The 56985-nt window shown below is 61.4% G+C and carries 50 protein-coding genes and 2 tRNA genes (2 of these 52 running past the window's edge); 19 read left to right on the top strand and 33 right to left on the bottom strand.

Annotated elements, in window-relative coordinates:
• From AC0L2X_RS08875 to AC0L2X_RS08860, 4 genes are all read left to right on the top strand, one after another.
• Positions 1–55, top strand: partial view of a DUF1127 domain-containing protein gene (locus AC0L2X_RS08875; RefSeq protein ID WP_023678914.1) — the 3' portion only. It extends 86 nt beyond the left edge of the window; only the last 55 of its 141 coding nucleotides appear in the window; its start codon lies beyond the left edge, outside the window; the stop codon is at positions 53–55.
• Between the two features lie 371 nt (positions 56–426).
• Positions 427–1836 (top strand): methylenetetrahydrofolate--tRNA-(uracil(54)-C(5))-methyltransferase (FADH(2)-oxidizing) TrmFO, encoded by a 1410-nt coding sequence (gene trmFO / locus AC0L2X_RS08870; protein WP_473556800.1) that lies wholly within the window; start codon positions 427–429, stop codon positions 1834–1836.
• 78 nt (positions 1837–1914) lie between these two features.
• Positions 1915–2217 (top strand): type II toxin-antitoxin system ParD family antitoxin, encoded by a 303-nt coding sequence (locus AC0L2X_RS08865; RefSeq protein ID WP_473556803.1) that lies wholly within the window; start codon positions 1915–1917, stop codon positions 2215–2217.
• Positions 2189–2521: a type II toxin-antitoxin system RelE/ParE family toxin gene (locus AC0L2X_RS08860; protein ID WP_352490583.1), complete on the top strand. Its 333-nt coding sequence runs from the start codon at positions 2189–2191 to the stop codon at positions 2519–2521. Before AC0L2X_RS08865 ends, AC0L2X_RS08860 begins: the two co-directional genes overlap by 29 nt.
• Before the next feature lie 85 nt (positions 2522–2606).
• Here AC0L2X_RS08860 and AC0L2X_RS08855 read toward each other — a convergent pair whose 3' ends face one another.
• From AC0L2X_RS08855 to yajC, 5 genes are all read right to left on the bottom strand, one after another.
• Complete coding sequence (locus AC0L2X_RS08855) at positions 2607–3434, bottom strand: phytoene/squalene synthase family protein (protein WP_473556805.1); 828 nt, start codon at positions 3432–3434, stop codon at positions 2607–2609.
• 25 nt (positions 3435–3459) lie between these two features.
• On the bottom strand, positions 3460–3849 hold the full coding sequence (locus tag AC0L2X_RS08850) for an Mth938-like domain-containing protein (RefSeq protein WP_352490585.1): 390 nt from the start codon (positions 3847–3849) through the stop codon (positions 3460–3462).
• A gap of 15 nt (positions 3850–3864) precedes the next feature.
• Complete coding sequence (gene secDF / locus AC0L2X_RS08845) at positions 3865–6417, bottom strand: protein translocase subunit SecDF (RefSeq protein WP_473556470.1); 2553 nt, start codon at positions 6415–6417, stop codon at positions 3865–3867.
• Between the two features lie 88 nt (positions 6418–6505).
• The gene (locus tag AC0L2X_RS08840; protein ID WP_473599584.1) at positions 6506–7552 is read right to left on the bottom strand and encodes a SecDF P1 head subdomain-containing protein; all 1047 of its coding nucleotides are present in this window, start codon (positions 7550–7552) and stop codon (positions 6506–6508) included.
• A 76-nt stretch (positions 7553–7628) separates the two neighbouring features.
• Positions 7629–7967 (bottom strand): preprotein translocase subunit YajC, encoded by a 339-nt coding sequence (gene yajC, locus AC0L2X_RS08835; protein WP_352467006.1) that lies wholly within the window; start codon positions 7965–7967, stop codon positions 7629–7631.
• Between the two features lie 295 nt (positions 7968–8262).
• Here yajC and AC0L2X_RS08830 point away from each other — a divergent pair, with 295 nt between their 5' ends.
• Positions 8263–9138 (top strand): ATP-binding protein, encoded by an 876-nt coding sequence (locus AC0L2X_RS08830; protein ID WP_473556476.1) that lies wholly within the window; start codon positions 8263–8265, stop codon positions 9136–9138.
• Between the two features lie 97 nt (positions 9139–9235).
• Here the strand turns inward: AC0L2X_RS08830 and AC0L2X_RS08825 are convergent, their stop codons facing one another.
• The 13 genes from AC0L2X_RS08825 to AC0L2X_RS08765 form a co-directional block, all read right to left on the bottom strand.
• On the bottom strand, positions 9236–10768 hold the full coding sequence (locus tag AC0L2X_RS08825) for a peptidoglycan DD-metalloendopeptidase family protein (RefSeq protein WP_473556478.1): 1533 nt from the start codon (positions 10766–10768) through the stop codon (positions 9236–9238).
• A 284-nt stretch (positions 10769–11052) separates the two neighbouring features.
• A complete protein-coding gene (locus AC0L2X_RS08820; protein ID WP_473556480.1) occupies positions 11053–11718 on the bottom strand; it encodes a protein-L-isoaspartate(D-aspartate) O-methyltransferase in 666 nt (221 codons plus the stop codon).
• Entirely contained in the window at positions 11715–12473 is a 759-nt protein-coding gene (surE, locus tag AC0L2X_RS08815) for a 5'/3'-nucleotidase SurE (protein ID WP_473556482.1), read from the bottom strand. The genes AC0L2X_RS08820 and surE overlap by 4 nt, the downstream gene beginning before the upstream one ends.
• Positions 12474–12702: 229 nt before the next feature.
• Entirely contained in the window at positions 12703–14250 is a 1548-nt protein-coding gene (gene serS, locus AC0L2X_RS08810; protein WP_473556484.1) for a serine--tRNA ligase, read from the bottom strand.
• 480 nt (positions 14251–14730) lie between these two features.
• Positions 14731–15594, bottom strand: coding sequence for a twin-arginine translocase subunit TatC (tatC, locus tag AC0L2X_RS08805; RefSeq protein ID WP_023678927.1), 864 nt, complete (start codon positions 15592–15594; stop codon positions 14731–14733).
• On the bottom strand, positions 15591–16274 hold the full coding sequence (gene tatB, locus AC0L2X_RS08800; RefSeq protein ID WP_473556487.1) for a Sec-independent protein translocase protein TatB: 684 nt from the start codon (positions 16272–16274) through the stop codon (positions 15591–15593). The genes tatC and tatB overlap by 4 nt, the downstream gene beginning before the upstream one ends.
• 28 nt (positions 16275–16302) lie before the next feature.
• Complete coding sequence (locus AC0L2X_RS08795) at positions 16303–16524, bottom strand: twin-arginine translocase TatA/TatE family subunit (protein ID WP_352490594.1); 222 nt, start codon at positions 16522–16524, stop codon at positions 16303–16305.
• A 178-nt stretch (positions 16525–16702) separates the two neighbouring features.
• Positions 16703–17482, bottom strand: a complete 780-nt coding sequence (scpB, locus tag AC0L2X_RS08790; protein ID WP_352451389.1) for an SMC-Scp complex subunit ScpB — start codon at positions 17480–17482, stop codon at positions 16703–16705.
• On the bottom strand, positions 17479–18279 hold the full coding sequence (locus AC0L2X_RS08785) for a segregation and condensation protein A (RefSeq protein ID WP_023678931.1): 801 nt from the start codon (positions 18277–18279) through the stop codon (positions 17479–17481). Before AC0L2X_RS08785 ends, scpB begins: the two co-directional genes overlap by 4 nt.
• A gap of 58 nt (positions 18280–18337) precedes the next feature.
• Positions 18338–19357 (bottom strand): beta-N-acetylhexosaminidase, encoded by a 1020-nt coding sequence (nagZ, locus tag AC0L2X_RS08780; protein WP_473556491.1) that lies wholly within the window; start codon positions 19355–19357, stop codon positions 18338–18340.
• A gap of 118 nt (positions 19358–19475) precedes the next feature.
• Positions 19476–23180, bottom strand: a complete 3705-nt coding sequence (locus tag AC0L2X_RS08775; RefSeq protein WP_473599583.1) for an SPOR domain-containing protein — start codon at positions 23178–23180, stop codon at positions 19476–19478.
• A gap of 103 nt (positions 23181–23283) precedes the next feature.
• Complete coding sequence (gene argS / locus AC0L2X_RS08770; protein ID WP_473556494.1) at positions 23284–25041, bottom strand: arginine--tRNA ligase; 1758 nt, start codon at positions 25039–25041, stop codon at positions 23284–23286.
• A gap of 60 nt (positions 25042–25101) precedes the next feature.
• Positions 25102–26316, bottom strand: a complete 1215-nt coding sequence (locus AC0L2X_RS08765; RefSeq protein WP_473556497.1) for a deoxyguanosinetriphosphate triphosphohydrolase — start codon at positions 26314–26316, stop codon at positions 25102–25104.
• 73 nt (positions 26317–26389) lie between these two features.
• On the opposite strand from AC0L2X_RS08765, the gene erpA reads away from it, so the two are divergent.
• From erpA to AC0L2X_RS08745, 4 genes are all read left to right on the top strand, one after another.
• Positions 26390–26737: an iron-sulfur cluster insertion protein ErpA gene (erpA, locus tag AC0L2X_RS08760; RefSeq protein ID WP_254818314.1), complete on the top strand. Its 348-nt coding sequence runs from the start codon at positions 26390–26392 to the stop codon at positions 26735–26737.
• A 2-nt stretch (positions 26738–26739) separates the two neighbouring features.
• Complete coding sequence (locus tag AC0L2X_RS08755) at positions 26740–27129, top strand: VOC family protein (protein WP_473556499.1); 390 nt, start codon at positions 26740–26742, stop codon at positions 27127–27129.
• A gap of 30 nt (positions 27130–27159) precedes the next feature.
• Positions 27160–27954: an exodeoxyribonuclease III gene (gene xth / locus AC0L2X_RS08750; protein WP_473556501.1), complete on the top strand. Its 795-nt coding sequence runs from the start codon at positions 27160–27162 to the stop codon at positions 27952–27954.
• 77 nt (positions 27955–28031) lie between these two features.
• Positions 28032–28349 carry a hypothetical protein gene (locus AC0L2X_RS08745; protein ID WP_352490602.1) on the top strand — a complete coding sequence of 106 codons (318 nt, stop codon included), beginning with the start codon at positions 28032–28034 and terminating at the stop codon, positions 28347–28349.
• A gap of 23 nt (positions 28350–28372) precedes the next feature.
• On the opposite strand, the gene AC0L2X_RS08740 is transcribed toward AC0L2X_RS08745, so the two are convergent.
• The 8 genes from AC0L2X_RS08740 to AC0L2X_RS08705 all read right to left on the bottom strand — a co-directional run bounded on the left by AC0L2X_RS08740 (position 28373) and on the right by AC0L2X_RS08705 (position 39390).
• Positions 28373–29209: a tetratricopeptide repeat protein gene (locus tag AC0L2X_RS08740; protein WP_473556505.1), complete on the bottom strand. Its 837-nt coding sequence runs from the start codon at positions 29207–29209 to the stop codon at positions 28373–28375.
• Positions 29196–30920 carry a dihydroxy-acid dehydratase gene (gene ilvD, locus AC0L2X_RS08735; RefSeq protein WP_473556506.1) on the bottom strand — a complete coding sequence of 575 codons (1725 nt, stop codon included), beginning with the start codon at positions 30918–30920 and terminating at the stop codon, positions 29196–29198. The genes AC0L2X_RS08740 and ilvD overlap by 14 nt, the downstream gene beginning before the upstream one ends.
• 268 nt (positions 30921–31188) lie before the next feature.
• The gene (locus AC0L2X_RS08730; protein ID WP_473556507.1) at positions 31189–32409 is read right to left on the bottom strand and encodes an OmpP1/FadL family transporter; all 1221 of its coding nucleotides are present in this window, start codon (positions 32407–32409) and stop codon (positions 31189–31191) included.
• 381 nt (positions 32410–32790) lie between these two features.
• A complete protein-coding gene (locus tag AC0L2X_RS08725; protein WP_473556509.1) occupies positions 32791–35574 on the bottom strand; it encodes a valine--tRNA ligase in 2784 nt (927 codons plus the stop codon).
• A gap of 337 nt (positions 35575–35911) precedes the next feature.
• Positions 35912–36781, bottom strand: coding sequence for a PopZ family protein (locus AC0L2X_RS08720; RefSeq protein ID WP_473556511.1), 870 nt, complete (start codon positions 36779–36781; stop codon positions 35912–35914).
• A 198-nt stretch (positions 36782–36979) separates the two neighbouring features.
• Entirely contained in the window at positions 36980–38371 is a 1392-nt protein-coding gene (locus AC0L2X_RS08715; protein ID WP_473556513.1) for a TolC family outer membrane protein, read from the bottom strand.
• A 187-nt stretch (positions 38372–38558) separates the two neighbouring features.
• Entirely contained in the window at positions 38559–39227 is a 669-nt protein-coding gene (locus AC0L2X_RS08710) for a protein-L-isoaspartate O-methyltransferase family protein (protein WP_473556516.1), read from the bottom strand.
• 89 nt (positions 39228–39316) lie between these two features.
• A tRNA-Cys gene (locus AC0L2X_RS08705) sits at positions 39317–39390 on the bottom strand.
• Positions 39391–39605: 215 nt separating this feature from the next.
• Between AC0L2X_RS08705 and AC0L2X_RS08700 the strand changes: the two genes are divergently transcribed.
• Positions 39606–39806, top strand: coding sequence for a hypothetical protein (locus tag AC0L2X_RS08700; protein WP_473556518.1), 201 nt, complete (start codon positions 39606–39608; stop codon positions 39804–39806).
• Between the two features lie 64 nt (positions 39807–39870).
• On the opposite strand, the gene AC0L2X_RS08695 is transcribed toward AC0L2X_RS08700, so the two are convergent.
• Entirely contained in the window at positions 39871–40131 is a 261-nt protein-coding gene (locus tag AC0L2X_RS08695) for a hypothetical protein (protein ID WP_023676401.1), read from the bottom strand.
• Positions 40132–40352: 221 nt separating this feature from the next.
• Between AC0L2X_RS08695 and AC0L2X_RS08690 the strand changes: the two genes are divergently transcribed.
• From AC0L2X_RS08690 to AC0L2X_RS08670, 5 genes are all read left to right on the top strand, one after another.
• Positions 40353–40427, top strand: a tRNA-Asn gene (locus tag AC0L2X_RS08690).
• 92 nt (positions 40428–40519) lie between these two features.
• Entirely contained in the window at positions 40520–41905 is a 1386-nt protein-coding gene (locus AC0L2X_RS08685; RefSeq protein ID WP_473599582.1) for a tyrosine-type recombinase/integrase, read from the top strand.
• 325 nt (positions 41906–42230) lie between these two features.
• Entirely contained in the window at positions 42231–43385 is a 1155-nt protein-coding gene (locus tag AC0L2X_RS08680; RefSeq protein ID WP_473599581.1) for a YaaC family protein, read from the top strand.
• 428 nt (positions 43386–43813) lie between these two features.
• Positions 43814–45796 carry an ATP-dependent nuclease gene (locus tag AC0L2X_RS08675; RefSeq protein ID WP_473599580.1) on the top strand — a complete coding sequence of 661 codons (1983 nt, stop codon included), beginning with the start codon at positions 43814–43816 and terminating at the stop codon, positions 45794–45796.
• A 555-nt stretch (positions 45797–46351) separates the two neighbouring features.
• On the top strand, positions 46352–46615 hold the full coding sequence (locus AC0L2X_RS08670) for a hypothetical protein (RefSeq protein ID WP_473599579.1): 264 nt from the start codon (positions 46352–46354) through the stop codon (positions 46613–46615).
• Positions 46616–46939: 324 nt separating this feature from the next.
• Here the strand turns inward: AC0L2X_RS08670 and AC0L2X_RS08665 are convergent, their stop codons facing one another.
• From AC0L2X_RS08665 to AC0L2X_RS08655, 3 genes are all read right to left on the bottom strand, one after another.
• Complete coding sequence (locus AC0L2X_RS08665) at positions 46940–47086, bottom strand: DUF982 domain-containing protein (RefSeq protein WP_473599578.1); 147 nt, start codon at positions 47084–47086, stop codon at positions 46940–46942.
• Between the two features lie 1679 nt (positions 47087–48765).
• Positions 48766–48981 (bottom strand): hypothetical protein, encoded by a 216-nt coding sequence (locus AC0L2X_RS08660; RefSeq protein ID WP_473599577.1) that lies wholly within the window; start codon positions 48979–48981, stop codon positions 48766–48768.
• 532 nt (positions 48982–49513) lie between these two features.
• Positions 49514–49756 carry a DUF982 domain-containing protein gene (locus tag AC0L2X_RS08655; RefSeq protein ID WP_473599576.1) on the bottom strand — a complete coding sequence of 81 codons (243 nt, stop codon included), beginning with the start codon at positions 49754–49756 and terminating at the stop codon, positions 49514–49516.
• A gap of 331 nt (positions 49757–50087) precedes the next feature.
• Here AC0L2X_RS08655 and AC0L2X_RS08650 point away from each other — a divergent pair, with 331 nt between their 5' ends.
• On the top strand, positions 50088–50456 hold the full coding sequence (locus tag AC0L2X_RS08650) for a YybH family protein (RefSeq protein ID WP_473599575.1): 369 nt from the start codon (positions 50088–50090) through the stop codon (positions 50454–50456).
• Positions 50457–50559: 103 nt separating this feature from the next.
• Here the strand turns inward: AC0L2X_RS08650 and AC0L2X_RS08645 are convergent, their stop codons facing one another.
• Complete coding sequence (locus AC0L2X_RS08645; RefSeq protein WP_473599574.1) at positions 50560–50814, bottom strand: hypothetical protein; 255 nt, start codon at positions 50812–50814, stop codon at positions 50560–50562.
• Positions 50815–50955: 141 nt separating this feature from the next.
• Here AC0L2X_RS08645 and AC0L2X_RS08640 point away from each other — a divergent pair, with 141 nt between their 5' ends.
• From AC0L2X_RS08640 to AC0L2X_RS08630, 3 genes are all read left to right on the top strand, one after another.
• Positions 50956–51615 carry a recombinase family protein gene (locus tag AC0L2X_RS08640; RefSeq protein WP_473599573.1) on the top strand — a complete coding sequence of 220 codons (660 nt, stop codon included), beginning with the start codon at positions 50956–50958 and terminating at the stop codon, positions 51613–51615.
• 92 nt (positions 51616–51707) lie between these two features.
• Positions 51708–53027 carry a hypothetical protein gene (locus AC0L2X_RS08635; RefSeq protein WP_473599572.1) on the top strand — a complete coding sequence of 440 codons (1320 nt, stop codon included), beginning with the start codon at positions 51708–51710 and terminating at the stop codon, positions 53025–53027.
• 107 nt (positions 53028–53134) lie between these two features.
• Positions 53135–53869: a hypothetical protein gene (locus tag AC0L2X_RS08630; RefSeq protein WP_473599571.1), complete on the top strand. Its 735-nt coding sequence runs from the start codon at positions 53135–53137 to the stop codon at positions 53867–53869.
• Positions 53870–53963: 94 nt separating this feature from the next.
• On the opposite strand, the gene AC0L2X_RS08625 is transcribed toward AC0L2X_RS08630, so the two are convergent.
• Both AC0L2X_RS08625 and AC0L2X_RS08620 read right to left on the bottom strand, forming a co-directional pair.
• Positions 53964–54914 (bottom strand): Csu type fimbrial protein, encoded by a 951-nt coding sequence (locus AC0L2X_RS08625; RefSeq protein ID WP_473599570.1) that lies wholly within the window; start codon positions 54912–54914, stop codon positions 53964–53966.
• Between the two features lie 29 nt (positions 54915–54943).
• Positions 54944–56985, bottom strand: the 3' portion of a protein-coding gene (locus AC0L2X_RS08620) for a fimbria/pilus outer membrane usher protein (protein WP_473599586.1). The gene runs 379 nt beyond the window's last position; the window shows 2042 of its 2421 coding nt (coding positions 380–2421); its start codon lies beyond the right edge, outside the window; its stop codon occupies positions 54944–54946.

Here is a 56985-nt window from a genome sequence, read left to right as displayed (position 1 = left end):
CGACCTTGGCATCGTCCGCGACGAGATCAAGATGGTCGCTCGCAGGGCGATCTAACAACAGGAATTTCGCCAGGGTCGACCTCCTCCCCGACCCTGACGGATACGGTCAGCCTTCACCTCCTCCCGAGGGTTGACCACAAAAACGGCGCCCGCCGGACCTCCTCCCCCGGCGGGCGTTGTTTCTAAAAAGGGTTTCGCGCCCTTCCAAACGGCGAAAAGAATTTCGTCAAAGCCGACCTCCTCCCCGGCGATGGCGAATACGGTCGATCTTCACCTCCTCCCGAGGATCGGCCAACAAAACGACACCCGCCGGATCTCCTCCCCCGGCGGGTGTTGTTGTTTTGGGCGGTCTTTCCCAGGCAGCCCACTTGCGGTGCGATCCCCTGGCAATTGCAATCCTTGCGCCAAGCGACTATTTCGGCGCTCATGGACAAGAACCCCATTCACATTATCGGCGGCGGACTTGCCGGTTCCGAAGCCGCCTGGCAGGCGGCGCAAGCCGGCGTTCCCGTTGTCCTGCATGAAATGCGTCCCGTCCGCGGTACCGACGCGCACAAGACCGACGGGCTGGCCGAGCTCGTCTGTTCCAATTCCTTCCGCTCCGACGATGCGAAAACCAATGCCGTCGGCCTGCTGCACGCCGAAATGCGGCTGGCCGGTTCGCTGATCATGAGCGCCGGCGATGCGCACCAGGTGCCGGCCGGCGGTGCGCTCGCCGTCGACCGCGACGGATTTTCCGAAGCGGTAACCGGGAAGCTCGAAGCCCACCCGCTCATCACCATTCGGCGCGAGGAAGTGCCGGGCCTGCCGCCGGCGGATTGGGACCAGGCGATTATCGCCACCGGTCCGCTGACCGCGCCTTCGCTTGCTCAATCGATCGCGGAAGCAACCGGCGCCGACGCGCTCGCCTTCTTCGATGCCATCGCGCCGATCGTCCATTTCGACACGATCGACATGGATATCTGCTGGTTCCAGTCGCGCTACGACAAGGTCGGCCCCGGCGGCACCGGCAAGGATTACATCAACTGCCCGATGGACAAGGAGCAGTACCTTGCTTTCGTCCAGGCGCTGGTCGACGGCCAGAAAACCGAATTCAAGCAATGGGAAGGCACGCCCTATTTCGACGGCTGCCTGCCGATCGAGGTGATGGCCGAGCGTGGCATCGAGACATTGCGCTATGGGCCGATGAAACCGATGGGGCTGACCAATGCGCACAATCCGTCCGTAAAGGCCTATGCCGTCGTCCAGCTTCGCCAGGACAACGCGCTGGGCACGCTCTACAACATGGTCGGCTTCCAGACCAAGCTGAAGCACGCCGAGCAGGTGCGCATTTTCCGCACCATCCCCGGGCTGGAAAACGCCGAATTCGCCCGCCTCGGCGGCCTGCATCGAAACACCTACATCAATTCGCCGACGCTGCTCGACGCTTCGCTGCAGTTGAAGTCGCGGCCCGGCCTGCGTTTTGCCGGCCAGATCACTGGCTGCGAGGGCTATGTCGAGAGCGCCGCCATCGGCTTGCTTGCCGGACGTTTCGCGGCGGCCGAAAGGCTTGGCCGTGCACCATCGCTGCCGCCCTTGACCACCGCCTTCGGCGCATTGCTCAACCACATCACCGGTGGCCACATTGTCTCCGACGACGAGCCGGGAAAGCGCTCGTTCCAGCCGATGAACGTCAATTTCGGCCTGTTCCCGCCGGTGGACGCGCCGAAGATCGAGGGCAAGCGACTGCGCGGCAAGGACAAGACGGTCGCCAAGCGGCACGCGGTGACATCGCGCGCGCTCGCCGACTGCCGCGAATGGCTGGGGCTGCCTTCCCATGCGGAAGCTGCGGAATAGTGCCGATCTCGGTTCTTGTGGATTTCGCCGCGGAGAAGTAGGATACCATCCTACTTTGTATCGCGAGGCCAAATGCCCATGGAATCCGCCGAGAAACTGTCAGTCACCGTAACGCCCGCCATGGCGCGCATGATTCGCGAAAAGGTCGAGGACGGCTCCTACGGATCGGCGAGCGAGGTCATCCGCGCGGCACTTCGCGCCTTCCAGCGCGAAGAGGAAGAACATGCCGAGCGCATGGCCTCGATCCGGGCGCGCGTGAAGGCATCGATCGAAGACACAAGGCCTGATATTCCGCTGGACCAGGCAATCACAAGAGTGAAGAGCAGGACTTCAGAGCTGGCGAGGGAGAACGATGATCCAGCGTCTCGCCGTAGTTCTTAGCGAAGGCGCAATCACGGATTTGACGACGATTGCCGGCTATATCGTCAACAGCGGTGCGAGCGTAGCGGCTGCGGACAATTTCGTCGACAGGATCAAGGTGCGTTGTGGAAACATCGGCAATGCACCGCGTGGCGGCCGGCCACGCGACGACATTGCGCCAGGATTGCGAACGGTGCCGTTCGAGCACTCGGCTATTATCGCCTATATTGTCGACGATGATGTCGTGCGCATCGTCAATATCTTCTATGGCGGTCGCGATTACGAAACGCTGATGCGCGATGGCGGGTCGAGTGATCCATCGTGATGGAAAACTACTCGGCCGGGCCGATGCTGACCGCCGGCAGTCCGGCTTGGCGGCCGGGCCGGATTTCCTCATTGGCAATCAGCTTTCACACAGCCGGCCAGCCCCGCGTCGCGCGCCGGAACAAGAGCCAATGCCGGCGCAAGGCCGAAAGCCGCACCGCGCCATCAAGCGGTGAATGGCGGGAGCCGTCCATCTTGCCGAGATAGGCGCCCGTCAGAGCCAGTAGCAGAAAGGCCGGCCGCAGCGAAACCGGTAGAGCGGACGCTCCCTGCTCGAAAGCGGAAAGATGCTCGCGTGCCAGCGCGACCATCGCGGCTACTGCGCGTTGCGCGCCCGGCCCGCCGTCGTCTGTAACGAATTCTTCCGGCGACGTTCCTCCGGCGGCCAAGATGTCGGCCGGGACAAAGCACTGTCCCCGCTTGCGGTGCAGCGGCAGCAGCAGCAGGAGACCGGTCATCGCCTGCGCACAACCTGCCCTGCCGGCAAGTTCGGCAAAGCGCGGCGCTTCGACCGGATCGAGCACCATCGCCGCAAGCTGGATAAGTGCTGCGGCAGTCTCGCCGCAATAGCCTTCGAGATCGGTGCGCGACGGCATCGGGTCGTCATAGAGATCGAAGATGCGCGCTTCCAGCATGTTGTCGAAGGCGGCCTTGGGCAGGCGGTGAGCGGAAATCGTCGCTCTCAGCGCGTCCGCCACGGGATGGCCGACCTTAGCGCGATCCTCTTCGGCTGCGATGACGTCTCGCCACCATTGCAGCCGCACCTCGCCCGGCAGCGCCTCGTGGATGCGATCGCGTATGCCGGCGACTTCGGCATTGAAGGCATAGAGCGAAAACAGCGCGTCGCGCTTGTCTTCGGGCGCGTAGAGCGCGGCGAGATAGCGGTCATGATCGGCGGCACGCACGGTCTCAATGACGACTTTGGTGTTTTCGGTCACGTCAGTCGACGGCGATGAGTGCAGCGGCCACGGCGCGGTCTTCCGCCAGCAGCACATTATAGGTCCGCACCGCCGCCCCGGTCGACATCGGATCGGCGGAAATGCCCGCTTCTTTCAGCGCCGCACGCAGCGCTGCAGGCAATGGCCTCAGGTCCTTGCCGCTGCCGACCAGCAGGATCTCGACCGTGGCGGCCTCATTGAACAACTTGGCGAAATCCGCTGACGTCAGCGCCAGCGGATCGGCCGGCTCCCAGCCATAGATGCCAGAAGGCAGGCACAGCAGCGAGCCGCGATGCGACATGTCGGCAAAGCGGAAACCGCCATTGCCATAAGCCTCGATCGGTGCGCGGCCGGGGAAATGCGCCTCGCGGATGACGATGCCCTTGGCCACTTTTGAGGCAAGCCGTCAGGTGGCTATGGCTTTGCCGCCGCCCACCGGCTTTTCCTCATCGGACGCTGTGGCCTGCGGCCGCAGCTTGAACAGGATAAGCAGTGGCGCGGCGATAAAGATCGACGAATAAGTGCCGAACACGACGCCGAACAGCATCGCCATGGTGAACGAGCGGATCACCTCGCCGCCGAACAGCACCAGCGCCAGCAGCGCCAGGATCGTCGTCACCGAGGTCAGCGTCGTCCTCGACAGCGTCTCGTTGATGGCGTTGTTCAGCAATTGCGGTAGCGGCATTCGCTTGTATTTCCGCAGATCCTCGCGAACACGGTCATAGACGACGATGGTGTCATTGAGCGAATAGCCGATGATGGTGAGGATCGCCGCCAGCGACGACTGGTTGAATTCGAGGCCGGTGATGACGAAGAAGCCGATCGTCATGACCACGTCGTGCACGGTCGCTACGATGGCGCCGACCGCGAACTGCCATTCGAAGCGGAACCAGACATAGATCAGGATACCGAGCAGCGCGACGAGCATGGCGATGGTGCCTTGCTTGGCAAGCTCGCCCGAGACCGTCGGCCCGACCACTTCGACGCGGCGGAAATCATACTGGTCCTGCAGCTCGCCGCGCACCTTGTCGATGACGGTCTGCTCGGCGTTCTCGCCACCCTCCTGGGTACCGACGCGGATCAGCACGTCGTTCGGTTCGCCGAACTGCTGAACCTGCACCTCGCCGATATTGAGTTCCGTCAGTCGGCCGCGGATGTCGGCCAGATCGGCATTGCCGGCCTTGGACTGCACCTCGATCAGTGAGCCGCCCTTGAAATCGATGCCGTAATTGATGTCGATGGTCATGAAGCCGATGACCGACAGCACCGAAAGCACGCTGGACAGTGTGAACGTCCAGCGGCGGATGCCCATGAACGGAATTTTCGTGCCGGGTGGAATGAAGGTCACAGGCGCCCGCGGCAACTCCTTCGGACGGGCGCGGCGAAGCCAGATCGACACCAGCAGGCGGGTGAAGGTGAAGGCGGTGAAGACCGTGGTCAGGATGCCGATGGCATAGGTGACGGCAAAGCCCTTCACCGGCCCGGTTCCGAGCCAGAACAGCACCACGGTCGCGATCAGCGAGGTGACGTTGGAATCGACAATGGTCGCCAGCGCCTTGCTGAAACCGGTATCGATCGCCTGGATGACCGAACGGCCGGCACGTCGCTCCTCGCGGATGCGTTCATAGATCAGCACGTTGGAATCGACCGCCATGCCGATGGTCAGCACGATACCGGCGATACCGGGCAAGGTCAGCGTCGCCCCAAGCAGCGACAGCAGCCCGACGATCATCGCCACATGCACCGCCAGCGCGATGTTGGCGAGAAAGCCGAGGAAACCGTAGGCGACGAACATGAACGCCACCACCAGGATCGAACCGATAATGCCGGCGACCTTGCCGGCATGGATGGAATCCTGGCCAAGTCCCGGCCCCACCGTGCGCTCTTCGATCACCGTCAGCGTCGCCGGCAAGGCGCCGGCGCGCAGCAGCACGGCGAGATCGTTGGCGCTCTCGGCGGTGAAATTCCCCGATATCTGGCCGGTGCCGCCGGGGATCGGTTCGCGGATCTGCGGCGCCGAAATCACCTGGTTGTCGAGGATGATGGCAAACAGTTTGCCGACGTTCTGTGCCGTCGCCTGGCCGAACCTCTGCGCGCCCTTAGAATCGAAACGGAACGAAACGACCGGCTCGTTTGTCTGGGAGTTGAAGGTCGCCTGGGCATCGACGAGGTTCTCACCCGAAACGATGACGCGGTTCTCGATCAGATACGGAACCGGCGGATCGTCCTGCGAATACAGCACCGAGGATCCCGGTGGCGGACGGCCCTTCAGCGCATCCTGCACCGGCATCGACTGGTCGACCATCTGGAAGGTCAGCTTGGCGGTCTGGCCAAGAATTTCCTTCAGCCGTTGCGGGTCCTGCAGACCAGGCACCTGCACCAGGATGCGGTCGTCGCCTTGGCGCTGCACGATCGGCTCGGTGGTGCCGAGCTCGTTGACGCGACGCTCGACAACCTGGATCGCCTGCGTCAGCGCCGTCGAAGTGCGATATTTGATCCCCGCATCGGTGACGGAAAATTTGAGCAGGCCGGGCACGGAATCATCCAGCGTCATCTCCTGGACGGAGCCGCCGCTGAACAGGCCGGCGGCCACGGGATTGGTCAATGGTTTCAAGGCTGTCTTGGCAGCTTCGATCCGTGCCGGATCGGTGATGCGGACCTGGACCGTGCGGCCCGTTCCGGAAAGACCGGTATAGCCGATCTTGGCATCGCGCAGCAGCGTCCTGATTTCGTCGCGCGTCGTCTCCAGCCGATCCTTGATCAGATCGTTCGGGTCCATTCTGAGCAGGATATGCGAGCCGCCCTGCAGGTCGAGGCCGAGCGTCATCTGCCGCTTCGGCACCCAGTCGGGAAGCTTGGCCAGCGTGCTGGCGGAAAAAAGATTGGGCGCTGCGAGGACCACTGTGGCGGCCACGGCCAGCCAGATCAGGATCATCTTGAAGCGCGAGAAATAAAGCATCAGTTCTTATCCGTTCAGGCGTACAAGCGGCTGCGTTCCGCCATAGGTCGGTTTGCGGGGATATTTCTAATTCTGACCACGGCCGGCCCTATCGTGCTTCCTCGGCGATTGTCAATCTTGCTGGCAAGGGGCCGGTGCGCAGCAGCAAGGCGAGGTCATTGGCGCTTTCAGCGGTGAAATTTCCCGATATCTGACCGGTGCCGCCTTCAATGGGCTCTCGGATAACAGGCGCCGAAATAACCTTATCGTCTAAAATAACTGCAAACGGCTTGCCGATATACTGCGTCGTAGCCCATTTGAAACGCGCCGTACCCCGGGAATCAAGCCGGAATGAGACGACAGGCTCATCGGTCGCCAAATTGCGGGTTGCTTGCGCATCCAGCACATTTTTACCTGAAAGGATAACCCGATTTTCGATCAAGTAGGGAACCGGAGGATCGTCCATCGAATAAAAAACCGCTGAGCCGACGGGCGGGCGGGCGCTGATTGCCTCGTCGACTGGCATCGACAGATCAACGAGTTGGAAGCTCAGGTGACCGGGCCGGGTGAGAATTTGTCCTAGCCTTTGCGGATCGGCAACGCCCGACGTGCGGACCAATATGCCGTCTTCATTCGTTGACCGAACCACCGGGTGGGTGGCGCCCAGGTCGCGGATACGATCTTTGATAACCTCAACCGACTGTGCAAGCGCGGCCGAAGTTCGATACTTCAAACCTGCATCCGTTACGGTGAATTTGAGCAGGCCGGGCTCACTGTCGTCCAGGGTCATTTCCTGGACACCGCTGTCCGCAACAAGATCGGTCACCGTTTTGAGTGCCGCCTTGGCGAGGTCAAGCTGAGCCGGATCTGTTATGTGCACCTGAACGGTCCGACCCGAACTGGCAAGGCCGGTATAGCCGATCCTTGCTTCGCGTAGCAGCGACCGGACCTCGTTGCGTGTCGCTTTCAGCCGGCCCTCGATCACGTCGGCCACATCCAACCTGAGCAGGATGTTTGGGCCGTCTTGCTGGTTTGCTTCAACTATTGACTGGCTTTCGGCAAGCCATTCGGGTCGCGTGGTATGCAAACCGGCGGCGAAGATATTGGTCGCGTGGAAGATAACCGTGCTGGCCACGGCAAGCCACGTCAGGATCATCGTCAGGCGCCAAAGGTGGAACATATGCCGTCGTTCGTCAGAGCCCTGCCCGCGGATCGTTCCGCCGACAATTCGGTTACTTCTTGGCGTTCTGGTTCGCCACCGGCTCGCCCTTGACGCGCACATCGGCGATCGTCGAGCGCAGTGCCGTCACCTTGATGCCGCCAAGGTCGACTTCGAGCTCGTTGTCGTCGATCACCTTGGTCACCTTGCCGACGAAGCCGCCGCCGGTAACCACCGTATCGCCGCGGCGAATCGCCGAAAGCATCTCGCCGCGCTTCTTCAGCTGCGTGCGCTGCGGCCGGATGATCAGAAAATACATGATCACGAAAATCAGAGCAAACGGTACGATCTGGATAAACATTGCGGACGAGTCCCCGCCGATGCCTTGGGCGTATGCCGGTGTCACGAACATCGAGGTACTCCTGAATTTTGAAAAACAGCCGCCAAACGGTTTTGCGGAAATTCGACGTCCCCGCCAAATTTGGCCGGAATATAGTCGGTAACGTTGCCAATGCAACTGCGCCGCCGGGCAAATCGGCTGCTTTTCCGGCCTGGTGGGCCGTGTTAGAGGGTGATCCCGAAAAGCGATGCTCGGTTTCGGCAAAAGATCATGCCCGAACAAATGCTTGGGACGAGTTTCGAAACCGCTAAAATCAGGTAGGTTGGCCTGCCGCACCGTCCTGAATGCGAAACAAAAAAGATAAGAGATGACCGACAGCAGCATCGATATCCTGGGCCAGAAGCTCGACCGTCTGATCGAGGCAGTCGCCCGCCTCGCCCCGCCGCCGGTGCCGCAAACCGACCTCGGCGAGGCCGATTGCTTCGTCTGGCAGGCCGATCCCGGCTATCTGGAGCCGGTGCTCAAGGTCAACCGCGTCGACATCGCCCTGATCCGCGGGGTCGACCGCGTCCGCGACATATTGGTCGACAACACCGAGCGCTTCGCCTCCGGCTATGCTGCCAACAACGTGCTGTTGTGGGGCGCGCGCGGCATGGGCAAATCGTCGCTGGTCAAGGCGGTGCACGCCGCGGTCAACGCTTCGGCCAAGCTTGACCTGCCGCTCAAGCTTATCGAGATCCATCGCGAAGACATCGACACCCTGCCGAAGCTGATGGGACTGCTGAAGGCGGCACCCTTCCGCTTCATCCTGTTTTGCGACGATCTGTCATTCGACCATGACGACACGTCCTATAAATCGCTGAAGGCAGCCCTTGAAGGCGGCGTCGAGGGCCGCCCGGCCAACGTCATCTTCTATGCCACCTCGAACCGGCGGCATCTGTTGCCGCGCGACATGATCGACAATGAGCGCTCGACCGCGATCAACCCGTCCGAAGCGGTCGAGGAGAAGGTTTCGCTGTCGGACCGCTTCGGCCTGTGGCTCGGCTTCCACAAATGTTCGCAGGACGAATATCTCGACATGATCGACGGCTATGTCCGCCATCACGATCTCGCCATCGATCCCGAGACGCTGCGCGCCGAGGCGCTGGAATGGGCGACGACGCGCGGCAGCCGTTCGGGCCGCGTCGCCTGGCAGTTCACCCAGGATCTGGCAGGCCGGCTCGGCAAATCGCTCAAGGATTAGCCGCTCAAGGATTAGCAACAGAAGAAGCCCGCACCTTGCGGAGCGGACTTCCTCGGCGGGCTGAAGATCAAGTGGCCCGCAAATCGCTTTTCGTTCCCTATTCGAGATAGGTCGAAGGATCGACCGGCGCCGAGTTCTTGCGCACTTCGAAATGCAGTTTCGGCGAGTCGGTGGTGCCGCTCATGCCGGACAGGGCGATTTCCTGGCCGCGCTTGACCTTCTGGCCACGCTGCACCTCGATCGAGCTGGCATGGCCGTAGACGGTGACCAGACCGTTTTCGTGCCGCACCAGCACGGTGTTGCCGAATTCCTTGAGGCCGTCACCGGCATAGATGACGACGCCGTTTTCGGCCGCCTTGACCGGCGTTCCCTCGGGCACGGCAATGTCGACGCCGTCCTTGCCGCCGCCAAAGCTTGAAATCACGCGGCCGCGCACCGGCCAGCGCATCTTGCCGATGCCGGTTGCGTCCGGCGCCACCGCATCGTCGTCCTCGGCCTGCTGGATGACTTTCGCGTCCTTCTTCGGCGGCGTGTAGGAGGCGAGCGTTTGCGTCGGCGTTGTCTTGGCCGGCGGCTGGGTGGTGGCCGTCGTCACCGGATCGACCTTTGCCGGCTTCGCACCGGCGACGACAGCGGTTCCGCCTGCCGGCACTTTCAGGGTCTGGCCGATCTTGAGCAGTCCGTCCTGCATGCCGTTCGCCTGCTTCAGCGCAACGACGCCGACGCCGGTCTTTCTGGCGATGGCCGACAGCGTATCGCCTTGCTGTACCGTGTAAGTGCCGCCGGCACCGGCCGGCTTGGTCGTCGCCGAGGCAGTTTTAGGCGCGGCCTTTCCATCCTTCGGCTGGCTTGCAGCGGCCGACGCATCCACCTGCGCGGCGGACTTGCCTTCCCTGAGCTTCGGCTGCTGCGGCAGCACGGCCACCTTCTCCGGCGCATCGGCCGGCTGGTCGTGCCTGGTGCCGTTCGCGGGCTTGGCGTCGGCGACTTTCGGCGTGGCGCCGTTGCTCGAATACGCATAGGCCGGGATGACGAGCTTCTGGCCGGTCTTCAGCCCCTTGGTCGCGCTCAGCCCGTTGACTTTCATGATGGCATCGGCCGGCACGCCGTAGCGCCGCGACAGGCCGGAAATGGTCTCGCCGTCCTTGACGACGATCTCGGTTGCATGTGGCGCGCCGGCGGCCGTCGCCATGCGCGGCGCGTCGGGCTCGGCGTTCTTGAATGGCCTTGCCGCCGGAGCGACGGTGCCGGTTGCCGTCCTGTCGACACGAGGAGCGGCAGGCGTCAAGGCCGGCGCGGCAGCGGTGCGCACCGGACGGGCAGCAGGTGCCAGGGCGGGAGCCGGCGGCGGCAATTGCTGCGCCGTGACCGGTTCGAGGCTTGAGCGGCTGACCGACTGGGTGTGGCTGCCGTCGATCGGGGCGGCCGCAACATCGCCCGGATAGGGCTGGGCAGCGTCCTGCTTGTCGATGATGGCGCGCTGGTTGTTGGTCGAGGCGGTGAACACGTCGTCGACGCTGTTGAACCGCGCCACCTGGGAACTACACCCCGTCGCAGCGCCTGCGATCATGAGGACGGCGCAGCCACGCGCCAGATTGCGTCCGTTTGCCTTCAAAACACTGAATTGCATCGCACTAACCCGCACAGACCCGGTACAACTGAGTGTGATTAAAGCGCGTTAATGTTACCGGTCGGTTAAACCTGTAGAATCTGGCGCAAATTTTCTTAAAATATTCGAGGAAGGCTCTCAGCTTCGTCATCCTAGGGCGGAGCAGGAGCGAAGCTCCGTCGCGGAGACCCTGGGATCCATTCCGTGACCTTAGCCGAATAATGCGGCGGAGCAGCATTCTGCTGCACCCCAGGATGACGTAACACCAGGCTTCGGCTGCCCCCAAGCGGTCGACGGTCAGGATATCAAATTACCGCGGCGACGCCGCGCAGGACCGGCTGCAGCCGCACCAGGCCGATATCCTCGCGTTCGAAGCGGCTGCCGACCTTGGTCAGCTTGGCCAGCACCTGCTCGCCTTCGTCGGGTCCGATCGGCGCGATGACGATGCCGCCGCTCGACAATTGGTCGAGGAGAAAGCGCGGCAGGCTGTCGAAAGCCGCCCAGGCGACGATGCGGTCGAACGGCGCTTCGTTGGCCAGCCCGTTGGAACCGTCCGCCTGGCGCACGACGACATTGCCGATGGCGAGTGCCTCGAGGCGCTGCCGGGCCTGTTCGGCCAGCGTCTTGTAACGGTCGATGGTGACGATCCGCGCGGCAAGCCGCGACATCACCGCCGCCGTGTAGCCGGACCCGGTGCCGATCTCGAGCACCCGGTTGCCCGGCTCGATGGCAAGTGCCGCGATCACCGCCGCCTGCAGGTCGGCACCTTCGATGGCCTCGCCGCATTCGATCGGCAGCATACGGTCCGACCAGGCGATCGAGTGAAAATGCGGAGACAGAAAGCCGCGCCGCGGCGTCGCCTCGAAGGCGGCGATCAGCGCCTTCGGCACCGTGCCCCTGCCGCGCAGGCGAAGCAGGAAGGCAGCGAAACCTTCGCGCTCGTCGACCGTTGCAGCGTGGTTCAAGCTCATGCGAGCGCCTTGGCCAGTTGATCGCGGATTTCATGCGCGGTGAGATCGAGCTGCAGCGGCGTCACCGACACCAGCCGATTGCGCAAGGCGTGGAGGTCGGTGCCTTGCTTGCCCTCGACCGGCTCGCGGCCAAAGCGCAGCCAGTAGTAAGGCAGGCCGCGCCCGTCGCGCCGCTCGTCGACCCACAGGCTGTGGACCAGCTTGCCCTGCGAAGTAACCACAGTTCCGGCAATCTCTTCCGGCTCACAATTCGGAAAATTGACGTTGAGCAGCACGCCGTCCGGCAACGGCATGGCGACGAGCTTTTCGAGCAGCGCCGGCGCCAGCGCTTCGGTGGTCTCGTAGGGAACGACGCGGTCCTCGCCGACATAGGAATAGGCCTGGCTGATGGCGATCGAGCGCACGCCGAGCAGCGCGCCTTCCATGGCGCCGGCGACCGTGCCCGAATAGGTGACGTCGTCGGCGATGTTGGCGCCCGAATTGACGCCGGACAGGATCAGGTCGGGCGCTTCCGGCAGGATCTTTTTCACGCCCATGATCACGCAGTCGGTCGGCGTGCCGCGCACCGCAAAGTGCTTTTGGCCGATTTTCCTGAGCCGCAGCGGCTCCGAGATCGACAGCGAATGCGCATAGCCGGACTGGTCCTGTTCCGGCGCCACCACCCAGACGTCGTCCGACAGCGTGCGGGCGATGCGTTCGAGTGATGCAAGGCCCTCGGCATGGATGCCGTCGTCGTTGGTCAAGAGGATGCGCATAAAGCCGCCTCTGTAGGTTCAGGTTGACGGCAGCTCTCTACGGCGCCCCCCTCTGTCCTGCCGGACATCTCCCCCTCTAGGGGGGAGATTGCGCCGTCATCACCACTTCGGCCACTTGTTGGCGTAGCAGGGAAAATTGCGGCCGCGAAACTGCCAATCTCCCCCCTAGAGGGGGAGATGTCCGGCAGGACAGAGGGGGGCGCGAAGGAATGCGACACTGCCAAGCTTGTCACTTCGATGATTCGATCTTTTCCAGCCCGCCCATGTAAGGGCGAAGCGCTTCAGGAATGGTTACGCTGCCGTCCTCATTCTGGTAATTTTCGATGACGGCGATCAGAGCGCGGCCGACGGCGGTGCCCGAACCGTTCAGCGTGTGGACGAAGCGGTTGCCCTTGCCGTCCTTGTCCTTGTAGCGGGCGTCCATGCGCCGCGCCTGGAAATCGCCGCATACCGAGCACGACGATATCTCGCGATAGGCATTCTGGCCGGGCAGCCAGACCTCGATGTCGTAGGTCTTGCGCGCGCCAAAGCCCATGTCGCCGGTGCAAAGCGTCATGGTACGGAACGGCAGGCCGAGCCGCTTCAACACCTCCTCGGCGCATTCGGTCATGCGCTCATGCTCGGCAAGCGAAGTCTCCTGGTCGGTGATCGACACCAGCTCGACCTTGTAGAACTGGTGCTGGCGCAGCATGCCGCGCGTGTCACGCCCGGCCGAGCCCGCCTCCGAGCGGAAGCACGGCGTCAGCGCGGTATAGCGAAGCGGCAGCTTTTCGTGCGGTGTGATCTCGTCGCGAACGAGATTGGTGAGCGGAACTTCGGCAGTGGGGATGAGCCATCGATCCGAGAGCAAACTGTTGCTGTCCTCCGAGCCATCAACAACTGAGTTCAAAAAATCCGCAAAATACTCGACGCTTTCCAGCGTCGTATCGCCGAAGCCGTTGGCAAGAGCTTGAAACAGCGCTTCACTTTCCGGATCCGAGCGTCTGGTGCTCAGGTATCTTACAAGTTTTGGAAAGAGATCGATCTGGTTCAGTATTCCGGGAATGACTGCGGCATGTTCTTCCATGCCGTAATGGGCATGGCTGCTTTCATCGTAAATTCTATACAAATCCAGTGCGAATTTTGGCAGCTGTCCCGTTCCATACATCGTCGCCGAATTCACCATCAGCGGCGGCTGAATCTCCTCATAGCCGTGCTCAGTGGTGTGCAGGTCCAGCATGAATTGACCGAGTGCGCGTTCCATCCGCGCCAGGCCGTTTTTGAGCACGGTGAAGCGCGAGCCGGACAGCTTTGCCGCCCGCTCGAAATCCATCATGCCGAGCGCTTCGCCGATCTCGAAATGCTCCTTCACCCAGTTCGGGCGCGTCGGCACCTCGCCGACGACGCGTTTGACGACGTTATCGTGCTCGTCCTTGCCGACCGGCACGTCGTCGAACGGCACGTTTGGCAGCACCGCCAACGCATCGTTCAGCGCCTTGTCGAGCTCGCGCTCGCGCGCCTCGCCATTCTGGATGAAGGCCTTGATCTCGCCGACCTCGGCCTTCAGCCTCTCGGCAAGGGCTGCATCGCCCGAGCGCATGGCATTGCCGATCTCCTTCGATGCGGCGTTGCGGCGTTCCTGCCGGGTCTGCAGCTCGGTCAGATGCTCGCGCCGGGCCTCATCCGCGGCGATCAGGTCGTCGACAGTGGACTGCGCCTCCCCGGCCGACCACGAGCGCTTCTGGAGCGCTTCGACAAGGGCCTTCGGGTTCTCGCGAATCCATTTGATGTCAAGCATGGTCTGTTCGTCCTCAGGGGGCATGTCGCCCAAAAGTGCGCAGCGGTTTTGGGACAACGAGATGCCCCACAACAAAGACGAAAGGGCGTAAACCGCATCATTGGCCGATGCAAGATGTGAACGCTGGCGTTCCTTCGCGCCCCCCTCTGTCCTGCCGGACATCTCCCCCTCTAGTGGGGAGATCGGCCGTCACTGCGGCTTTCGCCAATCTCATAGGATGCAGAAAGGGCGCTGTCTCCAAAGCTGCCGATCTCCCCCCTTGAGGGGGAGATGTCCGGCAGGACAGAGGGGGGCGCTGTCCCGCCGACATTGACGTCCGACAACACCGGAGTTTTCACCCTGGAAACAAAAAACCCGCCTCGGGAGGCGGGTTTTTGGAGCCAATTGGCACCATACCCAAATTAGTAGCATAGCTGCCGGCACAAAGCAAGAACAAAGTTGCTGCGGCCGGCAAAAAGATGCTGCCCGCCTCAACCGAACCTACGTCGAAGACGCGTCCGCCGGCTTTTCGGCCACCTCTTCGGTGGCGTCCTGCTTTTCCCGGGCCACACGGTCGCGCTCCTTGCTGCGCTCGATCAGCCGGGCCGACCAGATCGAGACCTCGTAGAGCAGGATCGTCGGAATGGCGAGGCCGATCTGGCTCATCGGGTCGGGCGGCGTCAGCACCGCCGCCACCACGAAGGCGATGACGATCGCCCATTTGCGCTTTTCAGCCAGGGCCGTGGACGAAAGCATGCCGACCCGCGTCATCAGGCTGGTCACCACCGGCAACTGGAACACTAGGCCGAAGGAGAAGATCAGCGTCATGATCAGGCTGAGATATTCGGACACTTTCGGCAGCAGCGAAATCTGCACCTGGTCGTTGGTGCCGGTCTGCTGCATGGCGAGGAAGAACCACATCACCATCGGCGTGAAGAAGAAATAGACCAGCGACGCGCCCATCAGGAACAGGATCGGCGAGGCGATCAGGAACGGCAGGAAGGCGTTGCGTTCGTTCTTGTAGAGGCCGGGCGCGATGAATTTGTAGATCTGCGTGGCGATCAGCGGAAAGGCGATGACCATGCCACCGAACATGGCGAGCTTGACTTGGGTAAAGAAGAATTCCTGTGGCGCCGTATAGATCAGCTCGACCTTGTGCGGGTCGAGCCCGGCCCATTGGGTCGCCCATCTGAACGGAATGACCAGAAGGTTGAACAGCCGCTTGGCGAAAAAGAAGCAGACCAGGAAGGCGACGAAAAAACCGCCGATCGACCAGATCAGCCGCCGGCGCAACTCGATCAGATGCTCCATCAGCGGAGCCGACGATTTTTCGATCTCGTCCTTTTCCTTGTCCGAAACGCTCACTTGGCGGCTCCCGCCGTTTTCCTGGGGGCCGGCTTCTTCGCAGCTGTCGCCGGCTTCTTCGCTGCCGATTGAACTTTCGACTCAGCTTTTGCGGCGGCCTTCGGCGCAGCGGTCTTTGCCGGCTTGGCCGGCGCGGCGGCCGCGGCTTTCGCGGGCGCCGGCTTCTTCCTTGCCGCAGGTGCTTTTTGCGGCACGGCCGCTGCAGCCGTTTGCGCCTGCACTGCCGGCGCCACGACGGACTCGTCCGTCATCGCCGGAAAGGTCGGCGTGGCCGGCGTCGGCTCCGGCGGGCTGACCCCCGGCATCGTCGTTGCGCCGTTCTTCAATGGCTCGGCTGCCTGCTCCGTCGAAGCGGCGGCATCAACGGCCGGCTTGGGCTTCATCACGGCGTCGACGCCGGAACGCACGTCGGCGGCGGCCTGCTCGAATGGATTGAGCTGCTTCCTGATCTCGGCTGCCGGATTAAGGCTTCTCAGCGAATCGACCGACTTCTTGACGTCGTCGAGCTCGGCTTCCTTCAGCGCGTCATTAAACTGCCGCTGAAAATCGGACGCCATGGCGCGCAGCTTCGCCGTTGTGCGGCCGAAAGTGCGCAGCATGTTGGGCAAATCCTTGGGCCCGACGACCACGATCATGACGATCGCGATCACCAGCATCTCGGTCCAGCCGACTTCGAACATGGCTATACGTTCCGACTAAAGTTTGGGCTCAGCTTTTGCTGGCCTTTTCCTTCGGCACCGAAACGGTTTCGTCGGCACGGTGTTCGACGGTGCGCTTGTCCTCGGCAGTCTCGTCGTCGGCCATGCCCTTCTTGAAGCTCTTGATGCCCTTGGCCATGTCGCCCATCAGCTCGGGGATCTTGCCGCGGCCGAAGACCAGCAGCACGATCACCAGAACGATCATCCAGTGCCAAATCGAAAATGAACCCATAGCAAATCTCTCTCGAACGGTTTCCCAGACGCTGATCTATGCGCTTTCGGGTTCGGATTCAAACAGAACTGCGACAGAGTTCATGAATGAGTCGCCGAAGTCACGCACTTTCGGCACGGCGGCCCGCTACCAATCGGCGCAGTTCCATCCTGCCTGTGGCTTTAAGATGGCGCTCGGCTCAATCTTCCGTGACGCGCGGCGTCAAAAGGCCGAGTTCTTCGAGGTCGATGTCGGTCAGCGGATCCTCGTCGTCGGTGAGCGCATCTGGGTCGGCCGGCGGCAGCGGCACCGAGAAATTCGACGGCATGCGGCCGGACAGCAGCCCCGCACCCTTCAATTCCTCCATGCCGGGGAGATCGCGTATTTCCTCCAGCGCGAAATGGTCGAGGAAAATATCGGTCGTGCCGTAGGTGACGGGACGGCCGGGCGTTCGGCGCCGGCCGCGCATTCTCACCCATTCGGTCTCCATCAGCGTGTCGAGCGTCCCCTTTGACGTCTCGACGCCGCGGATGTCCTCGATCTCGGCGCGCGTTACCGGCTGGTGGTAGGCGATGATCGCCAGCACTTCGAGGGCAGCGCGGGACAGTTTGCGCTGCTGCACCGTGTCACGGCTCATCAGGAAGGCGAGGTCGCCGGCGGTGCGAAACGCCCAGGCATCGCCGACGCGCACCAGATTGACGCCGCGCCGCGCATAGATCTGCTGCAGTTCAGCCATTGCCGCGGCAATGTTGATGCCGTCGGGCAATCGCGAAGTGAGCTGTTTTTCGCTGACCGGCTCGGCGCTGGCGAATACGATCGCCTCGGCCATCCGTACGGCCTCCGCCATATGCAGCCGCTCGCCAGGATTCCGCGACAAGTTCTGCCCCTGATTTTGTGCCGGGTTCTCGGCGACCGCGCCTTGCTCGGCGTCGTCGTCGACCTTGAACGGAATGACCGAAGCGTTGGCGCGTTCGCTCATGGTGTCACCTCGACTATCTTGATGGCCTGGGCGCGGCCGCGCAGATAAAGCGGCGCGAACACCTGGTCCTGCCGCATTTCCATCTTGCCTTCGCGCACCAGTTCCAGCGTCGCCGCAAACGAGCTGGCAACCGCGGTGCGCCGCTCTTCCGGGCCGGCCAGATATTCGACCAGGAAACTGTCGAGCGCCGTCCAGTCGCGCAGCGACCCGATTAGCCTGGTCAGCACGTCGCGCGCATCTTTGAGCGACCACACGCCGCGCCTGGCAATCGTCACATTGGTGATTGCCTGCTTCTGGCGCTGCTGGGCATAGGCGGTCAACAGGTCATAGAGCGAGGCCGAATAGGCATTGCGCTTCTCGACGATCACCATTTCCGGCATGCCGCGTGCAAACACGTCGCGTCCGAGCCGGTTGCGGTTGACCAGCCGTGCCGCCGCGTCGCGCATCGCCTCCAGCCGCTTCAGCCGGAACTGCAGCACCGCCGCCAGTTCCTCGCCGCTTTCGCCTTCGTCGCCAGGCTGCTTGGGGATCAGGAGTTTCGACTTGAGAAACGCCAGCCACGCCGCCATCACCAGATAGTCGGCGGCAAGCTCCAGCCTCAGCGCCCTCACCTTCTCGACGAAGGCCAGATACTGTTCGGCCAGCGCCAGGATCGAGATGCGCGACAGGTCGACCTTCTGATTGCGGGCAAGATGCAGCAGAAGATCGAGCGGACCTTCGAAGCCGGCCACATCGACGACCAACGCCGGATCGCCGGTCAGCCGGGAATCGTCGTTCTCGGCCCACAAGCGGTCCATCGGTGCGGCCTTGCCGGCCTTCAGGTCCAATGTTTCCGCCACTTCGCTTCCTTTGATGCTAGGCCACCGCGTCGAAATAACTGGCAAATTCGGCCCGAACCTCGGTTTCATCAGCCCGATCACGGTTCCTGATATAGGTCAGCGCCCGCTCCGCGCGCTCAAACGACTTGCCTTCAAGCCCGGTCGTGCGCGATGCAATGCCGGCCATCTCGTCGAACACGCCGTTGCAGTGAAGGACCAGATCGCAGCCCGCCGCAAGGATAGCGGCCGCCTTTGACGGGAAATCCCCAGAAAGTGCCTTCATCGAAGTGTCGTCGCTCATCAACAGCCCGTCGAAGCCGATTTCGCCGCGGATGATCTTTTCGATGACCTTGCCGGATGTGGTGGCCGGGTTCTTCGGGTCGATCGCGCTATAGACGACATGCGCCGTCATCGCCATCGGCAAATGGTTGAGCTCCCTGAACGGGGCAAAATCATGCCGCTGCAAGTCGCCGATCGAGGCGTCGACGGTCGGCAGTTCGAAGTGCGTATCGGCGAAGGCCCTTCCATGGCCGGGAATATGCTTCATCACCGGCAGCACGCCGCCCGCCATCAGGCCTTCCGCCGCGGCGCGACCCAGTTCGACGACGGCGCGCGGCTCCTTGCCATAGGCGCGCGCGCCGATGACGTCGCTGGCGCCCTCGATCGGCACGTCGAGCACCGGCAGGCAATCCGCCGTGATGCCGTAGCGCAGCAGATCGAAGGCATGCAGCCGCGCCATCAGCCAGGCGGCACGGGTGCCGGCATCATGGTCGTCGCGCCACAAGGCGCCGAGTGCACCGGCAGCCGGATAGTTCGGCGCCAGCGGCGGCCGCAGGCGCTGCACCCGGCCGCCCTCCTGGTCGATGAACACCGGCGCGTCCGCACGCCCGACGCAGTCGCGCATCGCGGCGACCAGATCGCGGATCTGCTCGGTCTCGCCGATATTGCGCGCAAACAGGATGAAGCCCCACGGGCATTCGTTGCGATAGAAACGGATCTCGTCGCGGGTCAGTGATTTCCCGGCGCAGCCGAGGATCATGGATCTTGATTCGGTCATGCGGAACAGTTTAGAGCTTCGCGCCGACAAAGGGAATCGCCCGCAATTGCCTCCAGAGCTTTCCGTTCACGCAAAAAAGCCGGCGCGGGCGCCGGCTTTTCGAGGGGCTTTGGTGCCGCTAGTGGGACACGAAGCAATTGCCGCCGGCAGCCTTGTAGCTGGTGCACAGTTTGATCGCCTCGTTGCGAGACTGCGCCGGAACGCGGACGCGGTAGAAGGTGCCCTTGCCGGCGATCTCGGCCTTGACGATGTTGGCGGTGCGGCCGGAAAGCACGCTGCCATAGCGGCGCTGCAGATCCTGGTAAGTCGCCTGGGCGCTTTCGACTGTCGGCTGCGAAGCGATCTGTATCGACCACGAACCAGCCCCTGCCGCGGCCGGATCGATGGAAGCGACCTGATCGGGCTTGACCTCGCCGACCACATCGACCGGCTGGTCGGACGGACGCTGCGGCGCCACCGGAACCGTGGCCGGGGTGTTGGCGGACTGCTTGCTGGCTGACGGCTGGGCCTTGGCTTCAGCCTTTGTGTCGGGCTTGGGCGCCGGCTGCAGCTTGGTGGTTTCGGCCTGATCACCGCTCGGCTGGTCGCCACTCGCCTGGTCCTCAATCTTCGGATCACTTGTCATTTGGTCGATCAGGGGCACGGTGCCGGTCTGCGCGGCGGCGTCGGCCTGGGCGGCCGGAGCCACGTGCTGCGGCGCCGGATCGGCCTGCTCGGCAGCAGCTATTTGCGGGGCGGCGGGCGCCGGATCCTCGCGCGCCACCAGCGAGCCGTCAGGTTTCACAACCATGGTCCGTACCTTGCGCGGCGCAACGGCGACGATCTCGGGGTTGGCACCCTTCTCGGCCTCCTGCAGAACCTGCGCGATGCGATCCTCGGACTTGGGCGCCGGTGCGGCGGCGGTTTCGGTAGCGCCAGCCGCATTGGTGCCAAGCGCGTTGGTGTCAGGCGCGTTGGCGTCAGGCGCGTTGATGCCAGACGCATTGGTATCAGACGCCTCGGTGCCGGGCGCGTCGATATCGTCCGCGGCATCGGGGTCATTGGGCGAAAGATCGACGACGCGGCTCTCCGGTTCGTTGGCCTTCAGGTCCACGGGCTCTTCGGTGTTGGTGACCAGCTTCTGCTGAACCGGCTCGGCGGGCTTGGCGCCCTTGACCACAGCGTCATAGACCTTGTTGTCCTGGTTCGGCACGACGGTGCCGCCTGGATTTTCCGGCTTGATCTTGATCGGCCTGTTGTCGGCCTTGACGATAACCGGCGCATCGCCGCCGCTCTTGCCGCCGAGGGTCAACGCAAAGGCGCCAAGGCCTCCGGCGATCGCCACCGCGCCAACCACCGCACCTATCAGCAGCCCGCGCCTGCGCGGCTGCCTTTCAGCCCCGCGTTCGGCAAGGCCCGGAACCGACATCTCGTCGTCCAGTTCGGGGTCGTAGTCGAGCTCATCGAAGGTGAAATCGTCGGCTTGCGAAACCGGCTGGCCACCGGGCAATGGGCCCAGATCGAAACCGTCCGCTGCATCGGCATAGGAAGCGGCTGCCGCGCTGACGGGGGCTTCCGCAGGCTTGGCGCCATAGGCGCGCGTCTCGCTACGATCCTGCTTATAGCCAGACGCGAAGCCGGCATCGTATTCATCGTCATAGCCAGCACTGCGCACCGGGGCAGGCGCTATATCCGTGGCATTCATTTCGGTGAGAAGGCTGGCAAAATCGGCATCGAGATCGTCGTAGGCGGGCGCCACCGGCTCGTCATCGTCGAAGTTGAGCTCCGGAATGTCGAGATCCTCCGCCAGCGCCACGACGCGCTCGGGCACGTCGACCGTCTCGACATCAGGCATCTCGTCATAGGCGGAAGGCTGTTGATACGAAGTTGGTGCAGCTTCCGTGTAGGCTGGCCGATCTTCATAGGATGGCCGATCCTCATTGGACCGCCTGTCTTCACGGGATGCCTGGCCTTCATAGGACGGCGCCTCTCCGACCGGTGCGGCCCGATAGGACGGCGTTGCAGCCGGCTGCGGCGGTGCCGGACGCGCCGAAGCGACCGGCTGGCCTGCAAAAGCGGGCTGAGGCTGCGCAACCGGTGTCACGCGGCTCCACGAGCGGGCCGGCTCGGGCGGTGTGGCGCGTGTTGTCAGCCAGTTCAGCCCATCGAGCGGGTCTTCTTCGGCAGCAGCTGCCACACTCTTGTCGGCCGAGTCATGATCCAGGCCGATGTTCCTGGCGAAGTCGGCATCGAGCGCATCGTTGTCTAAATCGCCCACAGGTCCGGCAGCGGCTTCAACACCGAAATCCTCGCCTTCAAGCTCATCGAGGAGGACACTGCCAAGATCGGCGTCATCGGCGGCACTGGACTGCTGCGGCTCGGCGGGCTCGTGCTCGTCCAGTTCCCAATCCAGCTCGTCGACAGCATGCACCGGTTCGTGGATGACGTCTTCAGCCGCCACCATTGGCTGTTCAGCGGCCACTGCTGGCTTCTGAACTGCCGGCCCGACGGGCTGCTGAGCAGCCATCATGGGCTTCTGGCCAGGCTGCTGGGCAGGCTGCTGGCTCATCTGAGGTTCGTTGACCGCTTGTGCCGGCCGTGTGCTCATCGCACCGAGCAGCGCGTTCAGTTCGTCTTCCAGGCTCCGTTCCTCGGCCACTGGAGCCGTCGGGACGACAGCGGCCGGCGCCGCTGGTTCGGCCGCAACCTGCGCCACCGGCTCTTCGGCGTCCTCGGCAGGCGCATCGTCGAAGCTCAGATCGAAATCGTCATCGAACGCCGCCTCGGCGGCCGTGCCGGAAAGCCGAGCGGCCTCTGGCTCTTCGATCGACAGCTCTTCGATAAACTCTGGTTCTTCGATTTCGGCAGGCTCGTTCGGGCGAACGTCGAAGTCCATGTCGACATCGGCCATGGCATCATCGAAATGGCCGGCAAGATCTTCATCGGCTGAAACCGCTTCAACCGGCGATGCCGGAGCGGCGACGTTTTCCTCCGGCTCATGCTCGTCGAACATCAGCTCGTCTTCGAGCGAGCTTGCAACGGCATCGTCGAACTCGTCATCGAACGCAGGCGCGGCGGCCTGCACGGCGGTGTCAACGGCGACCGCCTGCTCCATCGGCTCATGCTCCTCGAGCATCAGCTCGTCTTCGAGCGAACTTGCCACGGCGTTGTCGAACTCATCGTCCAAGGCGGGGTCGAAGGCGGGCTCGTCGACCGGCTCGATCGCCTGGGCTGCGGCCCCGGGTTCATCCTCGCCCGTCACCGCCACCTTGGCCGTCACATCGTCGTAGAGCCGAAAATCCTGGTCGACAGAGGCGGAAAGTTCGTCGTCACTCGACAGGTCGTCCTCGAACGGCGACACGTCTTCGAGCGAGCCGGCGACGGCGTTATCGAACTCCTCGTCGAACTCCGGCTCGACAGCGGGAGCGAACGAGCTTTCGGGGGCGGAGGCAATTTCGTCGGCGGCAACAGGAGCGGCCGCAACGGGAGCAGAATCATCCGCAGCACTGTCGTCGAACGCGAAATCCTGTTCGAACGAGGCGGCAAGCTCATCCTCCATCTCGTTGGCGGCGGCCGGTTCGGGTGTCGGCTCGCGAAGCTCGGCAGGAGAACCATTGTCATTGGCATCAGTGCCGAACTCGCCCATCAACTCCTTCTCGAGATCGATGTCGAAATCGCCCTCGTCCACCGACGGTTCGGCGGCAGCGGTTTTCGGCTGGGCCGGCGTTTGCGGTTTGACCGGCTGGCGCGGGTCGAACCCCATGATCCTGGTCAGTTCCGCGAACGGATCATCGTTTGCGATGTCGTTGTGGTCGGCTGCTCTCAGCTGGGTTCTGTCTGCCATTATTGTTCCCGAACTCGCACTCATTCGGACGCCATGGACGTCGCGTAGGGTTGGCCCTTACCAGCGCAATGTGGGCAAAAGGTGACAGGTTTTTTACTCAAACCTAACGCATTTCGGTGGGCGCATTGGCTCCGATCAGCGTCAGGCCGGACGTCAAAACGTCCGAAACAGCCTGCACCAGCCCTAGTCTGGCATGCGTCAATTGTCGGTCGTTAACCTTAACAAAACGTAAGTCGGGATTATCGGTGCCCCGGTTCCAGTGTCCGTGGAAGCTGGAAGCGAGTTCGTAGAGGTAAAATGCCAGCCGGTGGGGCTCGAGCGCGAGCGCCGCAGCTTCGATCAGCCGAGGATATTCGGCGAGCTTCCTGATCAGGCCGATCTCCCCCTCATCGGTCAGCAAAGCCACTTCAGCAGCCAGCTGGTTGCGGTCGAACATGGCCTCGCCCAATTGCTCGCTTGCCTGCCGGAACACCGAATGGCAGCGCGCCGAGGCATACTGCACGTAGAACACCGGATTGTCCTTCGACTGCTCGGTCACCTTGGCGAAGTCGAAGTCGAGCGGCGCGTCGTTCTTGCGATAGAGCATCATGAAGCGGATCGGGTCGCGGCCGACCTCCTCGACCACTTCGCGCAAGGTCACGAACTCGCCGGACCGCTTCGACATGCGCACCGGCTCGCCGGCGCGAAACAGCCTCACCAACTGGCAAAGCAGCACGGTAAGCTTGACCTCGTCGCCGGCAATCGCCCGGGCAAGCGCTTCCAGCCGTTTCACATAGCCGCCATGATCGGCGCCAAGCACATAGATCAGGTCGACGAAGCCGCGATCGACCTTGTCCTTGAGGTACGCGACATCGGCGGCGAAATAGGTGAAGGTGCCGTCCGACTTGACCAGCGCCCGGTCCATGTCGTCGCCGACCGCGGTCGAGCGGAACAGCGTCTGCTCGCGGTCCTCCCAGTCGTCCGGCTTCTCGCCTTTGGGCGGCGGCAGCTTGCCCTTGTAGATGTGGCCCTTCAGCGTCAGGTCGCTGATCGCCGAGCGGATCTTCTTCGCATTGTTGGCATGCAGCGTCCGCTCGGAGAAGAAGACGTCATGATGCACGTTGAGCAACGCCAGATCCTCGCGGATCATCGTCATCATCGCATCGATCGTTCTGTCCTTGACGATGGCAAGCGCCTCTTCATCCGGCATCTGCAGCAGGGAGCGGCCGAATTCGCCGGCCAGCGCCTGACCAACGGGGATCAGATAGTCGCCTGGATAAAGCCCGGGCGGAATCTCGCCGATCTCATCGCCGAGTGCCTCGCGGTAGCGCAGCATGACGGAGCGTCCGAGCACGTCGATCTGCGAACCGGCATCGTTGATGACGTATTCCTTGGTCACGTCGTAACCGGCGAAGGCCATCAGATTGGCCAGCGCGTCGCCGACCACGGCACCCCGGCAATGGCCGACATGCATCGGCCCGGTCGGGTTGGCCGAGACATATTCGACATTGGTTTTCTTGCCGCCGCCGACCGTCGAGCGGCCGTAGTTGCGGCCTTCGCCGAGCAGCGCCGTCAGATGCGCCTGCCAGAAGCCGTCCTTGAGCCTGAGATTGACGAAGCCCGGGCCAGCGATCTCGGCGGCCGCGATATCCTCGTCGGCGCGCAGCGCCTCGGCCAGCCTTTCGGCCAGCGCACGCGGGCTCTGGCCGGTCGGCTTGGCCAACACCATGGCAGCGTTGGTCGCGAGGTCGCCATGGCTGGCATCGCGCGGCGGCTCGACGGCGATGCGCGACAGGTCCGGCGACGCGCCATCCTTGTCTTTCAAATCAAGCGCTTTGACGACCTTTATGATTCGCGCGTTGAAATCGGCGAAGATGTTCATTGCTATGGCTCTGACGGTTTGCAGGGATCCGGCGCGTTGGCCGGCAAAATCGCGCCCGCCCTAGCTCAAATCCGGCGTATGGTCAAACAAACGCCTGTGTTCCTTGAGCGCATAAGTGTCCGTCATGCCTGCCAGGAAATCGGCAACACTGCGCGCCTTGACGCGGTCCTCTGCCCGGTCGAGCCCTTCGCGCCAGCCATCCGGCATGGCGCGTGGATCGGCGAAATAAACGTCGAACAGGTCCCTGACGATCTGATCGGCATCGGCGCGCACCCGCATGACCTCCGCGTGTCGGTAGAGGTGCTTGTAAAGAAAGGCCTTCAGCTCCTTTTCCGATGCGGCCGTCTCGGCGGAGAAGCTCACCATCGTCTCGCCGGCCGCCCTTACCGCTTCGGCGCTGCCGGGCTTGATGCGCGCCAGATTGGCCGTCGTCGAGACGATCACGTCCTCGACCATGATGGTGATCTGCCGGCGCATCAGCTCGTGGCCGGTGCGTACGTCATCGAGCGCCGGATAGCGCTCACGCACGCCCTTGAGGATCGACCCCGGCAGCGAGACGCCCTCCAGCATATCCAGCGTCAACAGCCCTGCCCTCAAGCCGTCATCGATGTCGTGGGTGTTGTAGGCGATATCGTCGGCAATCGCCGCGCACTGCGCCTCGATACCGGCGAAGCGGTCGAGCTCGAGGTCGTGCAGTTCGGAATAGTCGCGGATCGCCTGCGGCACCGGCCCCTTCAGCCCTTTGCCCTTGGCATCGGTCAGCGGGCCATTGTGCTTGACCAGCCCCTCCAGCGTTTCCCAGGTGAGGTTCAGCCCGTCGAACTCGGCATAGCGCCGCTCCAGCCGCGTCACCACACGCAGCGACTGCGCATTGTGGTCGAAGCCGCCCCAGGCGGCCATCTTATCGTTCAGCGCGTCCTCGCCGGTATGGCCGAAAGGCGTGTGGCCGAAGTCGTGCACCAGGGCCACCGCCTCGGCCAGGTCCTCGTCGCCGCGCAACGCCCGCGCCAGAGCGCGTGCGATTTGCGCTACCTCGATCGAATGCGTCAGCCTCGTGCGGTAATGGTCGCCTTCGTGTGCAACGAACACTTGCGTCTTGTGCTTCAGCCGGCGGAACGCCGTCGAATGGATGATGCGGTCGCGGTCGCGCTGGAACGGCGTGCGCGTCGGGCTTTCCACCTCGTCGAACAGCCGGCCGCGCGACTTCGCCGGGTCGCTGGCATAGGCCGCGCGCGGCCGATAGCCGAATCCGATGTCGCCCAACTCGTTGGTCATAGCGTATGCCGCAGTTGACTTGCCCCGTCGCGCTTCATACCTATCATACAAAACGGAAAGCAAGGTGACGCCCATGGGCGCTGATGCCAAGACCGCCATGAAAGTCGAGATGACCGACGCCGCCGCTAGGCGGATCGCCAAGATTGTGGCGAGCGAAGCCGGTAAGACGGCCCTGCGCGTTTCGGTCGAGGGCGGCGGCTGTTCCGGCTTCTCCTACAAGTTCGACCTGGTCGACAGGCGCAATGACGATGACGTCGCCATTGAAAAGGACGGGGCCACCGTGCTGATCGACGACCTGTCGCTGGTCTATATGGGCGGCTCGGTGATCGATTTCGTTGACGATCTGATGGGCCAGTCGTTCCAGATCAGAAACCCCAATGCGGTCGCCTCCTGCGGCTGCGGCACCAGCTTCTCGATCTAGAAATGCCCGACATCGGCGCGGTCCGTCAGGTCGCGCTTTCCGCCGGGCGCGACCTCGATGCGACGCTGGCGTTCTGGCGCGAGGTGCTCGGCATGAACCTGCATGCGCGTTTCGATCCGCCGGGCATCGCCTTCATCCTGGCCGGTGGCGTGCGCCTGCTTTTCACCGACGGCCTGCCGGCCGGCACCGTCTATCTCGACATATCCGGCCTCGAAGAGTTCCACGCTTCGGCAAGGGCCGCCGGCGTTCCCTTCACCGCGCCGCCGGCGCTCGTCCATCGCGACACCGAAGGCCTGTTCGGCCAGGCGGGGGAAAGCGAATGGATGGCCTTCCTAAAGGACCCGGCAGGCAATACGATCGGCCTTGTCGAACGTCATCCACCGGATCGCTAGTCTCCGGACCACCAGCCTATCGAGGCCGTCATGAAAATCGTCACCTGGAACATCAACGGCGTCCGCGCCCGCATCGGCAATTTGACCCATTGGCTGACGGAAAGCGCGCCCGACATCGCCTGCCTGCAGGAGATCAAGACGGTCGACGAGCAGTTTCCTCGCGCCGAGATCGAGGCGCTCGGCTACAATGTCGAGACTCACGGCCAAAAAGGCTTCAACGGCGTCGCCATCCTGTCGAAGCTGCGTTTCGACGAGGTCAATCGCGGCTTGCCGGGCGACGATGCCGACGAGCAGGCGCGTTTCATCGAGGGCGTGTTCTCGACCGACAAGGGCGCCTTGCGCGTTGCCTCGATCTATCTGCCGAACGGCAATCCGATCGACGACGAGAAGAAGTTCTCCTACAAGCTTACCTGGATGGCGCGACTTGAGCGCTGGGCCGAAGAGCGGCTTGCGCTGGAAGAGCCACTGGTTCTGGCCGGCGACTACAATGTCATCCCCGAGCCGATCGACGCGAAATATCCGGAAAACTGGCTAAGCGATGCGTTGTTCCAGCCCGCGACGCGGCAGGCGTTCCGGCGGCTAAAGAATCTCGGCTTCACCGAAGCCGTGCGTGCCGTCACCGACGCCCCGGACGTCTTTACGTTCTGGGACTATCAGGCCGGCGCCTGGCAGAAAAACAACGGCATTCGCATCGACCATTTGCTTCTGTCGCCCGAAGCCGCCAACTGGTTTTCCTCGGCTTCGATCGAAAAGCAGGTGCGCGCCTGGGAAAAGCCCTCCGACCACGTGCCGGTGGCGATCGATCTGGCGTTGCAGCCGCCCTGACCGGAGCTGCTGTCCGGCGGCACTTTGATAAGTTGACCTCTTATCGCCACAAATCGCGTGCTTGATGAGAAATCATCATGGTGGCTGGGGTTCCCATGACTACTCGATTTGCACTCTGCCCGATCGGCTGCGCGCTTGCGATGGCGGTGGCGACGCCGGCTTTTGCCGATGCAGAGTGCCTTGCCAACGGCAAATCATTCCAGATCGGCCGGGTCGCCTGCCTGACGCTTGCCGGCCAAAGCTACCTCGCCCGTTGCGAGATGGTGCTCAACAACACGTCCTGGACAAAGCAGCGGGATGGCTGCCCGGACAACACGCTGGCCCCACATCTGCAGGGCACGCCGATCTCAACACCGGCGCCCGGCGGCATGCCGGCGGAACCGACCGATAATTGATTTAAATCGACAATCCCGCCGACCTATTGGTCGCCGCCACCCTTGGTGAGGATGTCGTCGGCCAGCGAGATCGCGGTGCGGCGGTCGGCTTCGCCGGCGGCGGCAAACGCTTCTTCCTGCATGCCACGGATCCATGGCTGGTCGGCGGGTGAGGCCCGCTCGAGCGCCGCGGTCATCATCGCCAGCCCCCGCACGATCTTGCCGCTTTGGAAAAGCAGGTTGCCGAGCGTCGCCTGCGCGCCCGCATGGCCCTTTTCGGCCGCCAGCTGGAACCAGCGTCCGGCCTGCTTGACGCTGGCCTTGACGCCGCCCTCGCCCTTGAGGAACATCTGGCCCATCTCGAACTGGGCGTTCGGATTGCGGTAGTTGGCGGCGGCACGCATGTAATATTCCTGAGCCGCCACCTCGTTCTCCTCGACGGGGCTGCCGGGAATGCCTTTCCTCAGATAGTCACCAAGCGCCACCAGAGCGTCCGAAACATAGCTTTCCTCGGGCGAACCGGGCTCGACATCCTGGTCGACGATCTCGCTGAAGAACTTGAATGCCGCGTAGTCGTCTCGCGCCACGCCATCGCCTTCGGCATACATGCGCGCAAGCTTCCAGGTAGCGCCGATCTGGCCGTTCTCCGCGGCATACTTATAGGCTTCCGCGGCCTGCTCCTTATGGCCGTTCTTGTAGGCGGAAAAGCCGAACTGGAACACCGCCCACGGGCTCGACTGCGGCTTCACACCGGTCTTGTCGTCGAACACCTTTTCGTCGAAGGCCATGGCCTGGCCGACGGCGCCCAAGGTCGCGCCAAACGTGGCGAGCGCAACCAGTGCCGAAAGGACAGACGACCTCAACAACTCAGATGTCCGCATAGCAGTGTGTTTCTTTGGCACCGCCGGGATGGGTGACCGCGCCGTCGCGGGCAGATCCGACCGTCTGTGCGTATTTCCAGATCGCGCCCGACTGATAGTCGGTCGTGCGCGCCTTCCATCCTTTTGCCCTCGCCGCCAGTTCGGCTTTGGACAATGCAACCTCGATCGTGCCGTTCACCGCATCGATCGAGATCAAGTCGCCATCCCTAAGCAGCCCGATCGGGCCGCCCACTGCCGCTTCCGGCCCGACATGGCCGATGCAGAAACCGCGCGTCGCGCCCGAAAAACGCCCGTCGGTGATGAGCGCCACCTTGCCGCCCATGCCCTGGCCGTAGAGAGCCGCCGTCGTCGACAGCATTTCGCGCATGCCCGGGCCGCCGCGCGGACCCTCGTAACGGATGACGAGAACCTCGCCTTCCCTATAGTTGCGATGCGTAACCGCTTCGAAACATTCCTCTTCCGAATCGAAGCAGCGCGCCGGACCCGAGAATTTGAGCTCCGTCATGCCGGCGACCTTCACGATCGCGCCTTCGGGGGCAAGGTTACCCTTCAAGCCGACGACCCCGCCGGTCTGGGTAATCGGCCTGTTGGCGGGACGGACCACATCCTGGCTGTCATTCCAGGAAACATGTTCCATATTTTCGGCCAAAGTGCGGCCGGTCACCGTCAGGCAATCGCCATGAAGATAGCCATGGTCGAGCAGCGTCTTCATCAAGAGCGGAATGCCGCCGGCCTCGAACATGTCCTTGGCGACGTATTTGCCGCCCGGCTTGAGGTCGGCGATATAGGGTGTTTTCTCGAATATCCTGGCCACGTCGAAAAGATCGAACTTTATCCCGGCCTCGTGCGCGATCGCCGGCAGATGCAGCGCCGCGTTGGTCGAGCCGCCAGTGGCCGAGACCACGGTCGCGGCATTTTCCAACGCTTTTATAGTAACGATGTCGCGCGGGCGGATGTTCCTTGCGATCAGCTCCATGATCTTTTCGCCGGAAGCGAAATTGAAGCGGTCGCGCATCTCGTAGGGTGCCGGCGCGCCGCAGGAATAGGGCAGCGCCAGGCCGATCGCCTCAGCGACGGTGGCCATGGTATTGGCGGTGAACTGGGCACCGCAGGAGCCGGCCGACGGACAGGCGGCTTGCTCGATCTCGAGCAGCTCGGCGTCGCCGATGGTGCCGACCGAGTGCTGGCCGACCGCCTCGAACACGTCCTGCACGGTGATCTGCCGGCCACGGTAGCTGCCGGGCAGTATCGAGCCGCCATAGATGAAGATCGACGGCACGTTGAGGCGCACCATGGCCATCATCATGCCAGGCAGCGACTTGTCGCAACCGGCCAATCCGACCAGCGCATCGTAGCAATGGCCGCGCATGGTGAGCTCGACCGAGTCGGCGATGACCTCGCGCGACACCAGCGACGATTTCATGCCCTGATGGCCCATGGCGATGCCGTCGGTGACGGTGATGGTGCAGAATTCGCGCGGCGTGCCGTTGGCCGCCGCCACGCCCTTCTTGACCACTTGCGCCTGGCGCATCAGCGAGATGTTGCAGGGTGCGGCCTCGTTCCAGCAGCTGGCGACACCGACCAGAGGCTGCGCGATCTCGGCCGCCGACAGCCCCATCGCATAGAGGTAGGAGCGATGCGGCGCCCGCTCGGGACCAACGGTCACGTGGCGGCTCGGCAGCTTGGCCTTGGAGATCCCTCTGGCGTCCATACTCGTCCTTACCGCGGGCGGTGCGGCCTGCCTCTTCGCCTAGCCTTTTGGCGCGTGTCCCGAGACAAGTTTGAGGTGCGCCGGGTTTATGGCGGGAAATGGGCAATGTTCCCGGGCGGCCGGGTGGCGCGAGGGTTGTTCAGAAACTGTTGCCAAAACGTCACAATTACAGGAGCGAACGTTATGGGCGGCAATTGCGGCGCTGGCCGATCCACCGAACAAAACAACCGGGCAGTGCCCGGCCGTTTTGCCGTTTAAAAATCTGTGGTTAGAACTTGATCTTGACGGAAGCCGAACCGGCGAGAAGCAGGTCGTTGCCATAGGTATAGGTGACGGCATTTGCCACGTCGCCGACACCGCTGAAAGTCGATGACCCGCTCGTCAGCACACCGATCGAGCCGCCGAGCCTGACCTCGACCTGGTCGTTCGGCGAATAGGAGACGCCGCTGGCCACGGCCCAGGTATCCGACTGATAGCCGGAGGTCGTCGAAGTGCCGCGATCCCAGGTCAGCGAAACCACGCCCGACAATTGATCGGTGAACTTGTGACCGATACCGCCGGTTACCGTCCAGCCGTCGCGATAAAGCAGGTCGAATGAAACGGGCGAGGGAGCACCGGTCACCGGACTGCGCACGCCATTAATGGCAATGACGCCAAGCTTGCTCCACTCCTGCCAGCGGATGGAACCGAAGGCCAGCCAGCCAGGAGCTATACCGCTCTGCAGCTTGAATTCCAGAGCTTGAGGTATCTCGGCCGACGCCGAGACTGGGTACACCCCGGTAGAGCCAGGAATCAGATCCGCCGGAAAGGCGCCCCTGAAGCCGGTCGTGTCGACGGTTCCCGACAGCCCGTCGTACTTGTAGCTCGAAGAGTACATCAGGCTGGCGCGCAGGGCGATCTCGGGGATCTCGTAGGCCGCGCCCGCACGCCAACCCCACGCCTCGTCGGACAGCTTGAAGACGCCGAGGCCGGTATTGCCGAAGGCGAGCAGTGTCTGGCGGGACAGAAACGCGTCGACCTGTTGGTACGAGACACCGCCGATGAACCGAAAGGCGCCCTTGCCGACGTTCACCTTGTAGGAACAGGTAAGACCGAAATCGTTTGTGTCGACGGCGTATTTGACCGCTGTCGGCGAATAGGCGTTATTGGCGCCGAAGTTTGCATCCGCACCATACGGTTCCGTATAGGTCGCAAGACAGTCCACCGGTTCAAAGAGGTTGGCCTTTAGCCCGACATGCGGGACCGCATAGTCGCCGCCAACATCCACCGCCGACGTCGACAATCCCGAGCCATCCAGACGCTGCACATTCTTGAGTTTGCGCTGTGGCGAAACATAGGTGACGCCCGCATCGAACGAATATGGCGCCGCGTCGAACAGCTGGTCGATGTTGACGCCGCCCCGGTCAAAGCCCCCGGCCTGCACCGTCCCAGCCAAAGCCAGCGAAAAAGCCCCCGCGCCCAGCAGCACTTTCAGACGCGAATAACACATGAATCTCCTCCCCGAAATATCCTTGCATCAAGCTAGAACCAATTCAGGTTAACGGCGCAACAACGAATTCGCCGTGCGTACATGTACACCTTGGCGGAACGCATTTCCGACAAGGTTGCGGTCTTTTTCCCGAGGCGGGAAAATGGCCGCCTCAATACAAATTGACGAGAAAACTCGGGAATACCACCTAAAACACTACAGAACAGGGCATTTTGCGTGCCCAGTCAGCCATTGTTACATTACGGCAACAATGGGGCAAAAACATTCAGTTTGCCTCAAGATTTACGCTGCGGAATGCCTGTTTTCGTGGCAAGCGGCCTGCCTTGAAAGCAGATTCGTGACCGGCGAATCTGTTGCGGCCAGCCGACCCAATCTGTTCGATCAGCCAGCGTCGCGCACCCGCGCCAATGCCACCGAAAGCTTCTCTTGCGCCTCGCGATATTCGGCGAGTTTTTCACGCTCGGCCTCCACCACCTCTTCCGGCGCGTTGGCGACGAATTTCTCGTTGGACAGCTTCTTGTAGAGCCGCGCTATTTCCTCGGTCACCTTGGCAAGCTCCTTGTGCAGGCGCGCTGCCTCGGCGGCAAGGTCGATCAGGCTGCCGAGCGGCAGGCAGATGGTCGCCTCGTTGACGACAATCTGGGCGGATCCCCTCGGTGGCGCCTCGGCGAGCGAGATGTCGCCGACCCGCGCGAGACGCTTGATAGCCGAGCCCTGACGCTCGAGCCTTTCGCGTGTCGCTTCGTTGGCGCCGATCACCACGAGCGGTGCGATCGCCGCCGGCGGCACGTTCATTTCCGAACGCACCGAGCGGATGCCGGAGACGAGATCGACCAGCCAGTTGATATCGGCGGCGGCCGCCTCGTCCTCGAAGTCGGGCGACGGCCATGCTGCATGACAAAGCAACGATGGCCGTTGCCTGCCCTCGCCGGCGGTTTCGGCCCACAGTTCCTCGGTCATGAACGGCATCATCGGATGCAGCAGCTTGTAGATCTCGTCGAGCACGAAGGCGACGCATGCCCTGCTCTCGGCCTTGGCGGCCTCGTCGGTGCCCATGAACACCGGCTTCAGCAGTTCCAGGTACCAGTCGCAGAACTGGTTCCAGACGAACCGGTAGGCGGCACCTGCCGCCTCGTTGAAGCGGTATGAGGTGATGCCGTCCGTTATATCACGCGCGGCTCGCGTCAGCTCGGTCAGGATCCAGCGGTTGACCGCCAGCTTGGCGTCCTGCAGCCAGAAATCGTCGTCGCGCGCCACTTCGTTCATCTCGGCGAAGCGCGTCGCGTTCCACAGCTTGGTGCCGAAATTGCGATAACCGGCAATGCGGGCCGGATCGAGCTTAACGTCGCGCCCTTGCGCTGCCATCACCGTTAGGGTGAAGCGCAGCGCATCAGCGCCGTATTCATCGATGAGCTCGAGCGGATCGATGACGTTGCCTTTCGACTTCGACATCTTCTGCCCGTTCTTGTCGCGAACCAGCGCATGGACATAGACGGTATGAAATGGCTCCTGATCCATGAAATGCAGGCCCATCATCAGCATGCGGGCGACCCAGAAGAAGATGATGTCGAAACCGGTGACCAGCACGTCGGTCGGGTAATAGGTCTTCAGCTCCGGCGTCTGGTCCGGCCAGCCGAGCGTCGAGAACGGCCACAGCGCCGACGAGAACCATGTATCGAGCACGTCCTCGTCGCGGGTCAGGATCTCGCCAGGCTGGAAATTCTCGAGCTTGTCCTCGACCCAGGCCTTCCACGGCCCTTCCAGCGCCAGATAATATTCGACGGCGGCACCGAGCGCCTCTTCCTCGGTCTTTTCGACAAAGACATGCCCGTCCGGCCCATACCAGGCAGGGATCTGGTGGCCCCACCAGAGCTGGCGCGAAATGCACCAGGGCTGGATGTTCTCCATCCAGTCGAAATAGGTCTTTTCCCAGTTTTTGGGCACGAAATTGGTACGGCTCTCGCGCACCGAGGCGATCGCCGGCTTGGCCAGTTCCGCCGCATTGACATACCACTGGTCGGTCAGAAACGGCTCGATCGGCACGCCGCCGCGGTCGCCATGCGGCACCGCGTGGCGATGCGGCTCGACCTTCTCGAGAAAGCCGCCCGCCTCCATCAACTCGACGATCTTCTTGCGCGCATCGAAACGGTCGAGTCCGTCGAGGCTGTCCCAGACGGCCTGGCGCTCCGGCGTCACTTTCAGTCCGGCGAGAAAGTCCTCATTGTCCTTGAGGCTCACCGCCGCATTGACGGTGAGGATGTTGACCGCCGGCAGCCGGTGGCGCTTGCCGACCTCGAAATCGTTGAAATCATGCGCTGGCGTGATCTTGACCGCACCGCTGCCTTTTTCGGGATCGGAATACTCGTCCGCGACCACCGGGATCCTGCGGCCGACGATCGGCAGGATGAGGTTCGTGCCGACAAGATGCCGGAAACGTTCGTCGTCGGGGTGGACTGCGACAGCCGTATCGCCCAGCATCGTCTCCGGCCGGGTCGTCGCAACGGTGATGAAGGTCTTCGGATTTTCCGGATCGAATGTCGTGCCTTCGACCGGATAGCGGAAGTGCCAGAGGTTGCCGTTGACTTCCTGCTGCTCGACCTCGAGATCCGAGATGGCGGTCAACAGCTTCGGGTCCCAGTTCACAAGGCGCTTGTCCTTGTAGATCAGCCCTTCCTTGTAGAGCGTCACGAACACTTCGAGCACGGCCTTGGAGAGGCCCTCGTCCATGGTGAAGCGCTCCCGGCTCCAGTCGGCCGAGGCCCCGAGCCGCTTCAGCTGGTTGAGGATCGCGCCGCCGGACTCGTCCTTCCACTCCCAGACTTTGTCGATGAACTCATCGCGCGTCAGGTCGCGGCGGTGGATCTGCTTTTCCATCAGCTGGCGCTCGACCACCATCTGCGTGGCGATGCCGGCATGATCCATGCCCGGCTGCCACAAGACATTCTTGCCGCGCATGCGCTCGAAGCGCACCAGAATGTCCTGCAGCGTGTTGTTGAGCGCATGGCCCATATGTAGCGAGCCGGTGACGTTCGGCGGTGGGATGACGATGGTGAAGGCTTCAGCCCCCTCCTCGGCCCCGGCGCCGGCCCGAAACGCGTCGGCCTCTTCCCATATCCTGGCAATCTTCGGCTCGACGGCTTTGGCGTCGTAGGTCTTTTCGAGCATGGGAAAACGGTCCGCGCTGTCCGGAATTTGTGGTCCGGTGTAAATCGGAAGGTTGTTGCCAAGTCAACCGCAAGGGCATGGCCGATAGATAGCGCCGGGATGGTTCGGTGCAACTCGCGGAACTGAATGTTACAAGGCAATCGCGTCAGGTTCGCGCTGCCCCTTGCCGTGCCTTCCAGCCTTGGTGGTTGGCGAAAGCCAAAGAGACATCCGATCTCCCCCCTTGCGGGGAGATCGGATGCTTCGCCGATGGCGCCTGTCGGCAGGCAGATGAGGGGCAGCGCTGACGTCGACAATTCGCCGGTCGAGCGCCGCCCGTCGGCGGCTCTCCGAATTGCTACTGCGCGCCGCGCGCGACGCGCTCGATTTCCTCGCGCACCAGCCGCTCGACCAGCGTCGGCAGGTTGTTGTCCAGCCAGTCCTGCAGCATGGGCCGCAGCATCTCCTCGGCCATCTCGTCGAAGGTCTTCTTACTGCGGCTGGCAAACGCGTCGGAAAGCTCGCCGAAGGCGGCGGCAACCTGCCGGCCCGTATGCTCCGAAAGGATCGCCGGACGTGCGGGCGGCGCCTCGCTGGCCGCCGGACGCGCAAATCCGATTTTCGAAGGTTCCGGGCCGATTTTCGAAGGTCCCGGGCTGCTTTCCGATGGCTCCAGCCCAATCTCCGAAGGCTCCGGCGCAGGTCCAGCAGTCGCCTCGCCCTCGAAAATCTCGGCTTTCGGCTCGGCGTCCGGCGTATGGGATGGCTCGGCGCGCTCCGGCTTGGCCATCGCGTCGCCGACCGCGGCGATCTCGCGCCGCCAATCGGCGATGATGGTGTCGGTCGTCTCCGCAGCCTTGGCCGTCGCAGGCCGATCCGGCTTTGCAGGCGGCTCGGGAACGGTGTTCACCTCAGCCAGCGTCACCGCTGCTTTTACCGGGCCGGGGCGGAGCGGCGTTTCCAGGCGCTCGATGACCGGCGCGACCGTTGGCTGCACCTCGGCCCGCGTGGCCGGCTTGGCGATCTCCAGTCCGCCGCGCAGTTCGGAACGGAACGTATCCCCCTCCGCTGCCCGTCCCGCAGCCGGCGCCGGTTGCAGATCCTGGCGCAGCTCGTCCGCGTCGCCCGGCTGCTTGCGGCCGGTATCGCTGTCCTCGATGATCCTTCTGATGGAAGCCAGTATTTCTTCCATGGAAGGTTCGCGCTGTACGCTGCTTGCCGTCGCCATCGTCACATCCGCCGCCCTTGTGACTCGTTCTCAGATTTCCTGTCCGGCAATGCCGGATTCGAATCATGGCAACAGCGTAACCGACGGAACGCCTTGCGAGAATCCCCAATCTGGCGACATCTCGGATTTCAACAGATTAGGGTCGGGAGTTGAGGCCCGCGCGTCGTTCGAGCGCGGGCTGAAAACACGGCCTGGCGATCAGCGGCCGTCCGGCGTGCGCAGGCCGATCCACTTGTCCTTGACGGCGTTGTAATGCTCTTCCGGCCTGTACTTCGTCACGTTGAGCGCAAGGCGCTCTGCCGACAAATGGCCAACCGCCGAGAGGATGGCATAGCTTGCCACCACCACGTCGCGTTCGGCGCTGACAAGATTGATCTTGGCGGTGATGAGCGTCGCCTGCGCGTTGAGAACGTCGAGCGTGGTGCGCTGGCCGACATTGCGCTCTTCGATGACGCCGTTCAAGGCAAGCTGTGCGGCGGCGACCACCTGCCGGTTGGCCGTGACGCTTTGCTGCGCGGCGGTGTATTGCGACCATGCCGATGTCACGGCCTGACGCACCTGGTCGCGACTGACGTCGACTTCGATCCGCGCCTGGCTGAGCGATTCCTTAGACTGGCGCACAGTCGCCGAGGTCCGTCCGCCCGAATAGATCGGCACAGTCAGCGTGGCACCGATGTTCGCCGACGTCCTTGTGCCGTCCTGCGTTGCCCCAAGGACGCCCGGAACCGTGTTGCGATAGTCGCTGGAGACGCCGGCGCTGGCCGAAAGCTGCGGGAGCAGCGCGCCTTCGGCAGATTTCACCGAAAACGCCGCCGCGTCGACCAGGTGCTGGGTGGCGAGAATGGCCGGATGCTCGGCCGATGCGATCGCGATCGCCGCATCGAGGCTCGACGGCAACAGCTTCGATGCTGGCGAAGCCGGCCTGAGCCTGCCCGGCTCGTCGCCGACGATCTGGCGATAGGTCGCAGCACTTGCCAGCGCCGTCGCACGGGCGGCGCTCAACTGCGCCACCGCGGAGGCACGCTGGGCGTCGGCCTGCGCGACGTCGGTGCGGGTACCCTCGCCGACCTCGAAGCGCGAACGCGCCGCACGCGCCTGCTCGGTCAGGAATTGCAGGTTCTGTTCGGTCAGCACGGCAATCTGACGATCGCGGATAACGTCCATATAGGCGCTCGCCGCGTTGAACAGCGTGTTCTCTTCAGTGTTGCGCAAGCTTTCGAACGATGCGCTGACTCGCGCTTCGGCGGCGGCGACGTTGTTCTTGGTCTGGAAGCCGTCGAACAGGGTTTGATTGATCTGGACGCCAAAGTTGCCCGTGGTTATGCGCGCGGTTCGACTCGTACCATTGATGTGGGTGCTGGTGTAATCGATGTCTGCGGAGCCGGTGATGGTCGGGCGCCAGCCGGACTTGGCGATGGCGACGCCCTCGTCGGTGACGCGGGCGCCGGCGCGTGAAGAATTAAGCGAGGAATTGTTCTGATAGGCCTTTGAAAGTGCCCCGAGGATAGTTTCGGCCGAGGCGGCCAGTGGAGAAAGCGCTGTCGCCGAAACGAGGACAGCGGTAAAAAGCAACTTGCGTACAGACGGCACGTTATATTCCCTCATTCGTTTTGCACGGGAACTGCGCCACGCTGGCTTCTCCTTCTGATCAGCCGGCGCCGCGTTTTCTATCGTTCCCCCGCTGAAAGCCCCCAAGAAACACCCGGTTATGCAGATCAGCAACGATTGTTCAAACGCAAGCGATCATGACAACGCCTTCGCTGCAAGGCAAAATCACTCAGAATTCGAAGGCGGGAATGCGTTCAAATCCCGGTAGTGGCTTAATTGCCGCATTAAATGCGCGTCTTCCCGTTACAACCCCTCCAGTCTTAAAAAAAAGCCGGGCTACGCCCGAATTGCCCTGCCCTTCCACGGCGACGAGTCGGCCGCCTTCGGCAAGCTGGTCGAACAGCGCCGCCGGCACCTCGCCGACGCTGCCGCCGATCAGGATGACGTCATAAGGCGCGTTTGCGGCATGGCCTCGCGGCAGCGGCCCCTGGACCACGGTGACATTGCCGCAACCCAGCGCCGCAAGCGTCGAAGTGGCGGTCTCGGCTAGGGCCGGATCGCTTTCCAGCGCCACCACGAACCTTGCCAGCCGCGACAGGATCGCCGCCGCATAGCCGGTGCCGCAGCCGACATCGAGTGCCGAATCGCCTGGGCCGATATCGGCCAGTTGCATCAGCTTGGCCAATGGCGACGGTTCCATTAGATAGCGCGGACCCTCGGCCGTATCGGCAATGCGGATGTCCTCATCGATATAGGCAAGATCGCGCTGGCCGGAGGCAACAAAGGCCTCGCGCGGCACGAAAAGCATCGCCTCGAGCAACGGCGCGCTGGTCACGTCGGTGGTGCGGATCTGGCCGTCGACCATCTTCACCCGGCGTTCGGCAAAATCAGCGCTCATGTTCCAACCATCCGCTTGCCGCGCGAAGGCCGCGGCTGTTTCGACCGGAACTGAAGCCCCCTGGCGCTGACGCGCGGGAGCTCGGGTATTGGAGGCCTCGCCCGGAATCGAACCGGGGTGCAAGGATTTGCAGTCCTCTGCGTAACCACTCCGCCACGAGGCCTCGTTGCTCCCGGCGTTCCACCCGGCTCCAATAGGTTGCGGCGAAAATGCCGTCAAGCGGCCACCATGCATTCCCAACGGTTCTTCCGACATCGAGGCACTGCTTATCAACGCCATGCCATGCTAGCAATAACATATTAGCTTATCGTTAAGCATGATTCTCGGCGAGAGGAACCCGAACCCGGCGGCCACGTTGGGCAGAAAGGAGGCTCCGCCATGGCTCGATCAGCGACGCAAGACGGCACACCGCGCGGATTGTCGCAGTCTGCAGAGCTTGTGCGCTATGCCATCGACCGCCTCGGCATAGAAGGCGCAAACAGCCTGCCGCCGCGCGACCGGGCGCGGCTGGCGTCGGCTACCGCCGTTCTCAAGGAGCTCTGCGAACGCCTGGAAAGCTGTTTCGACGAGCCTCGGTGATGCCTGGACGGACCACGCCGCTCACCGACATTTTGCCGGATGCCGGCCTGTCAGCAGGGCAGTCTCAGTCCGGCCTCCGCCGCCGCTCCCACCAGACGACGAAGCGGCGCCGGTGACGGCGCACCAATGCGAATTCGTAAGAGAGCACCAGCAATCCGATCGGTACCATCCAGAAACCCAGGATTGGCAGGAAGCCGAGAATGCCGCCGATGATCAGCACAACGCCGATCGCAATCCTGAGGCCGCGCGAGCGCGGCATGGTGAACTGGCGGCCGAAGACCGAGATTTTCCGGGCCGGTGGCTGTTCGTCGCTCATTGCCGTCATGTGAAATGTCGATCCATTTGCATCAGTAGCACCGTCAGCCGGAGAAAGCCGCAACGGCCTTTTCTGTTCCGTGACAGGCGAGAGACAGCTCATATGAGGGCGCTCGCCGGCCATTGCCAGAAAGCCCTGCGCCAAAAAGCACCGAAAAAAATGCAAAATGCTTCTTTGCAAAGCCGAAACGGGTTTGCTATAGGCTGCCCCACTCACGCAAGAGCCTCTGTTCCCCGGTAGCTCAGTGGTAGAGCAACCGGCTGTTAACCGGTTGGTCGCTGGTTCGAATCCGGCCCGGGGAGCCACAATCACCAGAAAAGTCTTGAAACCCAAGGATTGCAAGGGTTTCCGCTTCCCCAGAGATACACCGCGAGATACACTGCGGGGTACACTGAGAATGAACATTGACGTGAAGCACATCCAGAAACGTGGCAAAGCCGGTTGGCGCTACAGGCGCAAAATCCCTGAAGAACTGCGGACCATTTTGGGCAAGCGAGAACACCTCGTACCGCTTGGCGCCACCGAACAGGAGGCCCTCAAAAAATATCCGAGGGTTCACGCCGAGGCCGAGAAACTTTTATCCGACGCGGTCAAGCGGGCCAATGGGCCTTCCCCAACAGAGTGGGGTCATTTCCGCGACGGCATAACCGCTGCCCGCAAGATGGGCTTTCGACAAGATCGCGACCTCCCGTTTGCCGATGAGATCGAGCAAGACAAGGATTGGCAAGCCAGATTGGAGGCCATCGAGAAGCTCGCGCGTAAGTACGTTCCAAACCTTGAACGCATCGGAGACGACGACGACTTGCCGGATTTCCACCCGACCGAGGCGGACACGGCAACGGCGCGCGCACTGGTTCTGAACCCAAACGGCACGCCAGCCCCGACACTTGAGGATGCCAAGCGTCTTTATCTGAAGGAGCGCGTTGGGGATGATGAGACAAAGCAAATGGAGCTTGAGCGGGTCTTCAAGCTCGTCGTGGAGGCACTCGGCAAGGACCGCAAGCTGGCAAGCCTCAAGCGCCAGGATGCCAAGGAAGTCCGCGACCACATGCTCGATGGGCGCAAAGCTTCTTCCGTGGACCGCTATCTGAACGTAGTCCGCGCGGTCATTAATCATGCCATAAGGGACTTTGACCTAGCCGGCGTCACGAACCCCTTCATGAATTTGGAGGCCGCGCCAAAGGACAAGGCTGAACCCGATAAAGATAAGCGCCGGCCATTCACACTGGAAGAAGTTGCGGCCATAACCGCCCGCATCTCGTACCATGCCAAGGCGGACCTTCAACACATTTGGACAATTCTGAATTGCACGGGTTGCCGCCTCGCTGAGGTGTCGGGTCTGCGGGTGACGGACGTACACCTTGACCATACGGTTCCGCACTTGACTGTCGAGTGGCATGACGACCGTCGCATTAAGAATAAAGTGTCTCGGCGTAACGTTCCGTTGTTAGGGGTCGCTCTGGCGGCCGCAAGGGAAGCGGTCAAAGCCGCCGGCAATGCAACGATGCTATTCCCGGCCTATGGTCGACCCCGAGGTCCGGCCTCAGCGTCTGCCGCCCTCGGGAAACATGTGCGGGCCTGTGTGACGGACCCGAAGGCCACGACCCATTCACTTCGTCACCTCATGAAGGATCGGCTGCGGTTGGCCGGCGTCACGAAGTCGGACCAAGACATTGTTCTGGGGCACTCCTCGGGCAGCGTTGGGGAGGACTACGGAGGCGACGAGGCGCGCCTTGAGGTTGCAAGACGGGCACTTGAGAAGGCGATGGCCAAGCCGAACTAGGGATGGCATCCGATCCGCCCCGGTCACCGCCCACTCATTGCGCCACCGCATCGAGGACTTTCTGGTGATCGCCTGTCCCTAACAAGCTAAAGCGGTCCATCATGCGTCACTCAGAATGCGGCACTGGTGGCAAGTACGGTGGCGAGGAAGCGCGGCTGAACGTTGCGAGTGAGGCGATGCAGAGGCTCTGGCCTAAGGTCCCTCCCCGCTGCCGCTAAATCTGCGGTTATCCACATGCGGCCTTTGTGAAGTTGGTATACACATCAGTTCGTCGGTCGTGGAGCTAAATCGCTGCCGCTATACCGATTCTGGGAGAGTGCAGCTTGTGAAGCAGTGGGTCGTTACCGAGGTTGCCCCCAGCAGTGCTTATGATGTCGCTTGGCGCGGCTTACGGAAGTATCAGGATGCCACAGCTTCGACCGAAATCCTGATGAGCGAAAGGTCCATTCCGAAGAAACATAAGCCAAATGTAACAAAACAAATGGAACAGCTTGCCTATTGCCTGTCGCAAGCCTTCGAGTTCTCTCAATCGTCTAAGTCGAGCGGCCTTTCTACGAAAGCCTTACAAGCGTATTATAGTTTAACATCGCTTGCCAACGCAGAAATTCTTTGGGTTGGAGATGGGGAAGACAGTATCGACCGACGGCCAATGAAATACCATCGGCACGGCCTATCACTCGCGCTAAACCAATCGCTAGAGGCATTGTCAGCCCGGGCCGAGTTCGATGCCGCTGGCTCAATGAACGGGCTTTTTGGACTTTGGCGAGATCGATCCATGCACACGCCACAGTACGGCAAGCGGACAACAATTTTCGAGGCAACTCCCGAACGATCCTCGCATTCAACGACCTCCTCCAACGTCCTCTCCAATACGACGCCGCTATCAACTTTAAAGATGCCAAATCGCGGAGTCACCTTGAAAGAATGCATGCAGCACATTCCGGGAATGTACCACGCGTTACTAGATGCACCATTTGTAAGTACTTTGGTAAGAGGTCTTATTGTCAACGAACTTGTGATCGGGGCAGATAGCAAGCTACATCAGGTTCGTGAAGGGTATACTATTCACCCCACAGGAGACGACCTTCGCGACCCTATCCTTGAGAAATTCTTATTCCCTCCCGCCTTGATACCCAACGTTTCGCATTCCGATCTAAGAAGCGGAGCGTCCTTTTCTGTAAGCTACGATCCGAGGTCTGAAATGGGCGCTCGTTGGTCACCGGAGGTTTTTCCTAATAAAATCGATGCACTATACTTTGTTGGCGATGGCGATTTTTTGAACGAAATGGGATACTTTTACATAGGTCTCTACATTCTTGGGATGATGTCTCGATACCATCCCCATCTCTGGATGCACGAATTAAGCAAAAGGTCCTTGATGACCATCATGTGCGATGAGTTCATTGACCTCTCTCTGGTTCGTGTTCCCCTTTTTATTCTCGGCTCACTTGACCGAAAAGTATTTGTCTACGGCAGTTAGCCCTACTCCGTACCAAAACGTGCGCAACCGCCGCAAGAGGCCATCCGCCAATGGACCCTAGCCTTGCGGGGACACCCTTGGGCAACCTTGAGCCGTTCATTGAAATCTATCCCAATCAGGCCCGGCCGGCGCCTCGCAACACACCGGGCGGCACGTGAGCTTGCCAGATTGCTTTGCAGAAGGGCATGCCGGTCATCCTGGCGGGCGCAAGGGGAGATCGAGGCATGGGAAGCGAAGGGATTGCAGCGCCCACGTCCTGACGACCCTCTTGTGATCGTCGAGAAGCCCGCCACGCACGTCAAGTCTCCGCTGGGCTCAACACCGGGCGACAAATTGAGTTTGCTTTAAGCCTGAGCTGCATGATCTACGTTTTTCTGTGCATAGCATAGAAATTCGTGTCATTGCTTGGCTTCTTTGAGGGGGGAAGCATGGAATTAGCAACCATCCGTATCCAGAATTTCCGTTCTGTGGAAGATTCCGGAGTATTCACTGTCGAGCATCTCACATGCCTTGTGGGCAAAAACGAAGCAGGCAAAACTGCCATTCTGCAGGCGCTGGCGGGCCTCAACCCTCACCCGGCCACCCCATTCCAGTACGAGATTGAGCGCGACTACCCAAAGCGCTTTCTCGCCCGCTACAGCGAGCGGCATGCGGAAGAGGAGGCAATGGTTGCCACCACGACTTGGAAGATCAATGATGCTCAGAAAGCCTTGATCGCAGCGGAGTTCGGTTCTGCGACAATTACCGGCGACATGGTGGTTGTAGCCCGAACCTACAAGGCTAAATTTGCCCAGTGGACCTTTCCAGTAAATTTCAAGGCCGCAATCAATCATCTCATCGCTCAAGCGAACTTTTCCGCCCCCGAAAAAAGTCAACTAGGTAACCCCGCGACAAGCACGGAACTCCTCACGAAACTCAAGGAGCTTCATGCGGCTAACCCCAAACACAAGGCCCTTTACGACAAGGTATCTGGCTATTCGCAATCGTCGGTCGCTGGACGCGTGAAGCAGATTCTCGAACCTTACCTGCCGCAATTCATGTATTTTTCGAACTACGATCGAATGAACGCGGTTGTACACTTACCCACCCTGAATGACCGCGAGGCCGACGACACGCTCTTTACAGAGGACCGATTGCGGGGTGATCGCCTCTTTTGGGAGTTCCTTGAATACTCGGGCGTCTCGTTGAAGGACATACTCGGAGCAACCACGTTCGAAAGCTTTAATGCGCGGTTGCAGGGCGCTTCTAACGTCCTCACCGAAGAAATCCTCGAATACTGGACCCAGAATCAAGACATTGAGGTCCGGGTCAGCGTAGCGGAAGGAAGGTCGGGTGACCCGGCGCCTTTCAACGCCGGTGCGGTTGGGCGGGCGCGTATCTACAACCAGCTTCATAAGGCGGATACGTCTTTCTCAGAGCGGAGTGCTGGCTTCACATGGTTTTTTTCTTTCTTGATTAAATTCGACCGGGTGAAGAAAGAGGCTAAGGGCAAGGTTTTTCTTTTACTGGACGAGCCCGGGCTCACGCTCCACGGCCTCGCTCAGGCCGACCTACTACGGTATTTCTCGGAGAAGCTGTCACCGCACCACCAGATGATCTACTCCACACACTCGCCATTCATGGTACCGCATGAGGACTTGATGGCATCGCGGATCGTGCAAGACCTCGTAAAGGTCGGCGATAATGGGCGCCGCACACCAACTGGCACCCAAGTTCGCGAAGATGTCCTTAACGCTGATCGCGACTCGGTGTTCCCTTTGCAAGGCGCTCTTGGGTACTCGCTTACGCAAACGCTCTTTGTGGGCAAACACACCATTCTTGTCGAAGGTCCTGGTGACATTCTTTATCTACGGGCACTTTCTGCTGAGCTAGTACGCCGGAGCAGGACTGGCCTCGATCCGAGTTGGGTTCTTTGCCCGGCAGGCGGCATCGACAAAATCCAGTCCTTTGTTTCGCTTTTTGGCGGTAACAACCTCGACGTGATTGCCCTCTCAGACTACACGAAAAAGGACCGCAACAAGCTCGACACCCTGAAACGCAGCCAGATCATAAAAGCTGGCGGCGTCCTAACGATGGCTGACTTCACAGCTCAAGAAGAAGCCGATGTCGAAGACCTGTTCGACTCGCAACTCTTCTGCAGGATCGTCAATGGGGCATTCCAGCTGTCGGGGGGCAACGAACTGGATCCAGCGAAGCTTAAAGCGGCCGAGGAAAGTACCGAACGGCAAGTCAAGAAGGCTGAGGCATACTTCCGCGTCCTACAGGGCGTCCCTGAGTTCGATCACTTCACTCCGTCGGCTTGGCTCCTTGCCAATCCAAGCTCCTTAAGCGGCGATGCACCGGAGGTCGCCACTACCTTAGACCGAGCGGAAACGCTCTTCAAAGCGCTCAACGCTCTTAGGAAGCCATAGCGATTTGAGCGCAGCTGATCTCACTCATCCCTCCAGACAATACGCCGCACGGCGCTTAACGTTGCAGAGCCCGCAATGAATGTCCCCTGCCCCATGAGGCATTGCTGAGCTTCCATTTGCTGCCGCGCTTATGTCTTCCACCAGTGTCAGGCATGGCCCAAAGTAGGAACTCACTTTACTTCCGGTCAATTCACCATTGACAATTTCGTTCCGCTTTTGTTCGCTCTGGAGCGAGCCATTAGGTGACAATAATGTGGAACTGCACGGGTGCCGCTAGACAGCCCCAGAGAGACCAAGCCATGGGAGAACAAAGCGAGACATCGCAAGAACAGCAACTTCATCCCGTCGACTGGGAACTTGTGACTGACGAGGCCATAGCAGCCCATGGTGGTGCCAGAGCAGCCGTCAAGGTGCTCCTTGTCGCCAACGCTGCCCTGGAGCGTGAGCTGGCCCTAGCGGCCCTTGCTTTGAGCCACGGGTTTAGCAGGGGATGGCACCGACGAAGATGGTACGCCAGCGACACCGAATAACGTTCCGTCAGAGGAAACCGTCAGCATGTCAGAGAGCATTCTACCGCAGCAGAAGACCCCCAAGCTCATTGTCGTTACCGCCTTCGACCGCGATGAGACCGGCGACCTTCAGCCTGTCTTCGGTCCAGCCGAGCAGCAGTCGGAAGATCGGGCAATAAGGACCGCCAAGGCTCTTGCGGGCAAGCATGCCGGTGTCATTGCGTGGTCCCGTGATGCTAATCCGGCGCTGGGCGAATACGGCGAGCCGACGACGCTGTTTGTTGGAGGCGAGGTGCCCGACATGGAGTAAAGGCCGGCGGTTCCCTTCCCCGCACAGCACCCGTACATCGCTAGTGAGCAGGGGTCAGAGGGACCGGTTCTCGATCGTTCGCATCACATGATCGACGTCTTCTGTCACGGCAATTAAATGAGGGTGTTCGCCAGCCCCAGTTGTGATGATCGTCGTGTAGTCATTTGCTTCGTATTTGTAGACCGCTATCACCTGATCGCTGTTTATGTGGACTAAGTGACCGTCGGTCGAAGTAGCGCGAAACCACATAAAGATACTCTCCCCTTGCTTGCTGAGAGAGATCAGTAACCAGACGTGGCACATGGTGGCAAGCCGCAGGGAGATTTAATCAGAGGAACGTAGGACTCCCTCCTGCTCGGCAGCAGCCTCGAAGGCCTCTCGGACATCCTGTGGGGTCACCCGGTCCTCAAAGGCGTCGACGCAGGCTTGGACCGCCCTCTTCCACTCAGGCCCCCTTTTTTTCCACTTCATGAGTTCCTCGGCGGCCCCCCTCCACATTGTTGCAAGCGTAAGTCATCCCGGGTCGGTCGGTCCTTACGTTCACGGGAGGGTTGAACCAATGGCTTGCCATGAGGATCAACTTAGAGCGGCTAAAGGGCTTCGTCTTCCCCAAATCGCTTCAACGAAGGACGCCGGGTAACGGTCCGTTAGGCATGTTTGAGGCCGTGATGGGACTGTCTCCAAACGTTCATCGACCGTCTTCGAAGCGCTCGGTAGGCGGGGAGGTATGCATCATCTTCCAGTAGGTGTCGCCCTCGCCATTTCGCTTGCATTCGGTTTAGTCGTGACGGCGATTGCCGCGAAGGATCAGTCGGAAGGCTGCGGCACGCGATGCTCATCCGTCCTGGGCGATGTTCCCATGAGGGGCACGCGCCACGACGTGGGAGGTGGGACCGAACATCGGGCGCACCGAGCCCTAAACAGAGGGCCGTAGCATCCCCTCCTCCTTAGCAGCCTGGAAGCCATACGTGCCTCTTCTGGTGACGCTCGGCCCGCCAATGCCTCCGAGCTGAGCTGCACAGCCTTCTTCCACTTGGGTCCCTTCTTGGTCAGATGGATTTCTGAGCCGTCGGGAAATGCCAGTGGATCCTATTTGTCATTGTCCGCTACTGACAGCCCAAGGGCATCGGCAACTTCGACTATGGCGTCCCTAATCTCTTGGTCTGTCGCGACCAAATGAGGTGCCGCCTCCCGAACCCGGCGTAGCGCGCCAGAAATCGATACGGTGCCCTCTCGGTCAGCCCTGGTGAGGACGGCATTAATTACCTCCTCCAATACTGGATCGATCCTTGCAACGCCCATCCAACCCCCCGGTTGTAAGGGTTCGATGATACTACCGTAGTCTTAAGGATCAATTCGATGTACGGAAGCGTACCGAAGGCTCGTCAGCTAGCTCCTGCTCTCGTTGATCAAGCGCCTCCAGCAACACGGCAAAGTGCGCCGGCATTTGCTGATCGACTTGCAGTCCCATAGTGCTGCGCAAGATCTGGCGGTAGCCTTCTGAACCAATCAACAGTCGGAAGGCTGTCCCTGCTCTTCGCGGTGCCGGCATAAGGTAAACCCACGCTTTGTGCGAAAGTACTCATTCAAGGCGAAACTCGCTCATGGCCGGAAGGGTTCCCAAGGAAAAAACAACTCTTGCTAGAAGTTCTGAGCGGAGTTGGTCACAGCCACCGTCCCGACTGGACGGCGCAGCACCCCTCCTCCTCTCGCTAGCGATCACAGCCATGCAAAGGCGCACCAGGAGGTCCAGAGACAAGTCCCGCTCCGGCGAGCGGGTGGGCAGCCGGAGCGGGTCGTGAGACGGGCGACCCAACGGAGAAGGTCACCCAAGTTAACCATAAACGTTTATAGGGCACCTTCAACATTCGCCCAGAAAAACGCACAACCTGTTGCGGCTATCGCGCGCAATGCGGTCAACCTGAAAGTTCGGCTGGGCTGAACGTCGACCCGATCTCGCACTCCAAGGCAATACGGGCCTTCCCTAGTGAGACCAACAGCCACTTCAAGACGGCTTCGTCCGTTTCGGCAGGTTCACTGAAGCGCCGGTCGCGTTCAACGATCCTGTCCTGTATCGACACAAGGACTTCGTACCGAGCGACAACGCTCGTCAGGATTTCCTGATGATGGGAGATCATGGGCTTTGCGCGCTACAATCGGGCATAAAGTCGAAGGCGTTCATAAAGAACTGCTTCCTCGAACTCGCCGTCCGAGAAGAGTTCCATTGCGCTTACGCTCAGGCGCTCCGCCTGCTCGCTTCCAACTGGAATACCTTCCTCGGTGCACACGCGATCAAAGACCTGCTTCAAGAGAACCAGGTCGCCAGGATAGGCAATGCCACTCATGGAGCTGCTGCTACTGGTCATAGGCTGTTCCTCCCATTGGCTTGCGCAGCACAGCTACTCCGACCGTCAAAACACACGAACAGGCCCATGGCAGTTGCTGCCTCGACAATCGCCTCGGTTAGTTCGTCGTCAGACGCCAGCAAATAAGGCGCAGACTCCCGAACTTCGTCTAGTGCCGCTTTGATCGAGACAGTGTCGCGGCGGTCCGCCCTATTGATAAGAGCGAAGATTACTTGCTCTAGAACTGGACTGACCCTTTGCACGGTGCCCATCCAACCCCCCCCGAGGGTACCCCGATAGGGATGATACTCTTGCCGTGACCCGCAGCAATGGTGCGTAAGAATCGTACAAAATTGGTCCGGGGTGCTTGGCGGGTTGCCATGAGGATGAACTTAGAGCTGGAAGGGCTGGCTGCCGACTCAGCATAGCGCCACAACGCATTTCGGGAACAAATGCAGGCCCTCGTCGGTTGAAGACTCGCAGCGGTCGATTCTTCGTGGATGCAGCCGCTGTTGGGTCCGTCGGCTTTCTCACGAGTGGCGGGCCCGCCACATTAAGGGGGGACTAACTTCCCCTCCTCCTTAGCGGCAGCCAGGAATGCCTTGCGGGCCTCCTCAGGTTCCATCTGGTCGGAAATCACGGCGATGCAAACGCGCACCGCGAGGTCCCATTGAAGGCCATGGTTGGCCCACTTCAGGAGTTCCTCAGCGGCTGCTTCGGCGTTGCTGACCTCGCGCGTCGAACCGCTACCCTCGGTCCTGACGGGGACCGGCGGGGAGAACCAATGGAGCGCCATTGAGTCACTCTTCGTCGGCCCGATCAAGTTCCTCAAGCAAAGACTTATGTTGGGTCGGCAGCCGCCGCTCTACTGGAAGATTCAGCAGATTGCGAAGGTAATTTCGGATTACCTCAGACGTGATCCAACGCCGAACAACTTCTCGGGGAATGTTTGGTAGAAATTTCTGAGCGGGTGATCGGATAACTGGCTCGCGCGACGACCCCCCGTGCCCCCTTCGTTTCTGTGCCGGCAGCAGTGGGCGTCGCAAGCCTCCGGGTGCGCGCTGGCCGGCTGTCAACTGCACAACAGGCGTGGTATAGAACCTCGGTGGCGGAGGCTACGGAACGCCATGGCTATCCGGGAAGAACTGCAAGACCTCTACGATCGATACGCGGCGGCCTACACCGCAGGGGACGCTAGTACTTGCGCGGCAGTGTTTGCACCGAACGGAGAACTGTTCTCGCCCTATGCCCCTCCGGCGCGCGGCCGCGAAGCCGTAGAGGCGCTGCACGAAGTCTGGACCCGTGACCCCGTGGGTAGCAAACAGCTCATCGTCGTCGATGCTGGCGCTGCGGGGGATGTTGCATGGTGTCTGGCCACGTATTCCGAAGGCTTGCCAACTGGCAATGGCACATCGCTCAACGTCTTTGAACGCCAGCCCGACGGAAGATGGCTGATCCGCGTCTGCAGCCTGAACAGCAGCGACCCTGCCCACTAAAGCGCCACCCATTTCCCGAAAGCGGAATGGATGTGCGTCTTCATGGTAACGGCGTCACTGCTTAGGGTTGGTTGCGGTAGGATGGGGTATGCGGATCAAGCTTCTACTTTAGCTCCTGCTTTATGACTTCTTTCTTCGCTGCCATCGATCGGCTTATCTCCGCCATCATGCCCACCGCGACACCGATCAGAACGCACAACAGACCCATGTCGATGGCGTGGCCTGTGGAGCTGGAACCTAGGTATCTCGGGGCCATAGTTTGATCAGTCGTGGCAATGGTGACGGCAAGCACCGCCCGAAAGCCGCCAAAGATAACTAACAGCCACGCAATGACTCGCCCCAACTTTGTGAAAAACATAAACCCCTCCGTTTCCTAGCCATCGTAGCTACTGTGTACTGGCGACAACCGCAACTGGGCGGTTCGACAGGGTATGCCCCAGCGGTACCAGCCAAACTGGCCCCGAAAGATAATTGTTGACCACCTATAGTGAACTGTCTAATGGAAACCATTCTAACTGAACTGGAAGGGGTTCCGGACATGTCATTTATCAGAGCCTATCTCCGCGCATCGACCAAGGAACAGGACGCGGGACGGGCAAGGCAAGACCTTGAACGATTTGCGAAAGAGCGCGGGCTGGCGGTGGCAGCTTGGTATGAGGAGAACGAGAGCGGAGCGACCTTGAAACGCCCCGAGTTGGATCGACTCATACGCGATTGTCATCCTCAAGACGTTCTGTTGGTGGAGCAAGTCGATCGTCTCTCCCGATTGAACGAGGCCGATTGGGAGAAGCTGAGAGCCGAATTGAAAGCGAAACAGGTGCGCGTCGTCGCACTAGACCTTCCGACGTCCTGGCAGGTTGTCAGCGGTGCAGGTGACGAGTTCTCCCGGCGCATGGCCGAGGCGATCAATGGCATGATGCTGGACATGCTCGCCGCCATCGCCCGTAAGGACTACACCGACCGCAAGAGGAGGCAGGCTCAGGGCATCGAGAAGGCCAAGGCTGAAGGTCGGCTGAAGGGCCGGCAGGAGAACACTAAGCGGAACGCCGCCATCGTGGCCATGTTGAAGACCAACGCAAGCTGGAACCAGATTGTCGACGTAATGGGCTGCTCTCGGGCGACCGTAGCGAAGTTGGCAAAACGGAACAGGGCAGCCTAGCGACGGGCCCTGCCGCGACACCTTGCCTCCTTATCGCCGTTCATGTGCCCGCGTATGCGGGGTGGCTATTTTGAAAATCAGAAGCTTTGCGGATGGACCAGACTACACCGACAGCGATTCAACTCGATGAGGAAGAGGAAGAGCGCGACAGTCCCTTCAACGCCTATCGGTTCGCCGCATCGGAGACCGCCAAGGGGATTGTCCGAGAAGCGATAGGGCTGCTCCTGAACTGCGAGGCCCACTTGGGGCTCAGGACGAACAAGCGTCGCGACCGAGATCAGCAAACGTTCGACCTCACCGTTGATGCCATCCTATCCGACCTCATGCACCATCATCTCGCCGAGCATGCAGGCGACATCTATGTAAGGCGGTCTAACCGAGTTCTAGGCACAAAGAGCCGCTATCGGCCACGCGCGTACAGCAAGATGTTCCCATACATTCTCGATCTCATGGCGAGGCCAGAGATGGCCTATGTCGAACAGCAGATTGCCTCTCCCGTGGAAGGCGCTGCCAGAGCGACGGTCATCCGGCCTGGTTCCCGGCTTCTTGATAGAATCGCTGAGCATGGGGTCGGAATCGATGACCTCGACGAACATCCGCACGGCGAGACTATTGTCTTGAAGCGCGTCAAAGATCGCGAGGACTACTGGGACGAGGGCGGATTGGAGGAGTACGACGATACGCCAGGCACGGAGCGACACCGGACTGAACTTGACGAGATCAACCGTTGGATTGCTGATGCCGATCTGCGGTTCGACGACGAAGGCCTCCCATGGCCAAGGACTCAGTTCAGCATCCGTGACCGGAGGCTTCGGCGCGTCTTCACTCAGTCCCGTTTCGACAGCGGTGGCCGGTTGTTCGGTGGCTTTTGGCAGACCCTCCGCAAGCAGGAGCGTCGACAGGGGCTATGGATCAGCGGCGAGCGAGCCGTGGAACTCGATTATGGCCAGGTCGGACCACGCATCCTCTACGGCATGGCAGGCCACAAGCCACCGTTCGAGGACCTCTATGACATTTGGCGCTACGGGATTAATCGACCGGGAATCAAGAAGGTCATGAATGCGATGATCTTCGCATCAGATACGTTGAATCGCTTCCCGAAGGGGACGCGCAAACTGTTCTCGCGGAGCTACAAGGTCGGTGAAGTTGTTGAGGCAATCGAGGCGAAGCACCCGCTGATCAGGAACTATTTCCATCGCGGTCTCGGGCACGATGCCCAGTTCATCGAAAGCCAGATGATGATCGAAGTGCTGCTGACACTCAAAGACAGAGGCATCGTGGCATTGCCGATCCATGACGCTGTGCTGGTCCCGGTCTCTGCTAGCTCCCTTACGAAGGAAGTCATGCTCGACACCTTTCATCGGCATGCCCATGTGGAAGGCACTGTAACAGAGGAAGCCTTCAGGGAATGACTCTAGGAGGGGATGTTCTCTTGATCTCTCTCTCCCTGATCTCCTCCAGGTCAAGCCTTTCCCTCCCCTTCGGATAAACCCACAGCTCACCATAGAGGGACTCGAGATTGACGACGAACTGGACTAAGAAGCTCGAACGCAAGAACGAGGTCAAGCATCGTGCCTCAGAGCCGAGCAGCATGTTCTCGCGTTGCCGTGTCGTGGGATGTGGCAAGCCCGCCCGTGCTGGCACAGCCGATGGGTTGGACACCCGCTTCTGTCGCCAACACTCGGAACACTACTCTCGCCACGGCAGTCCTTACCGGCGCTCCTTCACCGCCAAGCGACTCGCGGCATACCGCAAGGCAGCCGCCGAATGGCTGCAGGCGAACGCCGAGGACAAATGGGTGCGCAATACCATGGAGCGCGTGGAGACGCTCTACCGGGCCGCTGGGCCGCATGTGGAGGCCTTCAGGCTTCGTGGGCTGTCACCGGAGGAACGTGCGAAGGCTGCCTGGGCGAGACTACGCAAGGCGAACATCGATCCCGGCCGCGTTGTGGCTGCCTGGGTGGCGGTGGAGATGGCGATTGCGGCCGACCCTCAGGCGGACCGCAAGCCGGAATACAAGCGCGTCCAGGCGGCTAAGCTCATTCACAAAATGGCATCCGGAACGCACAAGCGATGGGAAACGGGACCCGGCGGAGTGCGGGAGCTTCATGTCTATCCGCGTTCACGTGGACGGGTCTTGCGACACATCGGCAAGGAGATCGAAGAGGCAACCGAGTTGCTCGTCGAGCATGCCACCTTACCCACGCTGGCGGTTGCGAATGGCGAACTGGAGATCACAAATTGCCGTAGCTGATAGCCGTCGCCCCGGCCGGCAGCACTCCGCAATTCCGTTCCAGGCGGCTGGGCAGCAATCTTGCCGTGGCGGCCCGCGCTTCTCTATTTGCCCGTCAATAGGTCACCGTGACGACCACTGTATCGGTATAGACGCCGTTGGACGGAGTGGTCTGCGGTGGCACGCGGCCATAAACGGTCAGGGCCTGCGGCGCGCCCGTTCCGGTTCCAGCCACTGTGCTGCCGGCCGTCGACGCGTCGCCCCAGGGCTGAGTTCGCTGGGTGTCTTTGTAGAGTCCGTAAGTTACCGTTTCGGCGCCCTTCGACATCTTGCGCGCCGCCGGGGGTGAACCGGTGGTACCGCCGTTCAAGGAAAGAGTGTAGGCCGTCGCCGGGGTGCAGGTTATCGAGACCTGACCGGTGGCATCAACATTGGCGTTGAGAACTCCCGTCGACCCGAAATCGATGTTGCCGGTCGATACGAGGCAATTCGCCGCGACCGTTGCATTTACGGTGAAGGTCGCAGCCGGCGCTAGGGTGGTGCTGTTAGCCGTACTGCAGTTGTTAGCATTGGTGACGCGGTAGCGATACTCGGCATTCGCGCCGGAAAAAGTCGAGAGATACGTCCCGGGTGGAACCGTGCCCTGGCCACCAAATACCGTGCCATAGATGGTGGCGGTACCGCTGGCCGAGCCCAAAACTCCCAGCGTCAACCGCAAGACTGGCGGGCGCGACGCATAGGCCCACGCATAGGATCCCCAAACTAGGCTGCGCGCCGAGTCCGAATACAGCTGATAATTGAGACTGTTGGCTCCGCTCAGCATCTGCCGCGCCGTTTCAGTGGAGGCGCCGCCACTGCCGGCTGCAAGATGTGCACAAAGCAGGACTTGTTGGGTAACAAGCCCGCCGCTGCAATTCATGGTTAGCGTTGCGGTCGTGTTTGTTTGGCTACTCGACAGCGTATCGACCGAGCTAAAGTTCATGTTCGAGACACCAAAACTGCAGCTTAAGGCGAAAGCGTGGGACGAGAATAGGGCAGCGCCCAACAGCACGGCAAAACGGAGCATCTTGTTTCCTATTGTCAGCTTGCCCATTCTCACCGGCAGGTCACGTCCTTGATTGCGACTTGCTGGCCGGGGGTGGGCTGGTAGGCAAACTCGGCCCTGCACGAACTCCCATCCGAACGATCCACTTCGAGCGCGTTTTTGGCACCCAGGCCTTGGATGTAGGCTTGGCCATCGTAGCCGATGACGAAGTCTTCCGAGCCACCTTCGATACGACCCTTCAGGCCAGCCTCAAGCGGTAGCCCGCTGCTGTCGACCAAGGTGACGAGCGCCGCCTCGGGTGCTTCTGAAACCCCGAAATTCACCACGACGCCGCTGCGATCGGCCGGCATCACGACTTCCTTGGTGGCCGGAATGTCCGCATCGACCGGCAGGTTCTTGGGATTTATCGAAACAGTGTTCGGCTCATAGGAGTTGAGGCCTGTGATCAGAATACGGCCGCGACTGTTCGTCTTGCCGACTGGCCGATTCTGGAATTGCACATCGACATCGGGCGCACCGACCTCAACGACCGCGAAGGCATCATCGATACGATTGGCCGCGAAGATGCCGCCGCCTGCCATCGCAATCGCGCCATCCATTTGCGCGGTGGCTCTGAACTCCTTGTCGTATTGCTGAACATCGGCCTCGAAGCGAGCGAACGGAGCCCTGTAGCTGACGGCAGCCGAGCGGCTGGTTGTTTCTCCTTCCGACGTCCGCGCTCGCCAACCGATACTGCCCTCCTCCAGACGCTCGGATTTGGCTACGTCGGCAACTACATTGAGGCCATCTGGCCCGCTCTCTACGCCAGTCGAGGCCGTGAGGTCGTCCCCGAACGGGATGGAAATCCCGGCAAACACCCCGAAGCTGTCGCGGTCTTCGAGATCGGCAAAAGCCGTGGCGTAGAAGCTGCTCCGTTTGAATAATTGCTGGCTATAGGAAAGGCCGACAATCTGGCTCTTCTCGCCTTCGGCGCTTTCGAGATGGGTGTAGGAGAAGTTGAGGCTTGAAAACTCAAGGGGCGCCGGAACGCTCAAAGTTACCTGATCAATGGATCGCGGGACGTTGCCGCTAAAGATCGGCAAATCGCCAGGCTTAGGAAACGAAGGTTCTGCAGTCACCGAGGCGACATCGTGGTAGTCACCGAACGCACGCTGGATGCGACCATAGATCGACCATCCCTCATAGGTCGTCTCCAGCGATGCGTTCACAATCGCCCCCGTGCGCCCACCATTATGGCTGCCGGCGACCGCCACCGAGGCAGCGCCGTAGTGTCCGAGCGGAAAGGCCGCACCCACGCCGCCGTTGACCAAATCCTCGCCGCCCTCCGCATGGCCCTCGAGTGTAAGCCAGTTGGTGAGACCGTAGCGGGCGCTGGCGACGCCAAACACGCGCTGGTCATAATCGGCAGATTCGATGCCGAAATTGCGCCGGGGAAATCCGACTTCTGCCGAGAAATCGAGCAGACCCTGTCCCAGCATCGAGGAGGACGTGTAGAACGGCAGCATGGCGCTGGTTTCGCGACCAAGACTGTCTCGCAACACAACCTGCGCTTCGCCGGCACCTGCAAATACCGGCAGATTGGTAATCTGGAACGGGCCGGCGGGAACCGCGCCGCTGTAGGTGCGGACGTTCTGGGTGTAGACTTCAAGCGTCGACGGGACGGCTGCGCTCCCGCCGAACGACGGCAGCGGCAGCGTGACCAGATCGGACCGAAGCCGGAAATTGCGTTGGGCCTGAACGCCGCCGAGGTAGACGGGCCGCGTCCATGACAGACCGCCGGAAATGAAGTCGCCGGCCCGATAGGTCATCAGGCGTTCTGGGTCCGAGTAGCTCCACGTCGTGTTGAGCCGTACAAGCCCTCCGAACTCGCCGTCCGAATAGCCGGCGGTGAATGACTGGCCGAGAGTGCCGAGGGGGCTGAAAACGCGCGCGTCGAAGCCGCCGGAAACGCCTTGGAACAGGTCCAGATCATCTTCGAACCAGCTGTTGGAGCTCGCAAATAGCGAATAGTTCAGCACAGCACCGTAGCTGGACTGCGGTTTCAGGCGATCTTCCTTGTCGCTGCCGCGAATGTCGACGACGTGCGCGGATC

Source organism: Mesorhizobium sp. WSM4828, from assembly GCF_055811175.1.
This window is presented reverse-complemented; position numbering and strand designations above follow the sequence as displayed.

Bases quoted from the DNA above. Each gene is read 5' to 3' on its own strand.
- trmFO (WP_473556800.1), top strand. From the start codon at position 427: ATGGACAAGAACCCCATTCACATTATCGGCGGCGGACTTGCCGGTTCC.
- AC0L2X_RS08865 (WP_473556803.1), top strand. From the start codon at position 1,915: ATGGAATCCGCCGAGAAACTGTCAGTCACCGTAACGCCCGCCATGGCG.
- AC0L2X_RS08860 (WP_352490583.1), top strand. From the start codon at position 2,189: ATGATCCAGCGTCTCGCCGTAGTTCTTAGCGAAGGCGCAATCACGGAT.
- secDF (WP_473556470.1), bottom strand. From the start codon at position 6,417: ATGCTTTATTTCTCGCGCTTCAAGATGATCCTGATCTGGCTGGCCGTG.
- AC0L2X_RS08840 (WP_473599584.1), bottom strand. From the start codon at position 7,552: ATGATCCTGACGTGGCTTGCCGTGGCCAGCACGGTTATCTTCCACGCG.
- yajC (WP_352467006.1), bottom strand. From the start codon at position 7,967: ATGTTCGTGACACCGGCATACGCCCAAGGCATCGGCGGGGACTCGTCC.
- AC0L2X_RS08830 (WP_473556476.1), top strand. From the start codon at position 8,263: ATGACCGACAGCAGCATCGATATCCTGGGCCAGAAGCTCGACCGTCTG.
- AC0L2X_RS08825 (WP_473556478.1), bottom strand. From the start codon at position 10,768: ATGCAATTCAGTGTTTTGAAGGCAAACGGACGCAATCTGGCGCGTGGC.
- AC0L2X_RS08820 (WP_473556480.1), bottom strand. From the start codon at position 11,718: ATGAGCTTGAACCACGCTGCAACGGTCGACGAGCGCGAAGGTTTCGCT.
- surE (WP_473556482.1), bottom strand. From the start codon at position 12,473: ATGCGCATCCTCTTGACCAACGACGACGGCATCCATGCCGAGGGCCTT.
- serS (WP_473556484.1), bottom strand. From the start codon at position 14,250: ATGCTTGACATCAAATGGATTCGCGAGAACCCGAAGGCCCTTGTCGAA.
- tatB (WP_473556487.1), bottom strand. From the start codon at position 16,274: ATGTTCGAAGTCGGCTGGACCGAGATGCTGGTGATCGCGATCGTCATG.
- AC0L2X_RS08795 (WP_352490594.1), bottom strand. From the start codon at position 16,524: ATGGGTTCATTTTCGATTTGGCACTGGATGATCGTTCTGGTGATCGTG.
- scpB (WP_352451389.1), bottom strand. From the start codon at position 17,482: ATGAGCGAACGCGCCAACGCTTCGGTCATTCCGTTCAAGGTCGACGAC.
- AC0L2X_RS08785 (WP_023678931.1), bottom strand. From the start codon at position 18,279: ATGGACCGCTTGTGGGCCGAGAACGACGATTCCCGGCTGACCGGCGAT.
- nagZ (WP_473556491.1), bottom strand. From the start codon at position 19,357: ATGACCGAATCAAGATCCATGATCCTCGGCTGCGCCGGGAAATCACTG.
- AC0L2X_RS08775 (WP_473599583.1), bottom strand. From the start codon at position 23,180: ATGGCAGACAGAACCCAGCTGAGAGCAGCCGACCACAACGACATCGCA.
- argS (WP_473556494.1), bottom strand. From the start codon at position 25,041: ATGAACATCTTCGCCGATTTCAACGCGCGAATCATAAAGGTCGTCAAA.
- AC0L2X_RS08765 (WP_473556497.1), bottom strand. From the start codon at position 26,316: ATGACCAACGAGTTGGGCGACATCGGATTCGGCTATCGGCCGCGCGCG.
- erpA (WP_254818314.1), top strand. From the start codon at position 26,390: ATGGGCGCTGATGCCAAGACCGCCATGAAAGTCGAGATGACCGACGCC.
- AC0L2X_RS08755 (WP_473556499.1), top strand. From the start codon at position 26,740: ATGCCCGACATCGGCGCGGTCCGTCAGGTCGCGCTTTCCGCCGGGCGC.
- xth (WP_473556501.1), top strand. From the start codon at position 27,160: ATGAAAATCGTCACCTGGAACATCAACGGCGTCCGCGCCCGCATCGGC.
- AC0L2X_RS08745 (WP_352490602.1), top strand. From the start codon at position 28,032: ATGGTGGCTGGGGTTCCCATGACTACTCGATTTGCACTCTGCCCGATC.
- AC0L2X_RS08740 (WP_473556505.1), bottom strand. From the start codon at position 29,209: ATGCGGACATCTGAGTTGTTGAGGTCGTCTGTCCTTTCGGCACTGGTT.
- ilvD (WP_473556506.1), bottom strand. From the start codon at position 30,920: ATGGACGCCAGAGGGATCTCCAAGGCCAAGCTGCCGAGCCGCCACGTG.
- AC0L2X_RS08730 (WP_473556507.1), bottom strand. From the start codon at position 32,409: ATGTGTTATTCGCGTCTGAAAGTGCTGCTGGGCGCGGGGGCTTTTTCG.
- AC0L2X_RS08725 (WP_473556509.1), bottom strand. From the start codon at position 35,574: ATGCTCGAAAAGACCTACGACGCCAAAGCCGTCGAGCCGAAGATTGCC.
- AC0L2X_RS08720 (WP_473556511.1), bottom strand. From the start codon at position 36,781: ATGGCGACGGCAAGCAGCGTACAGCGCGAACCTTCCATGGAAGAAATA.
- AC0L2X_RS08710 (WP_473556516.1), bottom strand. From the start codon at position 39,227: ATGAGCGCTGATTTTGCCGAACGCCGGGTGAAGATGGTCGACGGCCAG.
- AC0L2X_RS08700 (WP_473556518.1), top strand. From the start codon at position 39,606: ATGGCTCGATCAGCGACGCAAGACGGCACACCGCGCGGATTGTCGCAG.
- AC0L2X_RS08695 (WP_023676401.1), bottom strand. From the start codon at position 40,131: ATGACGGCAATGAGCGACGAACAGCCACCGGCCCGGAAAATCTCGGTC.
- AC0L2X_RS08685 (WP_473599582.1), top strand. From the start codon at position 40,520: ATGAACATTGACGTGAAGCACATCCAGAAACGTGGCAAAGCCGGTTGG.
- AC0L2X_RS08675 (WP_473599580.1), top strand. From the start codon at position 43,814: ATGGAATTAGCAACCATCCGTATCCAGAATTTCCGTTCTGTGGAAGAT.
- AC0L2X_RS08670 (WP_473599579.1), top strand. From the start codon at position 46,352: ATGTCAGAGAGCATTCTACCGCAGCAGAAGACCCCCAAGCTCATTGTC.
- AC0L2X_RS08665 (WP_473599578.1), bottom strand. From the start codon at position 47,086: ATGAAGTGGAAAAAAAGGGGGCCTGAGTGGAAGAGGGCGGTCCAAGCC.
- AC0L2X_RS08660 (WP_473599577.1), bottom strand. From the start codon at position 48,981: ATGACCAGTAGCAGCAGCTCCATGAGTGGCATTGCCTATCCTGGCGAC.
- AC0L2X_RS08655 (WP_473599576.1), bottom strand. From the start codon at position 49,756: ATGGCGCTCCATTGGTTCTCCCCGCCGGTCCCCGTCAGGACCGAGGGT.
- AC0L2X_RS08650 (WP_473599575.1), top strand. From the start codon at position 50,088: ATGGCTATCCGGGAAGAACTGCAAGACCTCTACGATCGATACGCGGCG.
- AC0L2X_RS08645 (WP_473599574.1), bottom strand. From the start codon at position 50,814: ATGTTTTTCACAAAGTTGGGGCGAGTCATTGCGTGGCTGTTAGTTATC.
- AC0L2X_RS08640 (WP_473599573.1), top strand. From the start codon at position 50,956: ATGGAAACCATTCTAACTGAACTGGAAGGGGTTCCGGACATGTCATTT.
- AC0L2X_RS08635 (WP_473599572.1), top strand. From the start codon at position 51,708: ATGGACCAGACTACACCGACAGCGATTCAACTCGATGAGGAAGAGGAA.
- AC0L2X_RS08625 (WP_473599570.1), bottom strand. From the start codon at position 54,914: ATGCTCCGTTTTGCCGTGCTGTTGGGCGCTGCCCTATTCTCGTCCCAC.